Source organism: Pseudomonas triticifolii, assembly GCF_014358015.1.
In the GTDB taxonomy this organism is placed as follows: domain Bacteria; phylum Pseudomonadota; class Gammaproteobacteria; order Pseudomonadales; family Pseudomonadaceae; genus Aquipseudomonas; species Aquipseudomonas triticifolii.
On sequence record NZ_JACONV010000031.1, the window covers coordinates 1 to 44,100 of the forward strand.

General features: G+C 60.7%; 34 protein-coding genes and 1 riboswitch. Of the genes, 18 read left to right on the forward strand and 16 right to left on the reverse strand.

What is annotated here, in order from left to right; genetic code table 11:
• Positions 1 to 59 precede the first annotated feature (59 nt).
• Both cysS and H8S56_RS23125 read right to left on the reverse strand, forming a co-directional pair.
• Positions 60 to 1,442, reverse strand: a complete 1,383-nt coding sequence (gene cysS, locus H8S56_RS23120) for a cysteine--tRNA ligase (protein WP_024687579.1) — start codon at positions 1,440 to 1,442, stop codon at positions 60 to 62.
• A gap of 9 nt (positions 1,443 to 1,451) precedes the next feature.
• Positions 1,452 to 3,146, reverse strand: coding sequence for a glutamine--tRNA ligase/YqeY domain fusion protein (locus tag H8S56_RS23125; RefSeq protein ID WP_024687578.1), 1,695 nt, complete (start codon positions 3,144 to 3,146; stop codon positions 1,452 to 1,454).
• A 209-nt stretch (positions 3,147 to 3,355) separates the two neighbouring features.
• On the opposite strand from H8S56_RS23125, the gene H8S56_RS23130 reads away from it, so the two are divergent.
• Both H8S56_RS23130 and lpxH read left to right on the forward strand, forming a co-directional pair.
• Positions 3,356 to 3,859, forward strand: coding sequence for a peptidylprolyl isomerase (locus H8S56_RS23130; RefSeq protein WP_024687577.1), 504 nt, complete (start codon positions 3,356 to 3,358; stop codon positions 3,857 to 3,859).
• Complete coding sequence (gene lpxH, locus H8S56_RS23135) at positions 3,856 to 4,632, forward strand: UDP-2,3-diacylglucosamine diphosphatase (RefSeq protein ID WP_024694148.1); 777 nt, start codon at positions 3,856 to 3,858, stop codon at positions 4,630 to 4,632. The genes H8S56_RS23130 and lpxH overlap by 4 nt, the downstream gene beginning before the upstream one ends.
• 92 nt (positions 4,633 to 4,724) lie before the next feature.
• Here the strand turns inward: lpxH and H8S56_RS23140 are convergent, their stop codons facing one another.
• The 5 genes from H8S56_RS23140 to H8S56_RS23160 form a co-directional block, all read right to left on the reverse strand.
• Entirely contained in the window at positions 4,725 to 6,263 is a 1,539-nt protein-coding gene (locus H8S56_RS23140; RefSeq protein ID WP_187519888.1) for a DHA2 family efflux MFS transporter permease subunit, read from the reverse strand.
• Between the two features lie 63 nt (positions 6,264 to 6,326).
• A complete protein-coding gene (locus H8S56_RS23145; RefSeq protein ID WP_024687574.1) occupies positions 6,327 to 7,544 on the reverse strand; it encodes an HlyD family secretion protein in 1,218 nt (405 codons plus the stop codon).
• Positions 7,545 to 7,614: 70 nt separating this feature from the next.
• Positions 7,615 to 8,103, reverse strand: a complete 489-nt coding sequence (locus tag H8S56_RS23150) for a MarR family winged helix-turn-helix transcriptional regulator (RefSeq protein ID WP_024687573.1) — start codon at positions 8,101 to 8,103, stop codon at positions 7,615 to 7,617.
• A gap of 157 nt (positions 8,104 to 8,260) precedes the next feature.
• Complete coding sequence (gene miaE / locus H8S56_RS23155) at positions 8,261 to 8,872, reverse strand: tRNA-(ms[2]io[6]A)-hydroxylase (protein ID WP_024694145.1); 612 nt, start codon at positions 8,870 to 8,872, stop codon at positions 8,261 to 8,263.
• 81 nt (positions 8,873 to 8,953) lie between these two features.
• A complete protein-coding gene (locus tag H8S56_RS23160; protein WP_024687571.1) occupies positions 8,954 to 9,424 on the reverse strand; it encodes a DUF1289 domain-containing protein in 471 nt (156 codons plus the stop codon).
• Between the two features lie 401 nt (positions 9,425 to 9,825).
• Between H8S56_RS23160 and acnB the strand changes: the two genes are divergently transcribed.
• A complete protein-coding gene (acnB, locus tag H8S56_RS23165; RefSeq protein ID WP_024694144.1) occupies positions 9,826 to 12,426 on the forward strand; it encodes a bifunctional aconitate hydratase 2/2-methylisocitrate dehydratase in 2,601 nt (866 codons plus the stop codon).
• A gap of 200 nt (positions 12,427 to 12,626) precedes the next feature.
• On the opposite strand, the gene H8S56_RS23170 is transcribed toward acnB, so the two are convergent.
• On the reverse strand, positions 12,627 to 13,958 hold the full coding sequence (locus H8S56_RS23170) for an aminotransferase-like domain-containing protein (protein WP_187519889.1): 1,332 nt from the start codon (positions 13,956 to 13,958) through the stop codon (positions 12,627 to 12,629).
• Between the two features lie 94 nt (positions 13,959 to 14,052).
• Here H8S56_RS23170 and H8S56_RS23175 point away from each other — a divergent pair, with 94 nt between their 5' ends.
• Positions 14,053 to 14,949 carry a DMT family transporter gene (locus H8S56_RS23175; protein WP_187519890.1) on the forward strand — a complete coding sequence of 299 codons (897 nt, stop codon included), beginning with the start codon at positions 14,053 to 14,055 and terminating at the stop codon, positions 14,947 to 14,949.
• Between the two features lie 34 nt (positions 14,950 to 14,983).
• On the opposite strand, the gene H8S56_RS23180 is transcribed toward H8S56_RS23175, so the two are convergent.
• Complete coding sequence (locus H8S56_RS23180; protein WP_187519891.1) at positions 14,984 to 15,529, reverse strand: DsbA family protein; 546 nt, start codon at positions 15,527 to 15,529, stop codon at positions 14,984 to 14,986.
• Positions 15,530 to 15,774: 245 nt separating this feature from the next.
• Positions 15,775 to 15,943, forward strand: a riboswitch (yybP-ykoY riboswitch).
• 4 nt (positions 15,944 to 15,947) lie between these two features.
• On the opposite strand from H8S56_RS23180, the gene mntP reads away from it, so the two are divergent.
• Positions 15,948 to 16,514 (forward strand): manganese efflux pump MntP, encoded by a 567-nt coding sequence (gene mntP / locus H8S56_RS23185; protein WP_187519892.1) that lies wholly within the window; start codon positions 15,948 to 15,950, stop codon positions 16,512 to 16,514.
• 109 nt (positions 16,515 to 16,623) lie between these two features.
• Here mntP and H8S56_RS23190 read toward each other — a convergent pair whose 3' ends face one another.
• Complete coding sequence (locus H8S56_RS23190) at positions 16,624 to 21,480, reverse strand: NAD-glutamate dehydrogenase (RefSeq protein WP_024687565.1); 4,857 nt, start codon at positions 21,478 to 21,480, stop codon at positions 16,624 to 16,626.
• Positions 21,481 to 21,851: 371 nt separating this feature from the next.
• Here H8S56_RS23190 and H8S56_RS23195 point away from each other — a divergent pair, with 371 nt between their 5' ends.
• The 11 genes from H8S56_RS23195 to H8S56_RS23245 all read left to right on the forward strand — a co-directional run bounded on the left by H8S56_RS23195 (position 21,852) and on the right by H8S56_RS23245 (position 35,711).
• Positions 21,852 to 22,211, forward strand: a complete 360-nt coding sequence (locus H8S56_RS23195; protein WP_187519893.1) for a hypothetical protein — start codon at positions 21,852 to 21,854, stop codon at positions 22,209 to 22,211.
• 51 nt (positions 22,212 to 22,262) lie between these two features.
• Positions 22,263 to 23,012, forward strand: coding sequence for an amidohydrolase family protein (locus H8S56_RS23200; protein ID WP_024687563.1), 750 nt, complete (start codon positions 22,263 to 22,265; stop codon positions 23,010 to 23,012).
• A gap of 284 nt (positions 23,013 to 23,296) precedes the next feature.
• A complete protein-coding gene (locus H8S56_RS23205; protein ID WP_004883864.1) occupies positions 23,297 to 24,256 on the forward strand; it encodes an AAA family ATPase in 960 nt (319 codons plus the stop codon).
• Between the two features lie 4 nt (positions 24,257 to 24,260).
• Positions 24,261 to 25,205: a DUF58 domain-containing protein gene (locus tag H8S56_RS23210; RefSeq protein ID WP_024695701.1), complete on the forward strand. Its 945-nt coding sequence runs from the start codon at positions 24,261 to 24,263 to the stop codon at positions 25,203 to 25,205.
• The gene (locus tag H8S56_RS23215) at positions 25,202 to 25,696 is read left to right on the forward strand and encodes a DUF4381 domain-containing protein (protein WP_187519894.1); all 495 of its coding nucleotides are present in this window, start codon (positions 25,202 to 25,204) and stop codon (positions 25,694 to 25,696) included. The genes H8S56_RS23210 and H8S56_RS23215 overlap by 4 nt, the downstream gene beginning before the upstream one ends.
• Positions 25,689 to 26,747 (forward strand): vWA domain-containing protein, encoded by a 1,059-nt coding sequence (locus H8S56_RS23220; protein ID WP_187519895.1) that lies wholly within the window; start codon positions 25,689 to 25,691, stop codon positions 26,745 to 26,747. The genes H8S56_RS23215 and H8S56_RS23220 overlap by 8 nt, the downstream gene beginning before the upstream one ends.
• Complete coding sequence (locus H8S56_RS23225; protein ID WP_187519896.1) at positions 26,744 to 28,465, forward strand: VWA domain-containing protein; 1,722 nt, start codon at positions 26,744 to 26,746, stop codon at positions 28,463 to 28,465. Before H8S56_RS23220 ends, H8S56_RS23225 begins: the two co-directional genes overlap by 4 nt.
• Positions 28,462 to 30,120 (forward strand): BatD family protein, encoded by a 1,659-nt coding sequence (locus H8S56_RS23230; protein ID WP_187519897.1) that lies wholly within the window; start codon positions 28,462 to 28,464, stop codon positions 30,118 to 30,120. Before H8S56_RS23225 ends, H8S56_RS23230 begins: the two co-directional genes overlap by 4 nt.
• A gap of 40 nt (positions 30,121 to 30,160) precedes the next feature.
• Positions 30,161 to 31,405 (forward strand): exonuclease SbcCD subunit D C-terminal domain-containing protein, encoded by a 1,245-nt coding sequence (locus H8S56_RS23235; protein WP_187519898.1) that lies wholly within the window; start codon positions 30,161 to 30,163, stop codon positions 31,403 to 31,405.
• Positions 31,402 to 35,049: an AAA family ATPase gene (locus tag H8S56_RS23240; RefSeq protein WP_187519899.1), complete on the forward strand. Its 3,648-nt coding sequence runs from the start codon at positions 31,402 to 31,404 to the stop codon at positions 35,047 to 35,049. Before H8S56_RS23235 ends, H8S56_RS23240 begins: the two co-directional genes overlap by 4 nt.
• Positions 35,046 to 35,711, forward strand: coding sequence for a glutathione S-transferase (locus H8S56_RS23245; RefSeq protein WP_187519900.1), 666 nt, complete (start codon positions 35,046 to 35,048; stop codon positions 35,709 to 35,711). Before H8S56_RS23240 ends, H8S56_RS23245 begins: the two co-directional genes overlap by 4 nt.
• A gap of 186 nt (positions 35,712 to 35,897) precedes the next feature.
• Here the strand turns inward: H8S56_RS23245 and H8S56_RS23250 are convergent, their stop codons facing one another.
• From H8S56_RS23250 to H8S56_RS23275, 6 genes are all read right to left on the reverse strand, one after another.
• Positions 35,898 to 36,080, reverse strand: coding sequence for a hypothetical protein (locus tag H8S56_RS23250; protein ID WP_024687554.1), 183 nt, complete (start codon positions 36,078 to 36,080; stop codon positions 35,898 to 35,900).
• A 188-nt stretch (positions 36,081 to 36,268) separates the two neighbouring features.
• A complete protein-coding gene (locus H8S56_RS23255) occupies positions 36,269 to 37,441 on the reverse strand; it encodes a lactonase family protein (RefSeq protein ID WP_187519901.1) in 1,173 nt (390 codons plus the stop codon).
• 113 nt (positions 37,442 to 37,554) lie between these two features.
• Positions 37,555 to 38,097: a hypothetical protein gene (locus H8S56_RS23260; RefSeq protein WP_187519902.1), complete on the reverse strand. Its 543-nt coding sequence runs from the start codon at positions 38,095 to 38,097 to the stop codon at positions 37,555 to 37,557.
• Between the two features lie 261 nt (positions 38,098 to 38,358).
• Positions 38,359 to 38,643, reverse strand: a complete 285-nt coding sequence (locus tag H8S56_RS23265; protein ID WP_024687551.1) for a DUF5629 family protein — start codon at positions 38,641 to 38,643, stop codon at positions 38,359 to 38,361.
• 254 nt (positions 38,644 to 38,897) lie between these two features.
• Positions 38,898 to 39,890, reverse strand: coding sequence for an AraD1 family protein (araD1, locus tag H8S56_RS23270; protein WP_187519903.1), 993 nt, complete (start codon positions 39,888 to 39,890; stop codon positions 38,898 to 38,900).
• A 33-nt stretch (positions 39,891 to 39,923) separates the two neighbouring features.
• Positions 39,924 to 41,237: an MFS transporter gene (locus H8S56_RS23275; RefSeq protein WP_024695712.1), complete on the reverse strand. Its 1,314-nt coding sequence runs from the start codon at positions 41,235 to 41,237 to the stop codon at positions 39,924 to 39,926.
• Between the two features lie 214 nt (positions 41,238 to 41,451).
• Here H8S56_RS23275 and H8S56_RS23280 point away from each other — a divergent pair, with 214 nt between their 5' ends.
• Together H8S56_RS23280 and H8S56_RS23285 are read left to right on the forward strand one after the other, a co-directional pair.
• Positions 41,452 to 43,194 carry an IlvD/Edd family dehydratase gene (locus H8S56_RS23280; RefSeq protein WP_187519904.1) on the forward strand — a complete coding sequence of 581 codons (1,743 nt, stop codon included), beginning with the start codon at positions 41,452 to 41,454 and terminating at the stop codon, positions 43,192 to 43,194.
• A 105-nt stretch (positions 43,195 to 43,299) separates the two neighbouring features.
• Positions 43,300 to 44,013: a FadR/GntR family transcriptional regulator gene (locus H8S56_RS23285; RefSeq protein ID WP_187519905.1), complete on the forward strand. Its 714-nt coding sequence runs from the start codon at positions 43,300 to 43,302 to the stop codon at positions 44,011 to 44,013.
• Positions 44,014 to 44,100 lie beyond the last annotated feature (87 nt).

Genomic DNA, 44,100 nt, shown 5'->3' on the forward strand with positions numbered 1-44,100 from the left:
GCCGGCAAGCCGCCTCCCACGGGGTATGCATTACATCGGTACGCCCATCCGGGATAACGTCAGTCCGCCAGACGCCAGGTCGTGCCGCCCTTGCCGTCTTCCAGCAGCACACCCATGGCCGTGATCTGATCGCGGATGCGATCGGATTCGGCCCAGTCCTTGGCAGCGCGAGCAGCCAGACGCGCCTGGATCAGCGCTTCCACTTCAGCAGCATCGACCCGGCCTTCGGCGCCTGCGCGCAAAAAGTCGTCGGCTTCAAGCTGCAACACGCCCAGTACGCTGGCCAACTGCTTGAGACGTGCCGCAAGGCCCGCCGCCGCAGCCAGATCGGTATCACGCAGACGGTTGATTTCCCGAACCATCTCGAACAGCACCGCACAGGCCTCGGGCGTGCCGAAGTCGTCATTCATCGCCGTAGAGAAACGCTCGACGAATGCCTCACCACCCGCAGGCTCGGCGACCGGCAGGCCTTTGAGCGCATGGTAGAAACGCTCCAGTGCGGCCTTGGACTCGCGCAGGCTGTCTTCGGAATAGTTGATAGCACTTCGATAATGACTCGACACCAGCAGGTAGCGCACCACTTCAGGGTGATACTTCTCCAGCACGTCGCGGATGGTGAAGAAGTTGTTCAAGGACTTGGACATCTTCTCGCCGTTGATGCGAATCATGCCGCAGTGCAACCAGGCATTGGCGTAAGTCTTGCCGGTCGCGGCCTCGCTCTGCGCGATCTCGTTTTCATGGTGCGGGAACTCAAGGTCGCTGCCGCCGCCGTGAATGTCGAACGTGTCACCCAGGCAGCAGGTCGACATCACCGAGCACTCGATATGCCAGCCAGGACGCCCCGGCCCCCAAGGCGAATCCCAGCTCGGCTCGCCCGGTTTGACGCCTTTCCAGAGCACGAAATCCAGCGGATCGTCCTTGGACTCGTCCACTTCGATTCGCGCGCCGATTCGCAGGTCTTCGATTTTCTTGCGCGACAGCTTGCCATAGCCGACGAACTTGCCGACGCGGTAGTACACGTCGCCGTTACCGGGCGCGTAGGCGTAACCCTTGTCGATCAGGGTCTGGATCATGGCGTGCATGCCGGCGATATGATCGGTGGCACGCGGCTCCATGTCCGGCTTGAGGATATTGAGGCGAGCCTCATCCTCGTGCATCGCGTCAATCATGCGCGCGGTCAGCGCGTCGAAGGACTCGCCGTTGTCACGCGCACGGTTGATGATCTTGTCGTCAATGTCGGTGATGTTGCGCACATACGTCAGCTCGTAACCGCTGAACCGCAACCAGCGGGTCACCAGATCGAACGCGACCATGCTGCGGCCATGGCCCAGGTGGCAGTAGTCGTACACGGTCATCCCGCACACGTACATGCGCACCTTGTTGCCATCCAGCGGTTTGAAAACTTCTTTGCTCTTGGTGAGCGTGTTGTAGATGGAGAGCACTGTCCTACCTCAGGTCCAGGAATCGCGCAGTGTCACTGTGCGGTTGAAGACCGGACGACCAGGTTTTGTATCCTTGATGTCGGCGCAGAAGTAACCTTCACGCTCGAACTGGAACCTGTCTTCCGGCTGTGCGTTAGCCAGCGAGGGTTCCGCACGACAACCGGTCAGCACCTGCAGAGAATCAGGGTTGATGTTTTCCAGGAAAGTAGCGCCATCTTCAGCCTTGTCAGGCGAAGGCGAGCGGAACAGGCGGTCGTACAGGCGTACTTCGCACTCCACGCTTGCATCGGCCGGTACCCAGTGAATAACGCCCTTGACCTTGCGACCCTCCGGGTTCTTGCCCAGGGTGTCAGGGTCGTAAGAGCAACGCAGCTCGACGATATTGCCTTCCGCATCCTTGATGGCTTCGTCGGCGCGGATCACGTAGCTGCCACGCAGGCGCACTTCGCCGTTGGGCTCAAGGCGCTTGTAGCCTTTTGGCGGCTCTTCCATGTAGTCGTCGCGGTCGATGTAGATCTCGCGCGCGAACGGCAACTGGCGCACGCCCAGGTCTTCCTTGGGGTGACGCGGCAGTTCAAGGTTTTCGACCTGACCTTCCGGGTAATTGGTGATCACGACCTTCAGCGGACGCAGGACGCACATGGCGCGCGGCGCATTGCGGTCCAGGTCATCGCGAATACTGAATTCGAGCATGCCGAAATCGACCACGCCGTCGGAACGGTTGGTACCGACCATTTCGCAGAAATTGCGAATCGAGGCTGGCGTATAACCACGACGGCGGAAGCCCGACAACGTGGACATGCGCGGATCGTCCCAGCCACTGACGTGCTTCTCGTCGACCAGTTGCTTGAGCTTGCGCTTGCTGGTCACGGTGTAGCTCAGGTTCAGGCGGGAGAACTCGTACTGACGCGGTTTGCACGGCACCGGCAGGTTGTCCAGGAACCAGTCATACAGCGGGCGATGGCTTTCGAATTCCAGGGTGCAGATCGAATGGGTGATGCCTTCGATGGCGTCCGACTGACCATGAGTGAAGTCATAGATCGGGTAAATGCACCATTTGTCACCGGTCTGGTGATGGTGTGCATGGCGAATGCGATACAGAATCGGGTCGCGCAGGTTCATGTTTGGCGACGCCATGTCGATCTTGGCGCGCAACACGCGAGCGCCGTCCTCGAACTCACCGGCCTTCATGCGGGCGAACAGGTCAAGGTTTTCCTCGACGCTGCGCTCACGAAACGGGCTGTTCTTGCCAGGCTCGGTCAGGGTGCCACGGTATTCGCGGGCCTGCTCGGGGGTCAGATCGTCCACGTAGGCCTTGCCGGACTTGATCAGCTCGACAGCCCAGTCATGCAGCTGATCGAAGTATTGCGAGGCGTAACGCACTTCGCCTGCCCACTCGAAACCCAGCCATTTGACATCGCTCATGATGGCGTCGATGTATTCCTGGTCTTCCTTGGCCGGGTTGGTGTCGTCGAAACGCAGGTGCGTCGCGCCGCCAAACTCATTGGCCAGGCCGAAGTTCACACAGATCGATTTGGCGTGACCGATGTGCAGGTAGCCGTTGGGCTCCGGCGGAAAGCGGGTCACGATCCGGGTGTGCTTGCCTGAGTCCAGGTCAGCCTGCACGATCGGGCGCAGGAAGTTGGTCGGTACGACAGGGCCTGCCTTTGAATTCGCAGCGGGTTCTGGAGTGGGCTTGCTCATAGGATCCTTGGACATAGCGAGTGCGCGGCCGGGGTAGGCCGACTAAATCAAAGCGCTTATCATAGCCGAAGCTGTCAAGTCCCTGACAACAGAGTGCAAGGTTGCAGGCAGAAAAGCGGCAAAAAGCGCGAAAAATGTAACCTCGTCTGTAAACTGCGCGTCAGGGTGATATTGCGCCCCTTCATGAACGCCAAGAGAGCGACTTCGATATGTCCAAAGTAAAACTGACTACCAACCACGGCGACATCGTTCTGCAATTGAACGCAGAAAAAGCTCCGCTGACCGTCGCCAACTTCATCGAATACGTCAACGCCGGCCATTATGAAAACACCGTATTTCACCGTGTGATCGGCAACTTCATGATCCAGGGTGGCGGTTTCGAGCCAGGCATGAAGGAAAAGAAAGACAAGCGTCCAAGCATCCAGAACGAAGCCGACAACGGCCTGCCGAACAAGAAGTACACCGTGGCCATGGCTCGCACCATGGAGCCGCATTCGGCATCCGCCCAGTTCTTCATCAACGTGGCTGACAACGCTTTCCTGAACCACAGCGCCAAGACCACTCAGGGCTGGGGCTACGCGGTATTTGCCGAAGTGATCGAAGGCACTGACGTCGTCGACAAGATCAAAGGTGTTGCGACCAGCAGCAAGGCCGGTCATCAGGACGTTCCGGTCGAAGACGTGATCATCGAAAAAGCAGAGATCGTTGAGTGATACTGCTGATCTCCGATCTGCATCTTGAGCAAGAACGCCCGGACATTACCCGGGCGTTTCTGGATCTGCTCGCAGGCAGGGCTCGCACCGCCGAGTCGCTGTATATCCTCGGGGATTTTTTCGAAGTCTGGATCGGTGACGACGCCATGTCGCCGTTCCAGCTTTCGATCTGCAAGGCCCTGCGCGAACTGAGCGACAGTGGCACGCAAATTTTTCTGATGCACGGCAACCGCGACTTCATGATCGGCAAGGGTTTCTGCAAGGCCGCAGGCTGCACGCTGCTGAGCGACCCGACCGTGGTGCAGTTGAACGGTGAGCCGGTGCTGTTGATGCACGGCGACAGCCTGTGCACACGTGATGAGGGCTACATCAGGATGCGCCGATACCTGCGCCATCCCTTGACCCTCTTCATTTTGCGTCATCTGCCCCTGGGCACTCGTCACAAGCTGGCGCGCAAGCTACGCAACGAAAGCCGCGCCAAAACCAGCCTGAAGGCCAACGACATCGTTGACGTGACCCCCGAAGAAGTGCCGCGCATCATGCAGCAGTTCGGCGTACATACGCTGGTCCACGGCCACACGCATCGTCCTGCGATTCACAAATTGCAGATCGGCGACGTCGCCGCCAGGCGTATCGTGCTGGGTGACTGGGATCGCCAGGGCTGGGCGTTGCAGGTGGATGAACAGGGGTTCAACCTGGGTTCGTTCGATTTTGTGCCGCAAGAGCAACGCACGCTGGCCCTGCCCTCTTCGCAGCAACCCGCTTCACGCTGATCGCGCCGACCCCTGAGGCGCCCTTTCAGCGTCTGAAATGACGCCATCGCCGGCACGCCGGCTTGCGCGGGATTTATCCAGTGAGCCTGGCATCAATGCCCTCCCCCCGCCGCTGGCCCCGCCTTAGCGGCAAAGGGTGGTTTGGCAAACCAGACCAGCAGGATCAACCCGGCAAACAGCCAGCTCAGCATGTAAAAGTAATCCACAGTGGACATCATGTACGCCTGGCCGTTGAGCACCTGTTCCAGCTGCGCATAGGCCTGCGGGCCGGCACCTCCCAGCGTATCGAGGGCATGGCGCGTGGTCGGGTCGTAGGTGCTGATGTTCTCGCTCAGGTAGGCATGGTGCTGCTCGGCACGGCGAATCCAGATCCAGGTGGTCAGCGATGCCGCAAAGCTGCCGCCCAAAGTACGCAGGAACGTGGCAAGACCCGAGCCATCGGCGATCTGATTGGGGGGCAGGTCCGACAACAGAATGCTCAACGTCGGCATGAAAAACAGCGCCACGCCGATCCCCATGAACAACTGCACCATGGCCACATGCTCGAAATCCACCTGACTGTTGAAGTTGGCGCGCATGAGGCAGCTCAGCCCCATGGCCAGGAACGCCAGACTGGCGAGCAGACGCAAATCGAATTTGTGCGCGTATTTGCCGACGAAGGGCGACATCAGGACCGGCAGTATACCGATCGGCGCCAGTGCCAGCCCGGCCCAGGTCGCGGTGTAACCCATCTGGGTCTGCAACCACTGTGGCAAGAGCAGATTGACGCCGAAAAAGGCGGAATACCCGCCAATCATCGCCAACGTACCCACCCTGAAATTGCGATAGGCAAACAAGCGCAGATTGACGATGGGATGCTTGTCGGTCAGCTCCCAGATCACGAACACGGCCAGCGCCACCAGCGAAATCAGCGAACCGATCACGATGAAATTCGACTCGAACCAGTCCAGGTTATTGCCCTTGTCCAGCACAATCTGCAAGGCACCGACGCCGATGATCAACGAGATAAGCCCTACATAGTCCAGCGGCTGCTGCTGGGTGTTGACGGGGCGCTTGGCCATCTGCATCCGCACCACGAAGGCCGCAAACAGTCCGATGGGAATATTGATGAAGAAAATCCACGGCCAGCTATAACTGTCGGTAATCCAGCCCCCCAGAATCGGCCCGACAATGGGCGCAACCACCGTGACCATCGCCAACAGGGCCAATGCCATACCCCGCTTTGCAGGCGGGTAGACCGCCAGCAACAGCGTCTGGCTCATCGGATAAAGAGGCCCGGCAACAATGCCCTGCAACGCCCGAAAGCCCACCAGCTCGGGCATTGACGTGGAAATGCCGCACAGAAAAGAGGCCAGCACGAAAAGCAGGGTCGCCCACAAAAATAATTTGACCTCGCCGAAGCGGCGGCTCAGCCAGCCGGTCAGTGGCAGCGCGATGGCGTTACTGACCGCAAACGAGGTGATGACCCAGGTACTCTGCTCCGAGCTGACGCCCAGGTTGCCTGCGATGGTCGGCAGGGCGACGTTGGCGATGGTGGTGTCCAGCACCTGCATGAATGTCGCCAGCGACAGACCGATGGTGCAGAGCAACAGGCTGGGCGGCGTGAAAGAAGCGGGGGCGTTGGTGCTCATCGCGAATCCCTGAAAACGTAGGCGACACCCCGGCCGAGCGGCCGGGGCTTGCGAATGGGCTGATCAGCGCTGGGCGGCTTTGGTTTTGTCGCTGGCGGCGCTGTTTTCATGGATCAGGCGCGCGATCAAGGCATCGGCATCGGCCAGCTGTTCCTTGTAGACCTGGGTGCTGAACGCCGCCTGCTTGGGCGGCTGTTGCGCCAGGACCGGGCCGCTCTGGTCATGCAGATTGACCTCGACGGTGGTTGACAGCCCGATCCTCAAGGGATGTTTCGCCAGTTCTTCAGGGTTGATATGAACCCGCACCGGCACTCGCTGAACGATCTTGATCCAGTTGCCGGTCGCGTTCTGGGCGGGCAACAGTGCAAACGCACTGCCGGTTCCGGCACCCAGGCTGTCGATGGTGCCGCTGTACTTCACATCGCTGCCGTACAGGTCGGAGCTGATCTCGACCGGCTGACCGATACGCATCTTGCCCAGCTGGGTTTCCTTGAAATTGGCGTCGATCCACAGCTGATCCAGCGGGATCACCGCCATGGTCGCCGTACCCGGCTGAACGCGCTGACCCAGTTGCACGCTACGCTTGGCGACGTAGCCGGTGACCGGTGCGACCAGCGTGGTTCGTTCGTTGGCCAGGTAAGCCTGACGCAGCTGCGCGGCAGCTGATTTCACATCTGGATGGGAGGACACCACGGTGTCATCCACCAGCGCCACACTGGTGCTCAACTGTTGCTGGATATTGTTAAGAGCACTCTGCGCGCTGGTCAGATCGTCCCGCGCGTGGGACAGCTCTTCCTGAGAAATCGCGCCGCCCGCCGCCAGACTGCGACGACGACTGTAATTGTCCTGCGCCGTCTGCACAGCCGCACGCTGCGCGGCCAGTTGCGCTTTCATGCCATCGACATTGCTGTACAGGCCGCGAACCTGGCGCACAACCTTGCCCAGATTGGCCTCGGCGCTTTGCAGTCCGACTTCGGCATCGCTGGGGTCGAAACGCAGCAATACCTGGCCCTCTCGAACCAGATCACCATCGTCGGCGGCAATGCTGATGACGGTGCCAGTGACCAGCGGCGTGATTTCAACCACGTTGCCGTTCACGTAGGCATCGTCGGTCTCCTCGCTCCATTGACCATACAGCTCATGCCATGCCCAGACCGCAAGGCCACACAGCACAACGACGATGGCAAGACCGATCAGCAGAAACTTGCGCTTGCCGGACTTCGGATCTTTGGGGTCTTTCTGTTCTGGGGCAGATGTGTGTTCAGCGGCGGCAGTGGCCATGACGATTACCTTGTAGTCTGCGAAACAGTTGAGCAATCGGCCAAACCGGCCGTCCGCAACGTCCTGTTATTCATCGTGTGCCTTTGGCGTTAAAGCTCAGGCGAGTCAGGGTGATGTGGTCATCGGCAGCGACCAGCACTTTGGTCAGGATTCGGCGCAGGGTCTCCACTTCTTCACTGTCCAGGGCCGCAAAGGTGTCGTTCATGGCATCCGCGCCGATCTGCGGAAGCAGGTCTGACAATGTCTGCCCTTGCGGCGTCAGCGCGACATGGACCTGTCGGCGATCGGTTGCGGATCGGGTACGCACGATCAACGCCTTCTGCTCCAGACGATCCAGCATGCGGGTCATCGAACCACTGTCCAGCGACAGGTGCCGACACAACTCCACCGGCGTGTCGGTCGAAAACTGGGCAATCACGATCAACACCTTGAACTGCGCAAACGTGACGTCATAAGGCAGCAGGTACTTGTCCAGCATGCGGTCTTTCAGCGCATTGGTACGGCCGACAAGCAGCCCGATCAGGCTGGAATCGAAATTGTCAGGGCTGAAATGTTTCAAAGAGTCACCCAAAATGCTGCTTAGGCAGTGATTACAAAATATTACTGCCTAAGCAGCCATTGTCAACGCATTTGTTAGCTTGCTTTCTAAATAGGCATAAAAAAACGACCGCTGGTTGGGCGGCCGTTTTTTGTCGTGCTGCACATCTATATCTATATCAGGCGGCGATCGGCACACCGCTGTGAAAGCGAAACTCTTCGTCAGGACTCTCGATCAGTTCGCGCTCAGCCAGGCGGATTTCCTCGATCTTGGCATCCACATCTGCCTTGTCACCGTAGGTGTAGGCCAGTTTCAGGTAATCCTGGAAATGCCGCGCCTCGGACTTGAGCAGGCTGCCATAGAACTTCGCCAGGTCTTCATCCAGATGCGGCACCAGCGCAGCGAAGCGTTCGCAAGAGCGGGCTTCGACAATAGCACCCACCACCAGCGCATCGGTCAGCCGGTAGGGATTGTGATTGCGCACCAACTTGCGCAACGCGCCGGCATAGCGCGCCGAGCTGATATTGGCCATGGGGATCTGGCGCTTTCTGATGATGCTGATCACCTGCTCGAAATGACGCAGTTCTTCACGGGCCAGACGCGACATTTTTGCCAGCAGATCGAACTTATCGTTGTACTGAAACATGAACTGGAACGCTGCCCCGGCGGCCTTCTTCTCATTGTTCGCGTGGTCGATCAGCAGGATATCCAGGTTGCGCAGTGCAGCCTGAACCCAACTGTCGGGCGTGCGGCAAAGCAGAAAGGCTTCGATTTCAGGGATCGGGTACATAGGCTCACAGAAGGTGCAGAGGCAAAGCCGGGCATTATACGAGGGCTGTAGCCGTCTCGCGAGACAAAAGCACTGCGCCGATCAGGCCCCGAACGCATCCTTGAGGAAGCCCGGCGCGATGTAGCGCTGATAGTGCGCCTCGGAGAGCAGGAAGAACTCCCGATCGATCGCATCGCGCAATTCCGGCAGCGACCAGTCGCGAAACTCGGGCAGCAGCACGAAACCGTAGGCCTCGACCTGACTGATGACCCGCGCTCCTCGCGCAATCAACTGATAAGCCCAGCAATACTCGGACTGATGCGGCACAAAACGGATCTTGCGCTGAGTCAGTTGCAGACGCAGCTTGTCGGCGTCGAAGATTTCGAGCTTGGCGGTCATTACCTGAACCAGCAGCTGCTCCAGACGCAGCCAGACCGCTCTTTTTTCTGCTTCGTTATAGCCATTCCAATGGATGACTTCGTGGTGGAAGCGTTTGCAGCCACGGCATACCAAATCCCCATAAACAGTGGAGCAAAGGCCGACGCAGGGTGTTTTGATGATGTGATCAGGCATGACTGGCGGGGCTTGAGGAGGCGAAACAGGAACTCATGTTAGTCCTTTGTCTAAGCACTTTCACCCCCGAAGATGTAGGGGCTAACTTACCTTTAGCGAAGATATGCCGTAGAATCAGCGAGCCTTTTAAGGCGCCAATGTCCGTTGGAAGCTGTTTTCAAAGCGTCACGAGCACAGTCAAGTTAATCCCGCAGTGCGGCGTCGACAGGCCATTCCCTCATCACGAATGGCCGTGTCGACTGCCTCTCCTCCCCGTCCTGCAGGCGTAAAACTTTGAAAACAGCTTCTGTTAGGAATTGCCGACACCCTGCCAACAAGGCTCAAAAGCCTTGCGTGGGTGCGGACAATTTCTGGATGAGCGTCCCGGACACCCATTTGGGACCACTGATGAGGGTAATACTGTGCTTGAAGCCTACCGTAAACACATCGAAGAGCGTGCCGCCCAGGGTATCGTGCCCCAGCCGCTTAACGCCGAACAAACCGCAGGCCTTATTGAGCTGCTGAAAAATCCCCCGGCTGGCGAAGAAGCTTTCCTTGTCGACCTGATCACCAATCGCGTTCCACCAGGCGTTGACGAGGCTGCCTACGTCAAGGCCGGTTTCCTGTCTGCCCTGGCCAAGGGCGAAGCCACTTCTCCCCTGATCGACAAAAAGCGTGCAACCGAACTGTTGGGCACCATGCAGGGTGGCTACAACATCGTCACGCTGGTTGACCTGCTCGACGACGCCACCCTGGCTCCGGTAGCCGCCGAACAACTCAAGCACACGCTGCTGATGTTCGACGCTTTCCACGACGTGGCCGAAAAAGCCAAGAGCGGCAACGCTCACGCCAAGGAAGTTCTGCAATCCTGGGCCGACGGCGAGTGGTTCAAGAAGCGCCCGATGCTGGCCGACAAGATCAGCCTGCGCGTGTTCAAGGTCACCGGCGAAACCAACACCGACGACCTGTCCCCGGCACCTGATGCCTGGTCGCGTCCCGACATCCCGCTGCACGCTCTGGCCATGCTGAAAATGGCCCGCGACGGGATCGTACCGGACGTCCAGGGCTCCATCGGCCCGATGAAGCAGATCGAAGAAATGCGCGGCCAGGGTTTCCCTATCGCCTACGTCGGTGACGTGGTCGGTACCGGCTCCTCGCGCAAATCGGCAACCAACTCGGTGCTGTGGTTCTTCGGCGACGACGTTCCTTACGTGCCGAACAAGCGCGCCGGCGGCTTCTGCTTCGGCAGCAAGATCGCTCCGATCTTCTACAACACCATGGAAGATGCGGGCGCCCTGCCAATCGAATTCGATGTCTCGAACATCAACATGGGCGACGTGATCGACGTCTACCCGTACGCTGGCAAGGTCTGCAAGCACGACAGCGACGAAGTCATCACCACCTTCGAAATGAAGACCCCGGTACTGTTGGACGAAGTCCGCGCCGGCGGCCGCATTCCGTTGATCATCGGCCGCGGCCTGACCAGCAAGGCACGCGCCGAACTGGGCCTGCCAGCCTTCGACCTGTTCAAGACCCCAGACCAGCCAGCCGAAAGCACCAAGGGTTTCACCCTGGCGCAGAAGATGGTCGGCAAGGCCTGTGGCGTAGCAGGTATCCGCCCGGGCACCTACTGCGAACCGAAGATGACCACCGTCGGCTCCCAGGACACCACTGGCCCGATGACCCGCGACGAGCTGAAAGACCTGGCGTGCCTGGGCTTCTCGACCGATCTGGTCATGCAGTCCTTCTGCCACACCGCAGCCTATCCAAAGCCGATCGACGTCAAGACGCACCACACGCTGCCTGACTTCATCATGACCCGTGGCGGCGTATCCCTGCGTCCGGGCGACGGCATCATCCACAGCTGGCTGAACCGCATGCTGCTGCCGGACACCGTCGGCACCGGTGGCGACTCGCACACCCGCTTCCCGATCGGCATCTCCTTCCCGGCAGGTTCAGGCCTGGTTGCGTTCGCAGCTGCTACGGGCGTAATGCCGCTGGACATGCCGGAATCGATCCTGGTTCGCTTCAAGGGCAAGATGCAGCCTGGCATCACCCTGCGTGACCTGGTTCACGCCATTCCGTACTACGCGATTCAGGCTGGCCTGCTGACTGTAGAGAAGAAAGGCAAGAAGAACGCGTTCTCCGGCCGCATCCTGGAAATCGAAGGCCTGGACAACCTGAGCATCGAGCAGGCTTTCGAGCTGTCCGACGCTTCGGCCGAACGTTCGGCAGCCGGTTGCACCATCAAGCTGGCCAAAGAGCCGATCATCGAGTACCTGAACTCCAACATCACCCTGCTGCGCTGGATGATCGAACAGGGCTACGGCGACCCACGCACCCTGGAGCGTCGTGCTCAGGCCATGGAAGCCTGGGTTGCCAACCCTGAGCTGCTGGAAGCCGACAAGGACGCCGAGTACGCTGAAATCATCGAAATCGACCTGGCCGACATCAAAGAGCCTGTGCTCTGCGCGCCGAACGACCCGGACGATGCGCGCCTGCTGTCTTCGGTACAGGGCGAGAAGATCGACGAAGTGTTCATCGGTTCGTGCATGACCAACATCGGCCACTTCCGCGCTGCGGGCAAGTTGCTGGACAAGGTCAAGGGCCAGTTGCCGACACGCCTGTGGCTGTCGCCGCCAACCAAGATGGATGCTCATCAACTGACCGAAGAAGGCTACTACGGCATCTACGGCAAGGCCGGCGCGCGCATGGAAATGCCGGGCTGCTCGCTGTGCATGGGTAACCAGGCACGCGTCGAGCCGAACTCGACCGTTGTGTCGACGTCGACCCGTAACTTCCCGAACCGTCTGGGTGACGGCGCGAACGTCTACCTGGCCTCGGCCGAACTGGCGTCCGTCGCATCGATCCTGGGTCGCCTGCCGACCGTTGAAGAGTACATGGGCTACGCCCAGCAGATCGACACCATGGCAGCGGACGTATACCGCTACCTGAGCTTCGATCAGATCGCCGAGTTCCGTGAAGCCGCAGCGAACGCCAACATTCCGGTCGTTCAAGCGTAACAACGAAACACTGCGTTGAAAGAACCCCGCCTTGTGCGGGGTTTTTTTATGCCTGGAGAAAAGTGGCCGTAGGTGAGCTTGCTCTGGGCGGCAATCCGACGAAGGCAAGGTACAGGCTGTGGCGTCAGCGCCAGGCCTTTCGCGAGCAAGCTCGCTCCCACAAAAAACCGCTTTTATTCAGCAAATTGCATGTTGTTCCGCTACAGGTAATCCCCAATCACACGCCTGACCTTCTCCAGCCCATCGCGCAGCTCATCCATACTCACCGATCCCAACGCCAGTCGCAGGGCATGAGGCACGCTGACGGAGGTCGCAAAGGGCTCGGCGGTCGATACCGCAACCTTCTCCTGCAACAAGGCCATGGCGATCTGATCGGCACGGGCGTCCTCCGGCAGCGGCAGCCAGAGAAAATAAGATGAGGGATGGCCCACGAATTCGATCCCTCCAAACACTTTGCGAGCCACCGCCTGCCTGGCCTGGGCGTCATGCCGCTTCTCGGCCTCCAGTTTCAGAACGGTGCCATCTTCAATCCATCCCGTCGCAATGGCGGTCAGCACCCCAGGCGTGTTCCAGGTGGTAGCCCGGATGACACGCTCCATGGCCTGCACCTTGTCGGCGGGCGCGGCAATAAATCCTACCCGCAGGCCCGTGGCGACACTCTTGGACAGGCCCGACACATAGATCGTCCGCTCAGGTGCCAGCATCGCCAGAGGCGCGGGAGGCTTGTCGGCCAAAAACGCGTACGCGGCGTCTTCGATGATCAGCACGTCATGCCTGCGTGCGAGCGCTACCCATTGTTCACGCCGGTCCTGGCTCATCACCCAGCCGAGCGGGTTGTGCAGCGTCGGCATGGTGTAGAGCGCCTTTACGGGGCGACTGAGACACAGCCGCTCGAACGCATCCGGATCGGGACCCTCGCCAAGCGACGGCAAAGGCACCACTTCGAGGTGCAGCGCCTGTGCCAGCACTTTGAACCCCGAATACGTCAGGGCGTCGGCGGCGATGACATCACCGGGTTTGAGCAACGCCATCAGCGCAATGGCCAACCCCTGTTGCGCCCCATTGGTGAGTAACACCTGCTCAGGCTCGACCGTCAGCCCGCGTACACGCAAATGACGCGCGACAACAGCGCGCTCGTGCGGACGTCCGGCGTGGGGTTGATAACGCAGCAATGACTCAAGATCACCCGACAAGGCCAACTGCCGTAGCGCCGTGCGCAACAAATCGGCCTGACCGGGCAGCGACGGGTAGTTGAAATTGAGGTCGATCATGTCGACGGCCACGGCTTTCTGGTCGATTCCAAGGCCTGGCGAGAGCGCGGTTTCGCGAACGAACGTGCCACGTCCGGTCTCACCACTGACCAGCCCCATGGCCTCAAGCTCGGCATAGACCCGCGTGGCCGTCACAAGCGCTAGCCCATGGTCGGCCGCCAACTGACGATGCGTGGGCAGACGTGCGCCTGGCGACAGGCGTGCCGAGCGAATGTCTGCCGCCATCTGGTCCACCACCGATTTGTAACGTGAGCGAGGCATAGCCAATGTATCCATGACGATTTTTTGATTGTATTGAATGGCAGCCCTACGATGCACCCATCCAGCCCGATTGAACAGACTCGAGAAACGCTTCATGGAACAGACAGTGATTCCATCCCGCACGACCGCTCCCACATCCCGCAGCGGATGGCTGAACGGCCTGATCGGCGTACTGATCTTCAGTGGTTCGCTGCCTGCTACGCGACTGGCCGTGATGGCGTTCGACCCACTGTTCCTAACCTTCGCCCGCGCAACCATCGCCGCAACCCTGGCCATCGGCATGCTTGTGGCGCTCAAGGAAAGACGCCCGGCAAACAACCAGTTTCTTTCCCTGGGTATCGTTGCGCTGGGCGTGGTGCTGGGTTTTCCATTGCTGACCGCGCTGGCGCTGGAACACGTCACTTCGGCGCACTCCATCGTATTCGTCGGCCTGCTGCCGCTGACCACTGCAGTCTTCGGCGTGCTGCGAGGCGGTGAGCGGCCAAGTCGTGCCTTCTGGCTGTTCTCAATACTGGGCAGCGCGATAGTGGTGGGTTTTGCTCTGGCTCAGGGCATCAGCGCTTCAGTCACGGGAGACGCCCTGATGCTGCTGGCCATTATCGTCTGCGGGCTGGGCTATGCCGAGGGTGCCAGGCTGTCGAGGACACTGGGCGGCTGGCAGGTCATCTGCTGGGCTTTGGTACTTGCCCTGCCTATGATGCTGACGCTGGCGGTCATCAGCGCACCCTCCTCGCTTTCAGGCATTACCGCCGGGGCGTGGGCCAGCCTGTTTTACGTTTCGGTTTTCAGCATGCTGATCGGCTTCGTATTCTGGTATCGCGGGCTGGCACAGGGCGGCATAGCAGCGGTCGGCCAACTTCAGTTGTTGCAGCCTTTCTTCGGCCTGGCACTGGCCGCCACACTGCTTGGCGAGCCTGTCAGCCTCGGCATGCTGGGTGTCACGGTTGCAGTCATCGGCTGTGTTGCAGGTGCCAGAAGGTTCTCCAGATAACGACCGGTCGTCACAAGGCCAGCACTTGCGCCAGTCAGCCCAACTGAAGCTGCGACAGCCACTGCTCGACCGCATCACCGCTGCTCATCGCAGGCTGCACCAGGCCATCGACCATGAACGTCGGGGACACGTGGATACCATTCTGGCGAGCGTATTTGCAGTGCCATTTGATGACCTGTTCAAGTTCAGGCTGCGCAAACGCTTCGGCCAGCGGGACGCCGCTGTAGCGTTCCAGGCGGGCAATGATGTCGTTTGGTGTGGCGTCGAGATTGGGGCCGCTGGCGTGGTGCTCGAATTCGAATTCATCGCGATGCGCCGCAACGGCTTCCATCACGGACTTGGCCGTATCCTTGCCGCCTTCAAGGGTTGAAGCGGCGAGGATGCAGCGCACAATCACGCCGGAAAACAGGTGCCACGGCTGGGACTGCAGCCGGATCTTGATCGTGAGGCGGTCTTCGCCTGCCTGCTCCAGCAACCTGTCGAGTTTGCGCAAGGCCTTGACCGAAAATGGGCACGTGGGCTCAAGGAACACCTCAAGAATGCGAGGGCCGTGGCCCCATGAAAGTGTGTCTGCCTGCATGGTGAGTGGCTCTCCTTTCAATGACTGTCGAATTATCGTACTGCGGGAACGTCGCTGACCTATATCGAATGATGTCTCGACTCGACACCAGAAACGACCGCGAACACACCCTGCAACTGAACGTCGATCGCGCCAATGAGTTCCGTAAAGCGCCCTGTGTGAGCCGCTGAGAGATCACGGTCCACGACTAGATTACGCGCTGCCGATTAATATCTTTTTCACATTCGTATGGCTATAGTGGCTTCCCTTGTTGGGGAGTAGCCTGTTCCGGACTCAGGTCACGGAGCGTTCGCATCAACATTCTCGGCAGCATGCCGTGGTGCGGACACCTTTTGGTTGGCGAGACCAACGATGCATCCATGCCTAAAGTCGGGCGTGTGGTTGCGTCGTTGACTCATAGCCCGACTGGATGTCCACCGTGAATCCCATTTCCCTCATTTTCCTCGCCCTTGCGATGTCCACGGACGCTTTTGCAGCAGCCTTGGGCAAAGGTGCCAGCCTTCACAAACCCCGCTTTATCGAAGCCGTGCGAACAGGACTGATCTTCGGTGTCATCGAAGCCATCACGCCCATCATTGGCTGGAGTATCGGGCAGGTAGCGACCCGATTCGTGGAAAGCTGGGATCACTGGATTGCCTTTGTCCTGCTGCTCGTGCTGGGTCTGCACATGATCTATAACGGGCTTAAACATGACGATGAGGAAGAGGAGAAACCAGGCCAGCACTCGTTCCTGATCCTGGCGATCACCGCGTTCGCCACCAGCATCGATGCCTTGGCAGTGGGCGTGGGTCTGGCCTTCGTGGACGTTAATATTCTGGTCGCGGCTGCGGCGATAGGCCTGGCCACAACCGTGATGGTGACCATTGGCGTGCTGCTGGGTCGTGCGCTGGGAACCGTCGTAGGCAAGCGCGCCGAAATTGTCGGTGGCGTGGTGTTGATGCTGGTCGGTGCGACCATCCTCTACGAACACCTGTCCGCCGTGTGATCGACTGACCGGCGAGAACCGCATCCGGCATCGAAACCATTTTCCGGATCGGCACAAAAAAACCCGCCTCTCTCAAGGCGGGTTTTTTCGTTAAGCGTCAGTCAAACCTTCAAACCGTGACAGCCTGCCCGCTCATGGCCAGGTCCAGCAGCTCGCGGTTGGCGACGGCGTACATGGCGTAGTCGGTACCGCTTGCAGCACGCAGTTCGACCAGCATGGCGCGCCAGCGCTCGACCATGGAAGCGTGCTGTTCCAGCCACAGCGCCAGGCGCTCTTCCACGTCCGCAGGACCGTCCGGCATCTGCAGGACCGACACGGTGATCGCCCGTTGTTGCCAGTCGATGTCGTCGCGGAACGCTTCGCGTGCCAGAGCCTGCCAGTTGTTTTCCACCGGCAGGCTGCTGATCTGCTGCAGGTACCAGGTCACGTCCAGCGCGCTGCCTACGGCGAAATACACCTTGGCCACGTCGGCAGCATTCTGCCCCGTGACATCGGAGGCTTCGATGATCGGCAATAGCGTGTACAGGTGCGTGGTGCCCGCCACCATGCGTGCCAGCAACTCAGGCACACCGGCTTCGACATAGGCCTGATAACGCGCCTGCCAGACTTCGCGAGTCGGGCCTTCCAGCAGCTCGTCGAGCTTGAGACCCAGTGCGGCGATGTGCGGACCGAAGTGCGCCACGTCACGACCGGCGTCCAGTTCGTTGCGACGGCTGCGCAGGAACCAGCGTGTGGCACGACGCCCAAGACGCATCAGCTCATCCATCAACGACAACTGGATTTCTGCCGACACCTTGTAGTCCAGCGCCTCGATCTGACGGAACCAGTGTGGGAGGTGGAAGATGTCACGCACGATCACGTAGGCACCGGCCACGTTGGCAGCACTCATGCCGGTCGACTCTTTGAGTCGCTGCACGAAGGTGATGCCCATGTGGTTGACCAGATCGTTGGCGATCTGGGTGCTGACGATTTCGCGCTTCAGGCGGTGACTGCGCATGGCAACGGAGAACTTGGCGCCCAGCGATTGCGGGAACGCCGTTTCCATGTCGCGGGCCAGATAGTCGTCGTCTGGAACACGGGATTCCAGCAACGCTTCCTTGAGGTCGATCTTGCTGTAGGAAATCAAGACCGACAGCTCGGCACGGCTCAGACCATGACCGGCCGAGACGCGCTCGACGATCTGGTCTTCGGCTGGCAGAAACTCGATGGCACGGTCCAGCTTGCCACGGGCTTCCAGGTCGTTCATCAGACGCTTGTATTCAGCGATGCGGTCATAGGCACGGCGAGCGGCCAGGGACAACGCCTGCGTCTGCTTGTAGTTGTTGCCCAGCACCAGATGGCCAACTTCGTCGGTCATGCTTTCGAGCAACTGGTTGCGCTGCTTCTCGGTCATGTCGCCGGCCTGCACCACTTCGTTGAGCAGGATCTTGATGTTCACTTCGTGGTCGGAGCAGTCCACACCACCGGCGTTGTCGATGAAGTCGGTGTTGGTCGCGCCACCATTGAGGCCGAACTCGACACGGCCCAGCTGGGTCATGCCCAGGTTGCCGCCCTCGCCCACCACTTTGCAGCGCAGTTCGTTGCCATCGACACGCAGCGCGTCGTTGGCCTTGTCGCCCACGTCCGCATGGGACTCTTCGCTGGACTTCACGTACGTACCGATGCCGCCGTTCCACAACAGGTCCACTGGCGCCTTGAGCAGCGCGTGCAGCAGTTCGGTCGGGGTCAGTTTGTCGGCCTTGATGTCGAAGCGCGCCTTCATCTGTTCGGTGATGGCGATGCTCTTGGCGCTGCGCGGGAAGATTCCGCCGCCAGCGGACATGATGCTGGTGTCGTAATCGGTCCAGGCCGAGCGCGGCAGGTCGAACAGACGCTGACGCTCGACGAAGCTGGTGGCCGGGTCCGGATTCGGATCGATGAAGATGTGCAGGTGGTTGAAGGCTGCGACCAGTTGCAGCTTGTCGGACATCAACAGGCCGTTACCGAACACATCGCCGGCCATGTCGCCGATGCCGATCACGCTGATGCTGTCCTGCTGAACGTTGATATCACGCTCACGGAAGTGACGCTGCACGCCAACCCACGCGCCCTTGGCGGTGATGCCCATCTTCTTGTGGTCGTAGCCGGCCGAACCGCCGGACGCAAATGCGTCGCCCAGCCAGAAGCCGTAATCGATGGCGATGCCGTTGGCGATGTCGGAGAAGGTCGCGGTGCCTTTGTCGGCGGCGACGACCAGGTATGGGTCGTCGTCATCGTGGCGAACCACGTTGACCGGCGGCACCAGCACGCCTTCCTTGAGGTTGTCGGTGATGTCCAGCAGGCCCGAGATGAAGATGCGATAGCAGGCGATGGCCTCGGCCTGTATTTCGTCACGGTTGCCGTTGGTCGGCAGGCGGCGCGGCACGAAGCCACCTTTGGCGCCGACCGGCACGATGACCGAGTTCTTCACCTGCTGGGCTTTGACCAGACCCAGCACTTCGGTACGGAAGTCTTCTTCACGGTCCGACCAGCGCAGACCGCCACGGGCCACATTGCCGAAGCGCAGGTGCACGCCTTCAACGCGCGGCGAGTAGACAAAAATCTCGAACTTGGGCACCGGTTTCGGCAGTTCGGGAATCAGACGCGGGTTGAACTTGAAGCTGAAATAGCTCTTGCTCTGACCATTGGCGTCGGTCTGGTAGAAGTTGGTCCGCAAGGTCGCCTTGATCAGGTCCAGGTAGCGACGCAGGATGCGGTCTTCGTTGAGCACCTGGACATCGTCCAGCGCGGTCAGGATGGCCTGTTCCAGACGAAGTTGCTTGTCGTCCAGGTCATCCGAGCCGAGTTTGCGCGCCAGATAGAAGCGGGTCTTGAACAGACGCGTCAGCTCGCGGGCGATGTCGGTGTGGTTGTTCAGCGTGGTGGCGATGTAACCCAGGTCGAAGCCCAGACGAATCTGCTTCAGGTAACGGGCATAGGCCCTGAGCAACGCCACATCGCGCCACGGCAGACCAGCCGTCAGCACCAGACGGTTGAAGGCATCGTTCTCGGCATCACCGCGCACAATGTGTACGAACGCATCCTGCAACGTGTCGTTGAGCTGCTGAATGTCAAGGTTCAAGCCTTCGCCGTAGGTAAAGGCGAAGTCGTGAATCCAGAACTCGCGACCGTTGGCGTGGTGCAGGCGATACGGGAACTCGCCCAGCACACGCAGGCCGAGGTTTTCCAGAATCGGCAGCACATCGGACAGCGCCAGCGGGGTGTCGGCGTGGTACAGCTTGCAATGCAGTTGCTGACGACCTCCGGCAAGAGGCTGGTAGAAGCTCATCACCAATGGATTGGTTTCGCTCAGGCTCAGCACGTGCTGCATGTCGACCACAGCCGAATGCGCCGCGAAACGCTCGCGATAGCCTGCCGGGAAGCCTTTCGGGAAGTCGGCCAGCACGTTGGTGCCCTGGGCTTCGCCGAAGCTTTCGACGACCAGGCTGGCGTAATCGTCCTTCCAGGAACGGCAGGCCTGAATGACCTCGTTTTCAAGTTGGGCGACGTCGATTTCCAGATTGATCTTCGGGTCCACGCGCAAAATCAGCTGAACGCGGGCCAGTACCGATTCAGAGAAGAACGTCCAGAACTCGCAATCGCTGGCTTTGAGACGCTCCATCAGCACTTGCTGGATCTTTTGCCGAACCTCCGTGGAATACACGTCACGTGGCACGTAGGCCAGGCAGTAGCAGAAACGGCCGTACGGGTCCTTGCGCAGGAACACGCGAATCTTGTTGCGCTCCTGAATCTGCACGATGGACATGACGGTGGTGAACAGCTCGTCCACCGGGGTCTGGAACAGGTCGTCGCGTGGCAGCACTTCGACTACCTGCGCCAGCTCCTTGCCCAGGTGCGCCTTGGCATCGAAGCCGGAACGACGCTCGACTTCGGCGACCTTGCGGCGGATGTACGGGATCTGCCGCACGCTCTCGCCGTACACCGACGAGGTGTAAAGGCCCATGAAGCGGCATTCCTTGATGACCTTGCCGGACGCGTCGATCTGACGGATCGAAACGAAATCCGGATACGCCGGGCGGTGCACGCGGCTCGGCACCGCAGCCTTGGCGAACGACAGCAACATCGGCTCCTGCAGGTATTTCACTGCGTAGTCTTCGATGTGCAGCTCTTCACGGCTCAGGCCTGGACGCAGCAGCTTGGTCAGGCCCAGGAACGACGACTCGTCGTACACCAGTTGACCGCCGTCGGCGTCGCTGCGCACTTCAAACTCTTCGTAGCCCAGGAAGGTGAAGTGGTTGTCCACCAGCCATTCCAGAAAGACCTTGATCTCGGCCTTTTCTTCGGCGTCGGTGTTGGATTCATTGGCGTCAATGCTGCTCAGCAAATCACGCAGGCGCGCTTTCATCGGCTCGAAATCTTCAACCGCAGCGCGGACCTCGCCCAGCACCTGCTCCAGCTCACGAGCCAGTACGTTCAACTCGCCGGCGTTGGCACAGCGGTCGATCTCCAGGTACATCAGCGATTCCTGCAACACGTCGTCGCCGGTCGTGCCCTTGGGCAACAACTCCAGCAGCTCGCCGGCAGCCCCACGTCGAACGCTCAGCACGGTGGTTTGCAGGGTGTGGATGCTGTAACCGCGACGGTTCAGCTCGGTGCGCACGGAGTCGACCAAAAATGGCAGGTCATGATGCAGCACTTCGACGGCAGTGTGAGTCGACTGCCATCCATGACGCTCGTAGTCGGGGTTGTAGACCCGCACCTGTGGCCGGGCGTGTTCGAAACGCTCCAGCAGGCGCCAGGCGGACAGCGTGCAGCCCGCAAGGTCGGACAGTCGACGCTGAGTGAGTTCATCCAGTGAAATGATGCCGAAGAACTGTTCAGCGAACAGCGCCACTTGTGGCAGTGCCTGCTCGCTGATGTGCTGAGCCAGTGCCGATTGCAGTTGATGCTGGAAGTCGGACTTGCTGGCTGCGGTGAAGAACGCCATCTGTGGTACTCCGCTTTGGCTTTTATTGGGGAGGCTTGAAGAAGGTGTTGTGATCCGGGTGTAAAGGCATCCGCTTGCGTGGACACCCCCTGATCGAGTGTAAAGCTAAAGTACTAACGCCTGCCGTGTCAGGGTAGTCACATTTGAATGACGGCGCGCCTGTCATGTGAAACAGGCGTGACGCATTCACGCGCACGTCTTTGGTGCAGCTTAACGACAGCGGACCGGACACTACTTACGAGGCTGCGACATATTCGGTCATCGTCTAGCAGGCAAACACGCACGATGGTGCCAATATAAGCCGACAAAATGTGTTCCAGACTGGCAAAATCCGCACTGCCTGCCCAACGCTGAAAAAATGGAAACCGACCATGCACATCAAGACTACCAGCCTCATCGTCAACCCCTGCGATGACGAATACGACAATATGGCCCTGCTCTGCTGTCACGGCGAGAACGGCGATCTGTTTTCGCTGACCCGTTTTCCTGATGAAAACGAGGTGGAAATCACGGTCCGCGACGACAAGGCCCACACTGTTTCGAAGCTGAACGTGACGTTCAGCGCGGAGCGTCTGCTGGTCGAGATCGACCCGGCCGATGGCAAACAACTCGACGGCCATGATCGTTACGAAATTCTGCACAGCACCGCGGCAGGCGAGCTGCGTGAGGTCGAAGAAACCCTGCAGATCCTCCTGAAAGACGTGGGCAACTACGTCAGCGAACTCGCCTGAGCAACCCTTTAGAGTCATCTAGAGTCATCGTTCAGCCACACGGAGCCTGCCATGCCTGCGATCTTCGACGCCCATTGCCACATCATCGACCCGCATTTTCCGCTTCAAGCCAATAACGGCTTCCTGCCCGAGCCGTTCGGCGTTGCAGACTATCTGGCAGCGGTCGAGCCGCTTGGCGTCATCGGTGGGGCTGTCGTTTCCGGATCGTTTCAAGGCTTCGACCAGGGTTATCTGCTTGCTGCGCTGAACCGTCTGGGTCCGGGTTTCGTGGGGGTCACTCAACTGCCCGCCAGCGTCACTGACGCGCAACTGCAAACGCTCAACGAGTCTGGCGTGCGCGCCCTGCGCTTCAACCTCAAGCGTGGCGGTTCGGAACAGCTCGACCAATTGGAAGCCCTTGCCCTGCGGGTTCACCGTGAGGTGGGCTGGCACTCGGAACTGTACATCGACTCCCGCGAGCTGGCCGACATCGAATCCCGTCTGCTGAGGCTACCTGCCGTCAGCATCGATCATCTGGGATTGAGCGCTGACGGTTTACCGGTGTTGCTGCGCCTGGCCGAGCAGGGTGTAAGGATCAAGGCCTGCGGCTTCGGGCGAGTCGATTTTCCGGTGTCGTCAACGTTGAAAGACATTCATTCGGCCAACCCCGACGCCCTGATGTTCGGCACCGACCTGCCCTCCACCCGCGCGCCGCGACCATTCGAACCGGGTGATATCGCTCTGGTAATTGAGGCGCTGGGTGACAGCGGCGCGCAAAAGGTGCTGTGGGGCAATGCAGCGGCGTTTTACCGGCTGCCATGAGCAAGCTGGCGGGTTGTGAAAATGAGCCTGCCTTGGGCCGCAATCGGAAGAAGGCGCGCCGTCAGACACAATGCACGTTACCCAAGAACAGGCCACTCACCTCTAATTCCTACAAAGAACAGACAGACTCTGCGGGACAATTCCCAAATAAACGTCTGAACTGTCTCTAAACTCCATAAAAAACCCTGGAGTCGTTAGTCGATACCCGCCCGAATGAATTAAAGTATCGCCCCCAGCCTGCTGTCGCTCGACGCGGCTGATTACCCTGCCAGGAACAGTCACCGATGGAACATCGTGAGGCGCTGATTGCGCTGCGAACATTTCTTTCAACGCAAATCCTCGGCCAGGAAAAACTGATCGAACGCCTGCTCATTGCCCTGCTTGCCGACGGCCACATGCTGGTCGAAGGTGCCCCGGGTCTGGCCAAGACCAAAGCCATCAAGGAATTGGCAGAAGGCATCGAAGCACAGTTTCACCGCATTCAATTCACTCCCGACCTGCTGCCCGCCGATATTACCGGTACCGAGATCTATCGTCCGGAAACCGGCAGCTTCGTGTTCCAGCAGGGGCCTATCTTTCACAACCTGGTCCTGGCGGATGAAATCAACCGTGCGCCAGCCAAGGTCCAGTCGGCGCTGCTGGAGGCCATGGCCGAGCGTCAGGTCAGTGTCGGGCGCAGCACCTATGATCTTTCGCCGCTGTTCCTGGTCATGGCGACCCAGAACCCCATCGAGCAGGAAGGCACCTATCCACTGCCTGAAGCGCAGCTTGACCGCTTCCTGATGCACGTCAAGATCGGCTTCCCGGATGCTGCTGTCGAACGCAAGATCCTGCAACAGGCTCGCGGCGAAGCGCTGAACGGCGAAACCAAGCCGGAGCGCCGCGTCAGCCAGCAAGCCATTTTTGCCGCGCGCAAAGAGATCCTTGGCCTGTACATGGCCGACGCCGTGGAGGAATACCTGGTGCAACTGGTCATGGCGACCCGTACGCCTGCCAAGTTCGATCAGGAACTGGCCGAGTGGATCGCCTATGGCGCCAGCCCGCGCGGCTCAATCTCGCTGGACCGCTGCGCACGGGCGCACGCCTGGCTGGCCGGACGCGACTTCGTCAGCCCCGAAGACATTCAGGCGGTGCTGTTCGATGTGCTGCGCCATCGCATTATCCTGTCGTTCGAGGCCGAAGCCGCCGGTATCGATCAGGACCGCGTGATTCAGCGGATCCTCGACGTCGTAGCCGTCGCCTGAGCCCATGCAACCCTTCCTGATCCCACAGCCGGGCATTCGCGTCACGCTCAGCGAGCTGATCGAGATGCGCCATCGCGTGCGGGAAGTGCAGCTGTTTTCCACGCCGAGCCAGCGCAGCCCGCTGATCGGCCTGCACCACTCCAAGCTGCGTGGCCGTGGCGTGGATTTCGATCAGGTCCGGGTGTATCAGGCAGGCGATGACGTACGCAGCATCGACTGGCGAGTGACCGCCCGTACCCAGGAGCCGCACACCAAGCTGTTCCATGAAGAGCGCGAACGGCCCATCTTCATTCTGGTGGAACAGAGCCGTCGTTTGTTCTTCGGTTCGGGACACATGTTCAAGTCAGTGCTGGCGGCTCAGGCTGCGGCACTGATCGGCTGGGCCGCGCTGGAGCACAATGACCGGGTCGGCGGACTGGTGTTCGGCGACAACGAGCACTACGAAATCAAACCCCGACGCAGCAAGCAAAGCCTGTTGCAGTTGCTCAACCGGCTGGTGCGGGTCAATCAATCGCTGCACACCGAAATCCCGGCCGACCGCGATGCGTTCGGCACGGCCCTGCGGCGTGCCCGTGAAGTGCTGCGCCCCGGCAGCCTGGTGATCGTGCTGTGCGATGAGCGAGCCCTGTCCGACGCCGCCGAGCAGCAATTGACCCTGCTGGCGCGCCACAGCGACCTACTGTTGCTGCCACTGTCCGACCCGCTGGACCGGGCACTGCCTGCGGCCGGCTTGCTGCGTTTTGCCGAACGCGGCGCGCAACTGGAACTGGACACCCTAGACCCCGAACTGCGCCGGGCCTATCGCGTTCAGGGCGAAGAGCGCTCCGCGCGCTGGGAACTGCTCGCCCAGAAGTTGCGAGTGCTGCTGATGCCACTGAGCACTCAGTTCGAGCTGGTCGAGCAACTGCGTGAATACCTCAACGCCCAGCGTCCGGTGAAGCGCAAATGAACCCACTGGACCAGCTACAACCCCTGATCGCCCCCGAAGCCGTGAGTTTCTGGCCCCTGGCACCGGGCTGGTGGTTACTGTTGCTACTGATTCCGGCTTTAGGCTGGGGGGCGTGGCGGCTGCGCAGCCTGCTGCCGGTCAAGGCCAGCAAGACCCGCACCGAGCAGCCACTGGACCCGGTGCGCATCGCGGCGCTGGCCGAGCTGGCGAGTCTGCCCAAACCCTACGACGGCGCGCCTGCCGGTGCCTGGCTGCAGCAGATCAACGGCCTGCTCAAACGCTTGTGTCGCAACCACTATCCACACAGTCAGAGCCACACGCTCAATGGCCGAAAATGGCTGGCGTTTCTCGACAACCGCTGCCCGGCCGCGGGCCTGACGCGCTGGATGATTCTGGTCGAGGGGGCCTACAAGCCCGAATGCAAGCTCGATGACAAGGCCATCAGTGGCCTGACCCAGGCCGTCGATACCTGGATTCGCAAACATGTTTGAGTTCGTCTGGCCCTGGGCATTCGCCCTGCTGCCACTGCCCTGGCTGATGCGCCTCGTGCTGCCGATGGCCGACAGTGGCGAAGCCGCGCTCAAGGTCAGCTTCCTCAGCGAACTCGAAGGCCTGAGCGGACGCCGCGCCAGGGCCAATCTCCCGGCATGGCGCCAGCGTTCGCCGTTTCTGCTGATCTGGCTGTTGCTGCTGATCGCCACCGCTCGCCCGCAATGGCTGGGCGAGCCGCTGCCGGTGGCCGCCAGCGGCCGCGATCTGCTGGTGGCCGTGGATGTTTCCGGCTCCATGGATTATCCGGACATGCAATGGCAGAGCGACGAGGTCAGCCGTCTGGTGCTGGTTCAGCACCTGTTAGGCGACTTCCTTGAGGACCGACAAGGTGATCGCGTCGGCCTGATCCTGTTCGGCAGCCAGGCCTTCGTGCAGGCCCCGCTGACCTTCGACCGACGCACCGTACGCGTCTGGCTCGACGAAGCAAAAATCGGCATCGCCGGCAAGAACACCGCCATCGGTGACGCCATCGGCCTGGCGCTCAAGCGTCTACGACTGCGCCCGACCAACAGCCGCGTCCTGGTCCTGGTGACGGATGGCGCCAACAACGGCGGCCAGATTGATCCCATCACCGCTGCACGCCTGGCCGCTGATGAAGGCGTTCGGATCTACACCATCGGCATCGGTTCGGACCCTGACAAAAGCGGTATCCAGGGACTATTGGGCCTGAACCCGAGCCTAGACCTCGACGAGCCGACACTCAAGGACATCGCCAGCCTCAGTGGCGGTCAGTACTTCCGCGCCCGCGACGGCGAGCAACTGGAAAAAATCCGCGCCACGCTCGACTCGCTTGAGCCTGTCGCCCAGCAGCCTACGCAGGCCCGTCCCGCGCAAGTGCTGTATCAATGGCCCTTGTCCATCGCATTGCTGGTGAGCGTGTTGCTGGTGGTGCGCAGCCTGTGGCCGAACAACGCCATGCAACGTGTACTCGCCCGCCTGCGGGCCATCGGCTGGCGTGAACGTATCGAGCGACTATGGAGGTCGCGATGATCGCCTCCCTCTGGCCGCACTGGTTCCGCCCGTCATGGCTGCTCATCGTGCCTCTGTTGGTGCTGCTGATCTGGCAACTATGGCACCGGCAGAAACGCGCCGGACGCTGGCAGATCATTCTGCCCGCGGCCTTTCATGCGGTGCTGCTCAATGGCAGTCGCGGCAGCAATAGCAAACTGCCTTGGGCCGTGCTGGGACTGGCCTGGCTGCTGGCGTTGGCCGCACTGCTCGGCCCCGGTTGGCAGCGCGTCGAGCAGCTCAGTCAGAAACCGGTTGATCCTTTGGTGGTGATTCTGGAACTCACCCCGCAAATGCTCGCGACCGACATCGCCCCCACGCGACTGGAGCAGGCGCGACGCAAATTGCTGGATCTGTTGCAGGCACGCAGCGACTCGCAGACCGCCATCATCGTCTACGCCGGCAGCGCTCACACACTGGTGCCGCTGTCCGACGACCTGGTCACCAGCCATAACCTGCTGGACGCCATCAGGCCATCGATCATGCCGCTGGCAGGCCAACGCGCCGACCTGGCGGTCGTCAGGGCGTTGCAACTGCTCAAACAAGGCGCGCTGGGTCAAGGGCGGATCCTGCTGATTGGCTCCTCGCTGAGCGAACAAGAGCGCGAGGGTATTCGTCAGGCGCTGCGCGGACACTCACCGCCTTTTCTGATGCTGGGTATCGGCACCGCCGACGGCGCCCCCGTGACTCAGGAAAACGGCAGCCTGCTCAAGGACAGTCAGGGCGCGATTTTGGTACCGCGTCTGGACAGCAGCAGCCTCAACGACTTTGCCGAACAGATCGGCGGCAGCTACCGTCAAGCACGCAACGATGACGACGACCTTCGCAGCCTGGGCCTGCTGGCCAGCCCGCAGCAGGTACGTGGCGACGGACAGATCGTGCAGCTCGACACCTGGGCCGATCAGGGTCACTGGTTCCTGCTGCCGCTGTTGTTGATTGCCGCCTGTGCGGGCCGACGTGGCTGGTTGTTCTGCCTGCCGCTGCTGTTCATGTTGCCGCAGAACAGCCAGGCGTTCGAATTTCAGGACCTTTGGCTGCGCCCGGATCAACAGGGCCAGCGGCTGTTGGAACAGCGTCGTCCGGCCGAAGCCGCACAACGGTTCGAGAATCCGCAATGGAAAGGCGTCGCGTTTTACGAGGCCGGGGATTATGCCAGCGCCGCGCAGCGCTTCGCTGAAGGCAACACCGCCGCCGATCATTACAATCGGGGCAATGCGCTGGCCCGCAGTGGCGAGCTGGAGGCTGCACTGGACGCTTACGAGCAGGCGCTGGAACGCCAGCCGGACTTTCCAGCGGCCGTGAACAATCGAGCCCTCGTACAAAGCCTGCTGGATCAGGCCAACACCAGACAACCGGCCAAAAACGAGCAGCAGAACGCCGAGCAGGACGAGGCCGGGCAACAGGCGTCACAGGATCAGACTCGCAACACCTCGCCCAGCGAGCAGAACAACGCGCAACCCGATGACAACAACAGCAGTGACAGCCCGCCCCCGGACAGCACGTCGGGTGTGGAAACGTCCGGTGCTTCGAACGACGACGAGCAGACCACCCGCCCGCCGCTGCAAGGGGCTGACAGCCCGATCACAGGTGAGCGACGTCAGGAACTGGAGCAGTGGCTCAGGCAGATACCGGACGACCCAGGCGAACTGCTGCGGCGCAAATTCCGCTATGAACAGCAACATCAGGAAAAAACCCGATGAGTCGCGTTTACCCTTTTATGACCGGCCTGTTGCTGAGTCTGGTTGTCTTGTCGGCGCAGGCTGCAGAGTTGAAAGCCAGCGTCGACCGCACGCGCCTGAACGCCGGGGAAACCGTCGAGCTGACGCTGGAAACCGATGACGTCACGCAGTTCGGCAAGCCTGACCTGAGCTCGCTCGACCGCGACTTCGAGGTGCGTGACACCCGCCAGCTCAACCGCCTGACCACCTTGGGCGGCAATAATCAGGCGACCACTCAGTGGATCATCACCCTGCTGCCCAGGCAAACGGGGAGCGTGGTGATCCCGGCGCTGCAACTGGGTGAGCTGAAAAGCCAGCCCCTGACCCTGCAGATCCTGCAGAGCGAGCCCTCGGAGCAGAGCAACAACCTGGCACCGGTGTTCATCGAGGCCACCCTGGATCAGGACAGCGTCTATGTTCAGGCTCAAGCAGTGCTGACCTTGCGCATCTATCACTCGGTGTCACTGTTCGATGACAGCAGCCTGAGCCCGTTGCAGGTGCCGGACGCGCGCGTCGAAAAACTGGGTGATTCGCGAACCTATGAAAAGCTGATCAACGGGGTACGCCACGGCGTTATCGAGATGCGCTATGCACTCTATCCCCAGCACAGTGGCGTGCTGACCATTCCGCCTCAAGTGTTCAGCGCGACCCAGGTACAGCCTCAGGCCGCGGGCGCGCAAAGCCAGGACGTCAACCCGTTCGGCCCTCAGCCGGGCAAGGTGATGCGCGTCAGCTCGACCGAGATGCCGTTGACCGTCAAGCCCATGCCCGCCGATTACCCGGCGCATGTGCCGTGGCTGCCCGCGCGCAGCATCAGCCTGGAAGAAAGCTGGAGCCCGGAACCGGGCAAGACCCAGGTCGGCGATTCGCTGACCCGCACGATCATCCTCAAGGCCGAAGGTCTGGCCGGCGCGCAGTTGCCACCGCTGCCCGCCACCGAAGTGCCCGGCCTGCGTCGTTACCCGGATCAGCCGCAACTGCGCAACCTGCCCAGCGAACGCGGCCTGATCGGCACCCGCGAAGAGCGTGAAGCCCTGGTGCCCGCCCGTGCCGGCGCCATCGAACTGCCCGCCGTCGAAGTGACCTGGTGGAACACCCGCGAGGACCATCTGGAACACACCAGCCTGCCTGCCCGCACGTTGCAGATCGGCATCAACCCCGGCCTGACCGTGGACACGCCGGTCAGCAGCGACATGGGCGGCCTGACAATCATCGGCCCGCCCGTCTGGCCGTGGCAGATGAGCACGCTGTTTTTCGCCTGCACCACCCTGCTCGGCTGTGTGCTCTGGTGGCGCGCGCGCAGCCAGCCGGCCATTGCCAGAACGGTACAGGCCGGACCAAGCCCGCGTACTGTGCTCGATGACCTCAAGCGCGCGTGTCTGGCCAACGACCCGCAGGCCACACGTCAGGCACTGGACGCCTGGGCACGCCAGCAACCGGACACCCTGGCTGACATGGCTGCCCGCTTCGTGCCGCTGTCCGACGCCCTGGATGGCCTGAACGGCGCGCTTTACAGTGAGACCGGAAAACTCTGGCTGGGCGAGGACCTTTGGCGTGCGATTCGCACCCTGCCCGCCGCCGAACACATTCAGGACCCGGCAGGCGATGCCGGGTTGCCGCCGCTGTATCCCAAGTAAGGATGCAGCCGGGCACACCTCTTCATGACAAGGTAATTCAATGCGTCTGTTCCACACCTCCGACTGGCATCTGGGCCAGAACCTTCACGGTCAGGAGCGCGACTTCGAACACGCCTGCTTTCTGACCTGGCTGCTGGCCCGCCTGGCCGAACGCCAACCCGATGTGCTGTTGATCGCGGGCGACATCTTCGACACCGTCAACCCGCCGGTCAAAGCCCAGGAACGTCTGTACGACTTCATCGTCAATGCCCACGAACAGAACCCGTTGCTGACCATCGTGATGATCGCCGGCAACCACGACTCGGGCTCGCGCATCGAATTGCCCGCGCCCCTGATGCGTCGCCTGCGTACTCACGCGCTTGGCCGAGTGTTGTGGCTGGACGATGGCGTGCTGGATGCCGAGCGTCTGTTGCTGCCGCTGCCTGATGCCAAGGGTGACGTACGTGCCTGGTGCCTGGCGCTGCCGTTTCTGCGTCCCGCCGAAGTCACCGGCCCGACGCTGGGCGACGACTACCTCAAAGGCATCGCCCGGGTTCATGAACGCCTGATTGAAGCCGCCAACCGCAAACGTGAGCCCGGGCAGGCGCTGATTGCCGTGAGCCACGCGCACATGGCCGGTGGTTCGGTGTCCGAGGACTCCGAGCGCAGCCTGATCATCGGCAACGCCGAAGCCCTGCCCGCCAGCCTGTTCGGGCCGAGCATTACGTACGTCGCGCTCGGCCATCTGCATAAGCCGCAGCGGGTCAATGGTGAAGAACGCATTCGCTACAGCGGCTCGCCCATCCCCTTGTCGTTCTCGGAAATCGGTTATCAGCACCAGATTCTGGAGATCAACTGCGACGGCGAGACGCTGACCAGCGTCGACACGTGCCTGATTCCACGCGCCGTCAATTTGCAGCGTCTGGGACCTGCGCCCCTTGCCGAACTGCTGGTGCAGCTCAAGGAATTGCCCAACGTGGACCTGCTGGCCGACCCGGACCGGCAGCCCTGGCTTGAGGTGCGCGTGCGTCTGGACGAGCCACAGCCGGACCTGCGCAATCAGATCGAAACCGCCCTGCAGGGCAAGGCTGTACGCCTGGTGCGCATCGGTGCCGAGTACGCGGGCAAAGGCAGCGCCGACGGCGGTGATGACGATGCCGCACTGATCGAACTGGATCAGCTCAGCCCACAGGAGCTGTTCAGCCGCGCCTGGCAGGACAACTTCGGCACCGAGGTCGATGAACAGACCCTGAGCGACTTCGCCACGCTGTTGCGTGAAGTGCAGCAGGAGAGCGAACAGCCATGAAGATTCTCGCCATTCGCCTGAAAAACCTGGCCTCTCTGGCCGGACCGTTCGAGCTGGATTTCACCGCAGAACCCTTGGCCAGCGCCGGTCTGTTCGCCATCACCGGCCCGACCGGCGCGGGCAAGAGCACCTTGCTGGATGCCTTGTGCCTGGCGCTGTTCGGGGCCATTCCGCGCCTGAGCAACATCGGCCAGTCAAAGGTCCCGGACATCGACGGCGACATCACCACCAGTGATCCACGCACCCTGCTGCGCCGTGGCACCGGCAGCGGTTATGCCGAGGTGGACTTCATCGGCATCGACCAACGCCGCTACCGCGCGCGCTGGGAAACCAATCGTGCCCGAGACAACGCGGCGAAAAAACTGCAGGCCAGCCGCCAGACCCTGACCGATCTGGACAGCGAGCAGATCCTCAGTAATCAGAGCAAGCGCGAGTTCGAGCAACTGATCGAAAGCCGCCTGGGCCTGAACTTCGAACAGTTCACCCGTGCCGTGATGCTCGCCCAGAGTGAATTCAGCGCCTTTCTCAAGGCCGACGACAAGGAACGCAGCGAACTGCTGGAGAAGTTGACCAACACCGCGATCTACAGCCAGCTCGGTCGACGCGCCTACAGCAAGAGCAAAGAGGCCGAAGAAGCCCTCAAGGTCCTGACCGCTCAGGCCAGTCATATCAGCCCGCTGGACCCCGAGCAGCTTGCCGAACTCGAGCAACGCATGAGCGATGCCCAACAGCAGCTCAAGCTGCATCAGGCGCAGCAGCGTCAGCTGGAACTGCAGCAGCAATGGCTGACCGAGCTGCATAGGCTGCGCGATGAACAACTCGCTGCTCAGGAAAGCCTGACTGCCGCGCAACAGGTATGGAACGATCAGATCAGTCAGCGGCAGACACTTGGCCAGCTTGAACGCCTCGGCCCGCAACGGCATCGCTTCGCACGGCGGATCACGTTAAACGCACAGCTCGCGCCGTTGGCGGAGCAGATTCGCCAGCACCAGGAGCAGCAGTTCACGCTGCAAAGCAGCCAGCAGCAACTGCACGACCAACGCAGCCAGGCGCAAGCTCAGTTGCTGGACGCCCAGCAGGCGCACAGTGTCGCCAGGCCGCTCTTGCAGCAGGCATTCGACGCGCAAAACACACTGAACCGCCTCGCGGAGGAACTGAACAAGGCGTCGGAACAGCATCAGCAGGCCGAACAGTCCTGCACGCAGGGCCAGACTGGTCTGCAAACCCTGCTCGATCAACAGCAGCAGGTTACACAGCGCCTTGAACGCATTGCCGAACAGCTCGAACACAGCCGCGATCTGGCACCGCTCGCCCAAGGCTGGAACGCGTGGCGTGATCGCCTGAAGACCCTGACGTTGACCGCCAATCGCCTCAAGCACGGCCATCTTGAGCTGCCTGCGCTGCAACAGCGTGCCAGCGAGGCCGAGCAACAACTGACGGAACAACGCAGCGCACTGGAATTGCTATACCGCGAGGCCGACTGCGAAGTGGCAGCTGTCACTGAACAGTTGCAGATTCTCGGCAGCCTGTTGCAGGACAATCGCAAGCAACAGCGCGCCTTTGAAGAGCTGACACGTCTGTGGGCCAGCCTTCACGACATCGAACGGCAACTCCAGGAGCTGGCCCGGCAGCAACAGGCTGCCCAGCAGGAACGCGAGCAACTGGTCGCCCAAGGTATCAAGGTCAAGGATGAGCTGACTGTCGCCGAGCAGACCCTGAGCGTGACCCGGCAACTGCTGGAACGCCAGCGTCTGGCCCGCAGCGCCAGCGTCGAAGAACTGCGCACCCAGTTGCAGGACGACCAGCCCTGCCCGGTCTGCGGCAGTGCCGAGCATCCGTGGCACCAGCCCGAGGCCTTGCTGCACAGCCTCACCCGGCATGATGAGGATGAACAGGCCAGCGCGCAGAAAACCGTCGACACCCTGACCGAGCAGCGCAATCTGTTGCGCGAGCACGTGGGCGGCATCATCGCCCGGCAGAAAGAACTGCTGCGCCAGCATGAGCAACTGGCCGTGCGCCAGCAGGCACTGGCACCGGACCTTGAAGCCCACCCGCTGGGCGCTCAATTGCTGGACCGCGACCCTGCCGGACGCGACGCCTGGTTAAGTCAGCAGCTCAGCCAGTTGACCGAAGTCATCGTCCGCGACGAGCAGCGCCAGCAAGCGCTGCTAACGCTGCAGAAAGACGCCGCACGCCTGCAACATTCAGTACAGACTGCGCAGGAAGCCAGCCAGACCGCCGCACGCCATGTGGCCGATCAGCTTCAGCAGTTGGGCGCCGATCAGCAGCGTCTGGACGAAGAGCTGACGGCTTTTGCCTCGCTGGTCACGCCGCAGACGCTGGACGGGCTGCGCAGCGATGCCTCGACCACCGTGATGCAGCTTGAACAGCACGTGACACAGCGACTCGATCAACTGGAGCAGCAAGGCGAAGAGCAACAGGAACAGCGCGAACGCCAGCAGCGCATCGACAGTGAACAGATTGAGCAGAAGAACCGTCTGCAACGCGTCACAGAACACCTGCAGGCGGTCACGGCACTCAGCGAACAGCAGCAGGCCAGTCAGCAAGCGTTGCAGGCGCTGCTGGGCGAATACGCCAGCGCGCAGCAATGGCAGCAGGCCCTGGAACAGGCCGTTGAGCAGGCCCGCCAGGCCGAAAGCTCGGCAGCCCAATCCTTGCAGGACATCCAGACTCAGTTGATCCAGCTGGCCGCCGAACTCAAGTCCGGCGAGCAACAGCAGCAGGCCTTGCAACAAGAGCTGACAGAGCTGGACGCCACGCTCACCGACTGGCGCAATCAGCACCCCGAACTGGACGACGCAGCGCTCGACACCCTGCTGACCTACGACGACAAACACGTCGAGCAATTGCGCCAGCAATCCCAAGCGGCCGAGAAAGCCCTGGAGCAGGCGCGAATTCTGCTCGATGAACGCGCGCAACGCGTGCAGCAGCATCAGACGCAACATGCCGACCTGACCGACAGCAACGCGCTGAATGCCGCCTTGTTGCAGGCCCAGGAACAGACGGCGCTGAGCGAACAACACAGTGCCGAACTGCGCGCGCAACTGAGCGAAGACCAGCGCCGTCGTGACGCCAACAGTGAATTGCAGGCCCGCATCAACGAAGCCACCGGCGAATACCAACGCTGGGCTCGACTGGCTGCGTTGATCGGCTCGGCCGAAGGCGACAAATTCCGCAAGATCGCCCAGGCCTACAACCTCGATCTGCTGGTGCACCACGCCAACGCGCAACTGAAGCAACTGGTGCGCCGCTATCGCCTCAAGCGCGGTGGCAGCATGCTCGGCCTGCTGGTGCTGGACACCGAAATGGGCGATGAGACACGCTCGGTGCATTCGCTGTCGGGCGGGGAAACCTTTCTGGTGTCGCTGGCTCTGGCCCTGGGTCTGGCATCGATGGCGTCCAGTACCTTGCGTATCGAATCGCTGTTCATCGACGAAGGCTTCGGCAGCCTCGATCCTGAATCGCTGCAACTGGCCATGGACGCACTGGACGGCTTGCAGGCGCAGGGCCGCAAAGTCGGCGTCATTTCCCACGTTCAGGAAATGCACGAGCGCATCCCGGTGCAGATCAAGGTCCGCCGTCAGGGCAACGGGTTGAGCACCATTGAGGTCGGCAGTTCATGACGCCGGTGCTCTACTCGTTCCGCCGCTGCCCCTACGCCATGCGGGCACGCATGGCGTTGCACTACGCGGGCTGTGAGGTGGACATTTACGAAGTCAGCCTCAAGGCCAAACCGCCGCACATGCTTGAACGCTCGCCCAAGGGCACGGTGCCGGTGCTGATTGTTGCCGACTGTGTTCTGGAACAAAGCCTGGACATCATGCACTGGGCATTGGCGCAGAACGATCCAGATGACTGGCTGCTGGCCTGCAATCCTTCAGCACAACGCGAGATGGCCGACCTGATCGAAGAAAACGATCAGGCCTTCAAGCTGAATCTGGACCGTTATAAATACGCCGTGCGTTACCCGGAACATCCCGCCGAGCACTACCGCGCACTGGGCGAAGCCTTTCTACAAACGCTGGACGTTCGGCTGCAGTCAGGTCCTTACCTGATGGGAGAGCACCCGACACTGGCCGACATTGCCATTGCGCCCTTTATTCGCCAGTTCTGTTTTGTCGACCCGGACTGGTTCGCGCAAAGTGCTTATCCGGCGCTGCGCGAATGGCTACAGCGTTTTCTGGACAGCGGGCTGTTTGCAGCGGTCATGCATAAACAGGCCGATCTTCAAGGGCGAGATACCCAGGCACCGGATGCAAAAAAATCCCCGCTACCAGCAAGGTAGCAGGGACAAGGGGATTCAACGCTTTCGCGAGCAGGCTCACGTAACAGTCCATGCCGGGTCTGCCACGCAATGGGCAGTGGTGGCGTGGACCTGTGTGGGCGAACATGCTCGCGAAAGCATTGCCGTTCACGAATCCATTCCCCGGTGTCGACACCGTCGCTAACGGGGAATGAATTCACGTACGTTTCATTGAGCGGACTTGTGATCCAGCGCCGCGTAGAAGTTGGCGCTCTGTTGCAGGTACTTCGGTGTGTAGGTTTGGGTGGCGTGGGCTTTCTTGTCGCTCACATCAACACTGGCGCTGGCAGGAAGTGCCACAGACGCGGAAATAGCCGATGCAGCAATGATGGAGAAAAGATTGAAGTTCATCTGGGTCACCTCTCTTTGTGTCGGCGCGGCACTCTGGTACGTGCCGCTTAGAGTTAGGGCCGTCTTGGCCGTGACTCAAACTTACGCCTGAGGGCGGGTCAGCAGAAATCTTTTGTAGCACTAACTCATATCATCGGCATTGATAACGGCTTCAGCCCGCGCATTTGGCGGGCTGAAGGCTTTGTAACTTATTTTTCATTCAGAAAGTGCAAGTACGAAGGTGCATCCACATCGATTTTCTGCACCGTATCGCCGATCAAGCCGGTTTGCACGTCACGGCGCACCGTCACGATCTGATTGCTCTTCTGATTGGCAAACAGCATGAACGTGCCGCTGGGGTCAAAGCTGAACTCACGAGGCTCTGCGCCTTCGACGGTCCGGCGCTGGATTTCCTCAAGCGTCCCGGCAGTAGGATTGATCCGGAACACCACGACCTGATTGGCCTCGCCACGGTTGGTTACATACAGGAACCTGCCGTCGGGCGAGGTGTGCAACGCACCGCCGCCGTTCTTCTGTTCGACGCCCTTGTTCTTCATGTCCACGATCTGGGTCTGCTTGAAGACGCCATCGTGGTAGTCGAAGACCACCACCTGGGCCGACATTTCCAGCACCAGCCAGGCATGCTTGCCATCGCCACTGAACAGGACATGACGGGGTCCGCTGCCTGCCGGCAACTGCACGCTCGGTATGCTGGCAGGCTGCAGCGGTTTGCTCTGATCAGCGTTGTAGCTGTAGACGAACAGCTTGTCGGCACCCAGGTCGGCCGTGACGACGTATTTGTCATCCGGAGTCGGCACCGCCAGGTGAACGTGGGACGACATCTGGCGCTCTGGATTGACCTTGCTGCCGGGGCCCAGCGGCAATACCTGAACGGCATCAACCAACTGTCCGTCCTTGCTGACCGGCATCACTGACAACACGCCACCCGGATCCGGGTTGACGGCGTAGTTCGCCACGAACAGATAACGCCCGTCCTCGCTCAGGCTCGAGTGAGTCGGCTCCTCGCCCTTGGTTTGTACCTGATTGATCGGCGTGATCTTGAAGGTCTTGGGTTCGATGGAAAAACTGCTGACCTTACCAACTACGTCAGTCTGGCCAGGGCCGTTCTCATTGACGACAAACAGATAACGCTGGTCCCTGGAAACCGTCAGCCAGGACGGGTTTTCGGTCTTGATCACTTGAAGCGGCTTGGGGTCGATCATGCCGGTCTTGCTGTCGAAGCCAAACCGGTAGATCCCCTCGCTTTTTCCCTGAGTGTAGGAACCCAGCAGCAATTGGGAGTCGGTCATGGGTTGAGCCTGCAAGGTAAATGCGCTCATGGCACTGGCCATTGCCAGCCACGGCAGAATTTTATGGGGCATGGGGGCATCCCTTTTTTGTGGACGTTAGTGACGCCTGTCACGCGACAGTCAGGGCTATGACACTGAATAAGGCCGGGTAGTTTTGCAGCAAACGCTTTCATTGGCCGCCAGGACTAGCTTTCCGGCCTTTGCAGCCCGGTTTCGCTGTCGACGGAGGGCATCCAGCGCAGGTCCATGCCCGGAACCAGCGTCACCATGAAATCCTCAGTGTGCTGCGCGAGTTGTCTGAACTGCGCGATCGGATCGAGGGCCACACCCGCCAGGATCAACGCGATGACAAGGCCACCGATCGGCACACTGCGACGCAGCGGCCCCAACCCTTGCCTTGTGATCGGCAGTACCAGCACCAGCCCGACCAGAAACCATACGAACAGGCGCGGCAGTAACTGCTGGCGATCCAGACCCAGCTCCCACAACGACCAGACGGTGCTCAACAGCAACATCAGGGTGAACAGCCAGATAGCAAAACGCATCCCCATGGCCAGCAGAACACCGATGGCCAGAAAACCGAACCCGCACAGCATGTAATAGAACGAACCGCCCAGGCCGACCAGCCTGAAGCCGCCAATCAGCATCACCACACCGAGCACCAGCAACAGAACGCCCAGCAACGTGGGCAACACACGCGCACGACTCAACGCACCTTGAGTAGACATTGGATCTCCCTATCTTGTTGGTCTGGCCCAGTCCATTGGGCCGACACTGGCAAGGCCAGTGTATGAAACGTCGTTATTCCCGGACGGCAAAGCGCGTCGGGGCAATAAGAAAAGGCAAGCACATCCGTGTGTGCGAAGTGAGCACCGTCGTTACCGACGTCACACTCGGCACCCTGCTAGTGGGTGCCGACGCTTTCGCAAAAGCAGTCGGCACGCGCAGGTGAATCTAGCGACTAAGCGGTGAGCATCACTTGATCTGGATCAAGCTTCGTCGGCGTCGTCTTCATCGGTAGGCGTGAACGCATCCAGGCAGACAATCCGGTGGTCGGCGTTGCCATCGTTGACGACCCAGCTTTGAAGGGAATCGTCGAACGTCGCAGCGTTAACCTGATCCAGCGTGAAACGCCACACCTTGCGCTCGCGACCGTCCATGCATTCGACGTTCAGTTCATCGCCCAGAGAAAAATCCCAGGCGTGCAGACCGTCGATTTCCAGCATCGAGGACGTTTCGAGGGCGGCGAGCAAAGTGTCTGGGGGAGTGGTCATGAGGGTATCCAGCCTGCAAAAACGCGAATGATAGGGCAATCGCGCGATGATTGGCCATGATCTTCGCGAACTCTGCGACGGCAGTTACGACCAACGGACCGTGGGAGGCGGCTTGCCGACGATGCTTTTTCCGAAGCGACCTATCAGCGACTGAACTGACGCCATCGCCGGCAAGCCGCCTCCCACCCAGCACGCATTCATCGGGCTACTCGCGTTTTATGATTGCGGCGTTGGACGTCATCGCTCCCCTTATCTCACAACCTGCCAATCCCACCCGGCTGGAACACCGCTTCGCTCGGTGCCAGACCATTGATCAGGGGCTTACCGAACTCGGCCTGACTGACCTCGAACCTGTCCCCCGGCTGAGTCCGCACACCGTCGGCGAAAGACAGGGTCGCGGTGCCGAAAAAATGCACGTGCACATCGCCAGGACGCAGGAACTGGGCATATTTGAAGTGGTGATACTCGAGGTTTTCCAGGCTGTGGCACATGTTGGCCTCGCCGCTCAGAAACTCCTTCTCCCACACCACTTCACCGTCACGCCAGATTTTGCTGGTGCCTGAAAGATTCTGCGGCAACTCACCTACCCGCAACTCAGGTCCGAACGAGCAGGCGCGCAGCTTGGAGTGCGCCAAGTAGAGGTAATTGCGACGCTCCATGATGTGATCGGAATATTCGTTGCCGATCGCGAAGCCAAGCCGGTAAGGCTTGCAGTCGTGACCGATGACGTACAGGCCACTCAGCTCAGGCTCTTCCCCGCCATCTTCAGCGAACGGCGGCAACGAAAAGGACGCACCCGGACGCACGACAATACTGCCGTCGCCCTTGTAGAACCATTCCGGCTGCACACCGGCCTGACCAGCGAGCGGCTTGCCGCCTTCCACACCCCATTTGAAGATGCGCATGGTGTCGGTCATCGCCGACTCGTCACCCGATTGCTGGTGCATCTTGTCTCGCGCAGAGGCGCTGCCCAGGTGCGTGAGGCCCGTGCCGCTGACCAGCAGATGCGCCGGATCCGGGTGATCCAGCGGCGGTAGAATGCGCAGTTCTTCCAGCAGTTGCGCGTAATCATGAGCCTCGCCCACGCCTCGCTGCTCGACCTGCTGCGCCAGCCCGGAGCCGGCCTCGATCGCAGCAAGGGCCAGTTCCCGAACGCTCTCGGCGCCCTGCACTTCACTCACCTGATCACCGTCCACCAGACCGACCCGACGCTGACCGTTGTTCAATTCAAATTGCACCAACCGCATGGAAATCTCCTTTCAGATAGTGGAAAGCCGGACCTAGCGCGCCTTGGCGCTGGCAGCGAATTCGGAAGCGGGCAGCACATGCTTGCGCTCCAGCACGTGATAAACGATACCGGTCAGCACCAGCCCGAAGACCATGACGCCGGACAGGAAGTACAACCCGGAGGCCAGACTGCCGGTTATCTCTTTCAGGGCACCGATCACGAACGGTCCTATATAGCCGCCCAGGTTGCCGACCGAGTTGATCAGCGCAATACCGGCCGCTGCACTGGCACCGGCAAAAAACCGACCCGGCAAGGTCCAGAACACCGCCGTACATGAGAACAGCGCGAACGCCACCACACACAATGCCGCCAGCTGGGCGACCGGCAGTGTCAGCCAGGCACTGCAGAACAGGCCGATGGCACCCAGCACATAGAGCACCGCCAGATGGCCGTATCGATCATTGAGGCGGTCGGAACTGCGCGGCACGATCAACAGGCCGATGATGCCGAAGATATAAGGCACCGAAGACACGAAGCCGGTAGTCAGGTCACTGCCGCCAAACTGTTTGATCAGCGTCGGTAGCCACAAACCGAGTCCATAGATACTCAGCGTGACAGGCAGATAGAACAGCGCCAGCAACAGCACGCGCGTGTCCTTCAGGGCGTGCAGCGGGTTGCCGTGCCGGGTCTGGCCATATTCTTCCAGATCCTTCTTCAGCTCACCGGTCAGCCAGTCTTTCTCGGCCTGATCCATCCAGTTGACCTGCTGCGGACCGTCAGGCAGCCAGCGCAGGACCGGCCAGACCAGCAGGATTGCGGGTGTACCGATCACAATGAACAGCCATTGCCAGCCGTGCAGACCCAGTACGCCGTCCATGCCCAGCAGACCGCCGGACACAGGGCCGGTAATCATCATGGCGATAGGTTGCGACAGGATGAACAGGCCCAGGATCTTGCCGCGATGACGCACCGGGAACCACTGGGTGATGTAGTACAGCACGCCGGGGAAGAAGCCCGCCTCGGCCGCACCCAGCAGGAAACGCATCACGTAAAAGCTGTGCGGTCCCTGGACGAAGGCCATGCCGATGGTGATGGCGCCCCAAGTGACCATGATCCGTGCGAACCAGCGGCGTGCGCCAAAGCGTTCGAGCATCAGGTTACTGGGGATTTCCAGCAGAAAGTAACCAATGAAGAACAGCCCGGCACCCAACCCGTAGGCCGCGTCGCCAATGCCGATATCGGCACCCATGTGCAGCTTGGCGAAGCCCACGGCAGAGCGGTCCACGTAGGCGATGAGGTAAAGCAGGATCAGAAAGGGAATCAGTTTGAACGTGATGCGGCGTATAAGCCGCAGTTCCTGGCTCATGAAGGCGGTCTCCCATTGTTTTTGTTATGGAACCTGCGGAGATCGCCTCTGTACCTGGTGCTGTTATGACACAACACCGAAGCAAGGGTCGTCCCTCGACTGAAAACGACTATATAGTAATACTATTTAAACTGACAACTCTTCCAATCGGCGTTTTTTAGGCTTACCTTAGCCAGCAGCATCGACATTAAGTCTTACAATAAGAGAGCCGATCATGTCTGACTCCGATAAAAAACCGACCCTCCGTTCTGCACAGTGGTTTGGCACTGCCGATAAGAATGGCTTCATGTATCGCAGCTGGATGAAGAATCAGGGCATCGCCGACCATCAGTTTCAAGGCAAACCGATCATCGGCATTTGCAACACCTGGTCTGAATTGACGCCCTGCAACGCCCATTTCCGTCAGATTGCCGAACACGTCAAACGCGGCGTGATCGAGGCCGGTGGCTGGCCGGTGGAGTTTCCCGTGTTCTCCAACGGCGAATCCAACCTGCGCCCCACCGCAATGTTCACCCGCAACCTGGCGAGCATGGACGTTGAAGAGGCGATTCGTGGTAACCCGATTGATGGCGTAGTACTGCTGACCGGATGCGACAAGACAACCCCTGCCCTGCTGATGGGCGCAGCCAGCTGTGACATTCCAGCCATCGTCGTGACCGGCGGGCCGATGCTCAACGGCAAGCACGAAGGCAAGGACATCGGCGCGGGCACCATCGTCTGGCAGATGCACGAATCCTACAAAGCCGGGACGATCAGCCTGGACGAATTCCTGTCCGCCGAAGCTGGCATGTCCCGCTCGGCAGGCACCTGCAACACCATGGGCACCGCCTCGACCATGGCCTGCATGGCCGAAGCACTGGGCACCTCGTTGCCGCACAACGCGGCGATTCCAGCGGTGGATTCGCGTCGTTACGTGTTGGCCCACATGTCTGGCATGCGGGCCGTGGACATGGTTCGCGAAGACCTGCGCCTGTCGAAGATCCTCACCAAGGCCGCGTTCGAAAACGCGATTCGGGTCAACGCTGCCATCGGCGGTTCGACCAACGCGGTAATCCACCTCAAAGCCATCGCCGGACGCATCGGCGTCGATCTGGAGCTGGATGACTGGACCCGTGTCGGTCGCGGCATGCCGACCATCGTCGACCTGCAACCTTCCGGGCGCTTCCTGATGGAAGAGTTCTACTACGCGGGCGGCCTGCCAGCTGTGCTGCGCCGCATGAACGAAGCCGGGCTGCTGCCCAACCCTGACGCATTGACCGTCAATGGCAAAAGTATCGCCGAGAACACCTGCAACTCACCGATCTATGGCGAAGACCAGGTCATCCGCGCGCTGGATAATCCGATCCGCGCCGATGGCGGCATTTGCGTGCTGCGCGGTAACCTTGCGCCGCTTGGCGCAGTGCTCAAGCCTTCCGCCGCAACACCTGCGCTGATGCAGCACCGTGGTCGCGCCGTAGTGTTCGAGAATTTCGAGATGTACAAGGCGCGTATCAACGACCCGGATCTGGACATTGATGCAACCTGCGTCATGGTCCTCAAGAACTGCGGGCCGAAGGGTTATCCGGGCATGGCTGAGGTCGGCAACATGGGGCTGCCAGCCAAGCTGCTGGCCCAGGGTGTAACCGACATGGTGCGGATTTCCGACGCCCGTATGAGTGGCACCGCCTACGGCACCGTGGTCTTGCACGTCGCGCCGGAAGCGGCAGCAGGCGGACCGTTGGCGGTGGTGAAGGAAGGCGACTGGATTGAACTGGACTGCGCCAGCGGGCGCTTGCATCTGGACATTCCCGACGCTGAGCTGGCCGCACGTCTGGCCGACTGGCAAGCACCGCGTCAACTGCTGCTCGGCGGCTATCGCCAGTTGTATGTGGATCATGTGATGCAGGCCGATCAGGGCTGCGATTTCGACTTTTTGATCGGTAACCGCGGGTCCGAAGTGCCAAGGCATTCTCACTGACCGCTTACCGTCGAATGTGGCGGTTGCCCCGCAAGGGCGGCCGCTTCGGGCTGTGCGCAGTGTTATCATGCGCGGCATTCATCGCCAGGATCGACTCGCGTTCCCATGGACTATCGAAAGCCTTCTGACCGTAAAAGCATGCATGCGCGCATTGTCCAGGAACTGGGCATGCAGATCGTATCCGGTCGATTCAAACCTGACGAAAAACTGCCTGCCGAGGCGCTGCTCTGCGAAGAGTACGCGGTCAGCCGTCCGGTGTTGCGTGAAGCCACGCGGGTACTGGTCGCCAAAGGCCTGGTCTACTCGCGACCGCGTGTCGGCACGGTGGTCAAGCCTCGACGTGAGTGGCACTTGCTTGATCCGGACGTGCTGCACTGGGTGATGCAGAGTTCACCGCAGAATGAGTTCTTCAACCTGTTGACCAGCGTACGCGCCGTGATCGAGCCCGCAGTTGCCGCGCTGGCAGCGCAGCATGCGACGGATGAGGAAATCGACTCGATCCATGAGGCGTATCAGCGCATGGAAGCGGCCCCGACCCCCGAGGACCTTTTACAGCCGGACCTGGATTTCCACAGCCGCATCGCCGACGCAACTCACAATGACCTGCTGGCTCATCTGTGCAACATGCTGTCATTGGCCTTGCGCGAGGCGCTCAAATATTCCAACAAGCGTCCCAACCTCCACGAACTGGCGATGCCGCGCCATAAAGCCATACTCACCGCCATTCAGAACCGCGACGCCCTCGGCGCCCGCCATGCCTCGCTGGTGCAACTGGACGATGCGCGCAATGCGCTGAGCGTGGTGCTGGGCGGGGTTTGATCCACGCCGTGCGCAGGACAGGGCCAGGCAGCTAATGGCCGGCTGAGCGCAGAACCTGTGGGAGGCGGCTTGCCGGCGAAAGCGTCA

What these genes read in the sequence shown, in the direction of transcription:
- H8S56_RS23190 (WP_024687565.1), bottom strand. Translation starts at nt 21,480, where the DNA reads ATGGCGTTCTTCACCGCAGCCAGCAAGTCCGACTTCCAGCATCAACTG.
- H8S56_RS23215 (WP_187519894.1), top strand. Translation starts at nt 25,202, where the DNA reads ATGAACCCACTGGACCAGCTACAACCCCTGATCGCCCCCGAAGCCGTG.
- H8S56_RS23220 (WP_187519895.1), top strand. Translation starts at nt 25,689, where the DNA reads ATGTTTGAGTTCGTCTGGCCCTGGGCATTCGCCCTGCTGCCACTGCCC.
- araD1 (WP_187519903.1), bottom strand. Translation starts at nt 39,890, where the DNA reads ATGCGGTTGGTGCAATTTGAATTGAACAACGGTCAGCGTCGGGTCGGT.
- H8S56_RS23195 (WP_187519893.1), top strand. Translation starts at nt 21,852, where the DNA reads ATGCACATCAAGACTACCAGCCTCATCGTCAACCCCTGCGATGACGAA.
- H8S56_RS23245 (WP_187519900.1), top strand. Translation starts at nt 35,046, where the DNA reads ATGACGCCGGTGCTCTACTCGTTCCGCCGCTGCCCCTACGCCATGCGG.
- H8S56_RS23210 (WP_024695701.1), top strand. Translation starts at nt 24,261, where the DNA reads ATGCAACCCTTCCTGATCCCACAGCCGGGCATTCGCGTCACGCTCAGC.
- H8S56_RS23240 (WP_187519899.1), top strand. Translation starts at nt 31,402, where the DNA reads ATGAAGATTCTCGCCATTCGCCTGAAAAACCTGGCCTCTCTGGCCGGA.
- H8S56_RS23140 (WP_187519888.1), bottom strand. Translation starts at nt 6,263, where the DNA reads ATGAGCACCAACGCCCCCGCTTCTTTCACGCCGCCCAGCCTGTTGCTC.
- H8S56_RS23180 (WP_187519891.1), bottom strand. Translation starts at nt 15,529, where the DNA reads ATGCAGGCAGACACACTTTCATGGGGCCACGGCCCTCGCATTCTTGAG.
- H8S56_RS23250 (WP_024687554.1), bottom strand. Translation starts at nt 36,080, where the DNA reads ATGAACTTCAATCTTTTCTCCATCATTGCTGCATCGGCTATTTCCGCG.
- H8S56_RS23225 (WP_187519896.1), top strand. Translation starts at nt 26,744, where the DNA reads ATGATCGCCTCCCTCTGGCCGCACTGGTTCCGCCCGTCATGGCTGCTC.
- miaE (WP_024694145.1), bottom strand. Translation starts at nt 8,872, where the DNA reads ATGTACCCGATCCCTGAAATCGAAGCCTTTCTGCTTTGCCGCACGCCC.
- H8S56_RS23260 (WP_187519902.1), bottom strand. Translation starts at nt 38,097, where the DNA reads ATGTCTACTCAAGGTGCGTTGAGTCGTGCGCGTGTGTTGCCCACGTTG.
- H8S56_RS23280 (WP_187519904.1), top strand. Translation starts at nt 41,452, where the DNA reads ATGTCTGACTCCGATAAAAAACCGACCCTCCGTTCTGCACAGTGGTTT.
- H8S56_RS23125 (WP_024687578.1), bottom strand. Translation starts at nt 3,146, where the DNA reads ATGAGCAAGCCCACTCCAGAACCCGCTGCGAATTCAAAGGCAGGCCCT.
- H8S56_RS23235 (WP_187519898.1), top strand. Translation starts at nt 30,161, where the DNA reads ATGCGTCTGTTCCACACCTCCGACTGGCATCTGGGCCAGAACCTTCAC.
- H8S56_RS23130 (WP_024687577.1), top strand. Translation starts at nt 3,356, where the DNA reads ATGTCCAAAGTAAAACTGACTACCAACCACGGCGACATCGTTCTGCAA.
- H8S56_RS23285 (WP_187519905.1), top strand. Translation starts at nt 43,300, where the DNA reads ATGGACTATCGAAAGCCTTCTGACCGTAAAAGCATGCATGCGCGCATT.
- H8S56_RS23205 (WP_004883864.1), top strand. Translation starts at nt 23,297, where the DNA reads ATGGAACATCGTGAGGCGCTGATTGCGCTGCGAACATTTCTTTCAACG.
- H8S56_RS23255 (WP_187519901.1), bottom strand. Translation starts at nt 37,441, where the DNA reads ATGCCCCATAAAATTCTGCCGTGGCTGGCAATGGCCAGTGCCATGAGC.
- H8S56_RS23265 (WP_024687551.1), bottom strand. Translation starts at nt 38,643, where the DNA reads ATGACCACTCCCCCAGACACTTTGCTCGCCGCCCTCGAAACGTCCTCG.
- H8S56_RS23175 (WP_187519890.1), top strand. Translation starts at nt 14,053, where the DNA reads ATGGAACAGACAGTGATTCCATCCCGCACGACCGCTCCCACATCCCGC.
- H8S56_RS23230 (WP_187519897.1), top strand. Translation starts at nt 28,462, where the DNA reads ATGAGTCGCGTTTACCCTTTTATGACCGGCCTGTTGCTGAGTCTGGTT.
- H8S56_RS23145 (WP_024687574.1), bottom strand. Translation starts at nt 7,544, where the DNA reads ATGGCCACTGCCGCCGCTGAACACACATCTGCCCCAGAACAGAAAGAC.
- H8S56_RS23160 (WP_024687571.1), bottom strand. Translation starts at nt 9,424, where the DNA reads ATGCCTGATCACATCATCAAAACACCCTGCGTCGGCCTTTGCTCCACT.
- H8S56_RS23200 (WP_024687563.1), top strand. Translation starts at nt 22,263, where the DNA reads ATGCCTGCGATCTTCGACGCCCATTGCCACATCATCGACCCGCATTTT.
- H8S56_RS23275 (WP_024695712.1), bottom strand. Translation starts at nt 41,237, where the DNA reads ATGAGCCAGGAACTGCGGCTTATACGCCGCATCACGTTCAAACTGATT.
- H8S56_RS23170 (WP_187519889.1), bottom strand. Translation starts at nt 13,958, where the DNA reads ATGCCTCGCTCACGTTACAAATCGGTGGTGGACCAGATGGCGGCAGAC.